Here is a 57,671-nt window from a genome sequence, read left to right as displayed (position 1 = left end):
GCCCTCAGGTTCCAGCCCGATAACTCGCTGAAGATGACAAAAAGCCTGACTGCATACGCAGATCTAGGCTTTTTTTATCGCATCAAAAACTTGGCCGAGTGAAAAAAGGGCATCTCGGCTCTCACAAGCTTTCGCATATTCAGCTTTAATGATCATGTGGGCGCTATCTATCCATTGCATCGGTGCAGCTGTCAGAAGTTCAGCCATATCGTTTGCGCCTCCTACTAGGTGGTTGAAAACGCTCCTTACACTTACAGTATAGCATAGCGAGTGCCAAGCGTTCCACCATTATGTATCTATTTTCATTTAAGCAGGCACTCCTTATTGCCCAGATATAATTTAGTGTACGTTGATTTGTTAAAGTTATGTCCGTAATTCACTTGTAATTCACAGCGTTAAACGGTTATTGATTATTGTAAATCGGATTCGAGTTAATATCATCTAACAGCTTCTCGGCACTCTCACGATCGAAACAATGCTTATGATATTCGGCTTCCTGTTCATAGCCAATCCATATTTTCATCGGATCATCTATAGGAAGAACTTCTAACTTACTAACCCCGTGATCTTCTACTAAAATAAGTGCGAAAAAATCCAACGTTTCTTTCGCCGCTTCATCCTCAGGACGAGCCTGGGACACGATATGCATTTGCAGCCAATTGAAAAAAGCATCCCCTAGCTTCATCTCAGCGTCCATCCTCTCTTAGTAGAACAATATCATAGCCAGCATCTAACCAATCCAACCATTGTTTTATCCACACGTCATGCATCCCATAGCTAGCTTCCTTTTGTTCGTCCATCGCCATTACCAAGGCCTTCGCCTCACGCCTATTCAACAAACGGTCCAGAAAGGCTTCTGCACAGTGCGAAAGATGAAAAGGCTTACCATCAAACACAATGTCACCTTCATGCGTTAAATCCAATTCTACGAGGTCTGATCCACACATTTCTTCCTCATCGCTCAGCAGCAGACTTGATTTAAACATGGCAAGCAAACGAGGATGATGACGACCTGCAAGCTCGCGGAATGCTTCAAACTCTGAATCCGATAGGCAATTTATGCGCTCCGCGCCTAACACAAGCGGCGAATAACCGAGGATAGGTGTTATCCAGTAATGGTTCATAAGGCATGGGCCTCCCTACTATGAAGTCGGTCTCTTGCCGGTTCTTTTTTCAATAAAATAGCGAATTCTCACCATAAACATTAGAGAAATAGCTACCGCTAAGCAAAGTACAATAGGCAATCCTACAATTTGAAAAACAAGCAGCATGACAGACCCGATCGCTAGCAACACATAGATAAGAGCAGCTTTGAGAACAGGCAATTTGCGCGTACGAAACACTTTATTGTATACATAGGACATGAATACAAAGATTAATAGATACGTGATGAAGAGGTGATTGGCAAACCATTCATTCAAGGCAGTCAACGAACATACACTCCATTTCATTAATTAAGTTAAATCATCCAAAGTAAGTCATTCCTCATTATCCCTTAAAACGACAATAAAATAAAGGGAAATGCAGCTAGAAAGCCGACATTTCCCTTTATTCGAATACTTTGTGAATTATGCGTTAGCTTCCGCCATTTTGCGGTTCTTCTCAGCACGCTCGCGCTCGCTCTTGTTCAAAATCTTTTTACGGATACGAACGGATTTCGGAGTGATTTCACAGTACTCATCATCGTTCAAATACTCAAGCGCTTGCTCCAAAGAGTACATACGTGGAGTTTTCATTTTAACTGTTTCTTCTTTGTTCGCGGAACGAATGTTGTTTACCGCTTTTTCTTTACAAATGTTAACGATGATATCGTTGTCGCGTGTATGCTCACCAACAACCATGCCCTCGTAAACTTCTGTTTGTGGATGTACGAACAAGATACCGCGATCTTCAACGGAAAGAATTCCGTACAATGTGGATACGCCTGACTCGCTGGAAACAAGTACGCCTTCGTGACGTCCACCAACGTTTGCTCCTTGATAAGGACCATAGCTGTCGAACGCATGGTTCATAATTCCGTAACCGCGCGTTAGTGTCAAGAAGTTCGTTCTGTAACCGATCAATCCACGTGCTGGGATCAAGAACTCTAGACGAACGTTTCCGCTGCCGTTGTTGATCATGTTAACCATCTCAGCTTTACGTGAACCTAGGCTTTCCATAACGGAACCCATGCTATCTTCTGGAACGTCGATGATCAAACGCTCAATCGGCTCCATTTTTTGTCCGTCGATTTGACGAATGATAACTTCTGGTTTGGAAACTTGTAATTCAAAGCCTTCACGACGCATGTTTTCGATCAAAATACCTAAGTGAAGCTCACCGCGGCCTGAAACGATAAATGCATCTGGGCTATCTGTATCTTCAACGCGCAAGCTTACGTCTGTTTCAAGTTCTTTGTATAGACGCTCACGAATTTTACGGGAAGTAACCCATTTACCTTCACGACCTGCGAATGGCGAGTTGTTTACGATAAATGTCATTTGAAGCGTTGGCTCATCGATTTTCAATACTGGCAGTGCTTCTGGGTTCGCTGGATCAGCCACCGTTTCACCAATGTTGATATCTTTGATACCTGCAATGGCAATGATGTCCCCTGCAGCTGCTTCTTCAATCTCAATACGCTTCAAGCCTGTGAAACCGAAAAGCTTCTCGATTCTAGCTTGTTTTTGTCCGCCTTCACGTGTCATAACCGTAACTGTTTGACCTTGACGGATTTTACCACGGTTCACACGGCCTACACCGATACGACCCAAGTACTCATTGTAATCCATCAATGTAACAAGGAATTGAAGTGGTTGCTCAACATCTTCCGTAGGAGCTGGAATGTGTTGAACGACTGTTTCGTAGATTGCTTCCATGTTATCATCTTGTTTCTCTGGATCAAGACTTGAAGTTCCTTGCAATGCAGATGCATATACCACGTGGAAATCAAGTTGCTCATCCGTAGCACCAAGCTCAATAAACAAGTCAAGCACTTCATCAACAACTTCTTGTGGACGAGCGTTTGGACGGTCAATCTTGTTTACTACTACGACTGGGGAAAGGTTGCTTTCAAGTGCTTTACGTAGAACGAACTTTGTTTGTGGCATTGTGCCTTCGAAAGCATCAACAACCAACAATACACCGTCTACCATTTTCATGATACGTTCAACTTCTCCGCCGAAGTCAGCATGTCCAGGTGTATCTACAATGTTAATCAAATAGTCTTTATAGTTAATCGCCGTATTTTTGGCAAGGATGGTAATACCGCGTTCTCTCTCTAGATCATTGGAATCCATTGCTCTTTCTTGAATAGCCTCGTTGTCGCGGAATGTACCGGACTGTTGAAGCAATTTATCTACGAGTGTTGTTTTACCGTGGTCAACGTGTGCGATGATGGCAATATTGCGAATTTTGTCTCTTGCATGCATGAATGTCAAACCCTCTCTACCCTATAATTTTCGTCTCTGTTCATAAAACAAGCGTCGGACATAAGCGCCGACGCTTGACATTTACCCTTAGTATACGCAGTTTCTCGACATTATGCAAGATAAAAGGCACAGGAATCAAAACTTTTAACTGGAAAGTGGCGAGATCACCACAATCGCCGCTTTCGGAAAATCATGGAAAGACCAGCAATGACAAGGATCAAAGCGATTACATAAATCCCTAATTTAACAAGGATGGTCAAACCAAAAAGGGCTGCTGATATGATCCCTAACACCATAGCTGCGATCCAAATGCCGCGATCACTGCCCCGTTCAAATAAATGAAGCTCATATAAACCAATGGCTGGTCCCAGAACGAACCCTGGCCAAATATAGCTCATTGAACCCCAGCCAAATAAATTGCAAAAGAAAAACATGAGGGCATATGTTGTTAAGATGCCTCCAGGGACGAGCACGCCAGCTGGTAATCTACGGTTGAAATACAAGAAGTGAAAAAGCAGTCCAGGCACGAGTAGTACAAGTGGCCAAAAAAAGGATAAAAGCAATTGAAAAAAACCTAATTTGCCTAAAAGCAATAAGACAGCCAAGCCAATAAATAAAATACCAATGGAGTAGCTATTTCTAGCGATACGAATCCCTCCTTATAATGTAAAAAGGTAAAAAAGGCGCCACTTCTACTTGTTATCTCACTCGACACCTTTCAACAATTATTTTATCTCACCTATCAGGAAAATGCTAGGTGTTTATCGCGCTCCCATTTTGCGTTCAAATCCATTTGTCGGGGTATACTAAGGCACGCACAGAGCCCTTTTGTATTTGTTCATAGGGCTTCAACTGTTCAAATGGGGAGGTATCATGGAGCAAACTCTTACTAGTAACAAACTACAACGAAAACCACTCTGGACAAAAGCGTTTCTGATCACAGCGTTAGCCAATTTACTGCTGTTTTTCAGTTTTCAAATGCTTATTCCTACGATTCCTACTCATCTCTCCCAATTAGGTGGAGACAATGTGCAGGTTGGACTTGTAATCGGGATTTTTACCATTTCCTCCCTTCTTACACGCCCCTTCGCTGGAAGAGCATTAGATCTATTAGGTAGAAAACATGTCCTTCTCGTCGGTTTAACGATTTGCGCCCTAACTATTGCCGGTTACTCGTATATCGCTGCTGTTACACTAATTCTGGCAGCACGCTTTGTTCATGGTATCGGCTGGGGGTTATCGACAACGTCCCTAGGGACTGTGATCGCCGATATTATCCCTCCAGAGCGGCGCGGTGAAGGAATGGGCTATTACGGGCTATCTAACACCTTGGCTATGGCAGTCGGCCCTCTCACGGGATTATGGGTTATGCAATCGTTAGGGTTTTCCTATGTCCTTTTATTTTCAACTATACTTGCCATATTATCTTTGTTCAGCTCACTTTTCATTACATATCCGAAGCCCCTTCCGACATCAAAATCTCGTCAACGTATTCGATTTGTGGATCGCCTATGGGAACAGACCGCGCTTCTCCCTTCTGTCCTGCTCCTATGCACAGCAATTTGTTACGGAGGGATTGTCACCTTCATTACCTTATTCGGCATAGAAGCCGGTATCGCAAATGTTGGTTTATTCTTTCTCTGCAACGCCAGTATGGTTCTTCTAGTTCGTCCAATCACTGGGGTTCTCTTTGATCGTAAAGGACCAGAGTGGGTTCTACTTCCTGGCGCGGCATTCACGATTACAGGTTTGTTGTTGCTTTCTTATGCGCATTCCAATACTAGCCTAGCTATTGCAGCCCTATGCTATGGCGTTGGGTTTGGTTCGATCCAACCTGCCCTTCAGGCATGGACGATTCAGCGTTCTCCGTCTGAGCGACGCGGCGCTGCCAATGGAACCTTCTTCTCAGCCAACGATCTTGGCATTGGGCTAGGCGCCATGGCGCTTGGAGCCTTAGCTAACTGGAGTGGCAGTTATGCCATGATGTACCGATACTCCATAGCATTAATCATCCTTTTCTTATTGATCTATGGGTGGGCATTCTGGGCTTTATCTTGGCAAAAAAAAACAGCACACTGACCTAAGGTCAGCGTGCTAAGCACTCATTCATTCCGTGTCTTGAATTGAAACAATCGTACCCCTTTGGCGATACCACCTGACGCAATTACAACAATGGTCGCCATGATAGGGATCCAAACATGCAAAAATTCATAATCATGCAGCAACCAATCAATCATCTTCTCATCTTTTACAAACATTTCCCCTGCTGTGTAACCTAATATCCCCGCTCCGATATAGACCAAGATCGGGTATTTCTGCAATAAATTCATAACGAGTGTACTACCCCAAATAATAATCGGAATACTCAGCCCTATACCTAAAATAATGACAGTATTATTACCATTTCCTTTGGCTGCAATGGCTAGTACATTGTCCAAACTCATGACGAAATCCGCGACAATAATGGTCCAAATTGCTTTACCAAGCGTTGATGCCTCTTTGACATTCGAATGCCCATCCTCATCCGTAAGAAGCTTAATCGCAATCCATAAGAGCAAGATAGAACCGCCTGCCTGGATAAACGGAATCGTAAGCAGACTTACTGCAACGAGCGTCAGTATCAAACGCAGTGCAATAGCTCCAAACGCCCCCCACCAAATCGCAAGCTTGCGCTGTTCGAGCGGGAGATTCTTGCTGGCTAAGGCAATGACAACGGCATTATCGCCACTAAGCACAATATTAATTAACATTATTTGTAGAAATAAAAAGAGCGCATCAATCATGCTTCACGTCCTCCTGTCGAACATGGAGAGCAAGTGATTGGAATAACGGAGATCACAGCTGCAGAGAAGAGTTAGAATAAGTGGGCATTAGATTCCTTTTTCAATTGTCCATGCACGATTTCAATGGTTTCTGTTTCTAAAACTGCTTTGTCTATGAGCTCATTTAGAAAATCCATGCTAGCTTCCAACTTCTCCACCAGACTTAGATTAGGATTCGTGCTTGGTGACGGTGGAAGAAATAAGGAACAGCAATCCTCATAAGGTAAAATCGAAATAGGGAAGGTTCCAATCGATTCAGCAAGGCCAATAATCTCTTGCTTGTCCATCATCATCAACGGTTGTAGAAGCGGCAGCGTAACCACACGTCCAATGGCATGGAGACTGGGCAGGGTTTGACTAGCAACTTGGCCCAAGCTCTCACCTGTAACTAGAGCTCCAAGTCCTTCTCGTTCCGCAATTCGTTCTGCAATTCGGTACATGGCCCTCCTTATAAGGGTGACCAGCAGATTATCTTGATACGCACGATGAATGGAGGTTTGAACCTCCGTGAAGGACACCATATGAAGCTTTATGGCGTCAGTGTAGCCTGCCAACTGATGCGCAAGCTCAATGACCTTATCCTTTGCGCGCTCACTAGTGTAAGGGTAACTATGGAAATGAATAGCCTCCATCGTCAATCCTTTCCGCATCGCTAACCAACCTGCAACAGGACTATCAATACCTCCGGACAGCATTAGCAGCGCTTTGCCACTTGTTCCTGACGGGAATCCCCCAGCCCCTGCAATAACTTCTACGTATAAAAGCACCTTATCCTCTCGGATTTCTACTCGCAACTCTACCTCAGGCTTTCGAACATCCACCTGTAACCCCGGAATTGCTTGAAGCACATAGCCGCCAACCAAATAATTCATTTGCTGTGAGTCATGCGGAAAAGTTTTATTGACTCTGCGCACGGTAACCTTAAAGGTCGCTGGTTGTTTAGGAAGTGATTGCATCATCCGCAGCGCCGTTTCTTGAATCGCCTGAAGTTCTAGTGGCGCATGATACGCTGGACTGAAGGATGCAAGTCCGAAAACTCGCTGTAAGGCAGCAGAAGCCTGTTCATAAGCGGCACCCCCTAGCTCCACATATACGCGTCCAAACTCAGGAATATACCTAACGTCAGGAAAAGAACTCAAAACTTTACGAATTTGAATCATGACGCTCCGTTCAAAACGGTTGCGATTTTTACCTTTAAGCATCATTTCGCCAAAACGCAGTATTAAACAATCCGGTTTCATCTTCGCTTCCCCCTTTGGATAACGGATGGGTTTCTCATGGGAGCAAGCTCCTGTACCACCTCTTGTAATGAGCGTAGAAATTGCTCGATATCTTGCATGTGATGTTCATCAGATAAGCTTACTCTTAAGCCGCTAATGGCTAACTCTCGACTGATGCCCATAGCTAACATTACCTCACTCGGTTCTGACTCTCCGGATGTGCAAGCAGATCTAGTTGAGATGTAGATCCCTTTCTGCTCTAGCGCATGCACAACAACCTCAGCCTTCATGCCTGCAAAAGCAAAGTGAATGATATGAGGCGACATCTCTTGATCCACAGTGGAACCCGTTATTTCAAGTTCTGGTATTGCTGTAATACCTGCTCGCAATTGCTCTCTAAGCTTATATTTATGGGACATTTTCGATGTTTGGTTGTCCATGCTCATTCGCAGCGCTTTCGCCATACCCACAATTAAAGGGACGTTCTCCGTACCGGAGCGAACGCCATATTCTTGTCCCCCTCCAGCCAGCAGTGGTTTGAGCTGTACGCCCGCTCTCCGATACAGAAACCCTACACCCTTTGGTCCTCGGAATTTATGCGCTGAAGCACTGCAGAGATCAATTCCCCATGCCTTTGGCTGCAAAGGCAGCTTAGCAAGGCCTTGTACTGCGTCCACATGAAACATTATTTTGGGATACCCAGCGAGGAAACGTCCTATTTCTTGAATGGGTTGAATCGTACCAACCTCGTTATTCACATACATGACACTTACAAGAATCGTATCCTCACAAATCGCGGCTTGAAGATCCTCTAGCCTTACTCTGCCTGTCTTAGAGACTGGTAAGTAGGTGACTCTAAAGCCCTCCTGCTCCAATTCGGCAAATACTTCCTTCACCGAAGCATGCTCGATTTGCGTTGTAATCAAATGTTTACCACGTTGTTGATAGTTGTAGGCTACACCTTTGATCGCTAAGTTATTACTTTCAGTCCCTCCGGACGTACAAATAATTTCATTCGACGCTACATCAATCGCGGATGCAATGACGCCCTTCGCACTCTGCAGAAGCTTTTCCGCTTCCACACCTAAACGATGGATCGAGGATGGATTCCCATAATGAGACTTCATCACTTCTGCGATGGTATCAATCACTTCTTCATAAAGCGGCGACGTTGCCGCGTAATCCAAATAAAGCATGGTCTGCAGATTCCCCTTCATACCCGTTAACTAATTGTTCTTTGCCTCTTCGGATACCTTTCACTATTAAAGCTTATAACCAGTGAGAACTCAAGTAAGTTAGCTAAAATGCGAAAAGCCGATCTCCGCATAACACATGCGAAAATCAGCCCCTTGTTACACCAATTACAGAGCAAAATTGCGACGATGATCGAGTACTTTCGAGACGTATGCTTGCGTCTCCTTCGGTAAGAACTGAATCTTACTCACCAGATCCTGATCTGTCTTGATACCTAAGCGATCGACACGACCTGGCCCCGAATTATATGCAGCAAGCGCAACGCCCTCATTGCCATTATATTTCTTAAGCAAACTGCCTAGGAATTGAGTGCCAGCTTCTACGTTCTGTTTCGGATCAAATGGGTTCGTTACCCCATAACCACTGCTCGTCCCGTCCATGAGTTGCATCAACCCTTTGGCACCAGCTGAGGAGACAGCCTGATGATTAAAAGATGATTCTTGTTGGATAACTGCCTTTACCAAGGAAGAATCTACACCGTATTTCTGACTAGCTTGCCCAATCAGTCCTTCAAACTGTGCTGCGGAAGTTACGTGAGGGATAGACTGCAAAGGTGTATATGATTTATTCAAAGCGCCTAATGCGCTTGGTAGATTACCTAACGATTGTTGAAGTACTGATGTGTCCAGAGTGTCCGTGTCAGTCCCCGTACCTACACCTTGTCCCATCAATGTATTTAATAGTTCACTAAAGTCACTCGAATCATCTGAAGTTGAAGCTGAAGCGTCATTCGAGAACAGACTTAATTTACTCAACGTCTGAAGCTGAAGCAGCTCTTTCAACACTCTAGGGTCAATACTTTGCGTATTTGTATTCGTGATGCTGTTCATCGTCCAGACCTCGCTTTTTCATGTTCAATGTACTTATTGTACACGGTTTGAGCCCTGACGACTAGCCTTTTATTCCAAAAGAAAAAGACAGTCATTAGACTGTCCCTCTTGCCTTTCAAGAAATATTCTGCTGAAGCATTTCATTGTCATTCAGTGATCTTCTCACTGTGACACGAGATATGCGCAAATGATCGGTTTCTTCCACGATAAACATAAATTCATCATTGTAGCTTACTTGTTGATTACGGCTAGGCGGAATTTCGGTTTGGGAATAAATCCAACCTCCGATTGTATCGTAGTCATCCGACTCAATCTCAAGCCCGAAGTAGTCGTTTACTTCGTCAATCAACAACAGTCCATCTATTGAGAATGTATTATCATCCTTCATTTCAATTGTTGGGCGCTCCTCGTCAAATTCATCTTGGATTTCACCAACAATCTCTTCCATAATGTCTTCTAGCGTTACTAAGCCTGAAGTACCGCCGTATTCATCAATCAGCAAAGCCATTTGGCTCTTGCGTTTCTGCATCATTTTCAACAGATCACTGATATGAATGGAATCAGGTACGGTCGTTATCGGCCGAATGATTTTCTTAATGCCCTTCAGGTTGGCATCTGGCTTCAGCAAATCCTTAATGTGAACGAAACCGATAATATTATCCTTATCTGGATCACACACAGGGTATCGCGTCCGCATTTCTTTGATGGCGATAGCTAAATTCTCTGCATAAGAAAGTCCTGCATATAAGCATTCCATTTCCGTACGAGGAATCATAATTTCTCGTGCTGTCGTCTCTGCGAATCCGAATATATTATCAACAAGCGTGAGCTCTGTGTTATCAATTAGTCCGTTTTTGTGACTTTCCTGCATCAGGACTCGAATTTCGTCCTCCGTATGTGCAGATTCATGCTCCGTTGTAGGCTCAATTCCTGCTCGGCGAAGCATCCAATTGGATATGCCATTCAGCGTCCAAATGAACGGGTACATCATTTTATAGAACAATACCATGGGTCCTGCAGAAAGCAAGGTAACTTGCTCTGCTTTACGAATCGCATACGTCTTAGGAAACTGTTCACCTAACGTAATATGAAGTGTCGTCATCAATGAAAAAGCAATAATAAAAGTAATGGTGTGAAAAACGGAGTCAGGCAATCCCAATGGGGCAAATAAGGGCTCTAGAATTTTGGCAAACGTCGGTTCACCCACGTAACCAAGTCCTAACGATGTGAGTGTGATTCCTAATTGACAAGCACCTAAGTAAGCATCTAGATTATTCATAATTCCCTGAGCAAACTTCGCATTTCGCCGGCCTTCACCGACAAGCGATTCAATCCGACTTCCACGCACTTTCACCATAGCAAATTCAGCAGCGACAAAAAAACCATTTAACAACACTAGTCCAAACATTAACAGAAAACTGATTAACGTTTCGGGCAAAGGATCTTCCAATACCTTACCTATCCCCTAACAAGTGCAAATACTGCACCCAGGAGAGTAGGTACACCTCCCTTAATTTTCGATTTTAATTTTATTAAATATCACTACTCATTATATAATAATACTGTAATCATTCAAAGGTGCGAATATGACACTTGAAGCCAAATAGTACGAGCAAATGGGCGTAAACACATTAAAATGAGCCTTTCTTGCGCTTTTACATATGAATAATGGCATTCTTAAGCCCATTTTCACCTTTTTTTCAGAAAAAAAATAAAAGCAAGCCGATTTCTCAGCTTGCTTCGAAAGCTATGAATAATAGGGAATCAATAAAAAATAGGCGGCAACGGCAATAAAACCAAGTGCAACGGACCAAGAACCCAAGCTCTTATTTCCCATTACAAAAGCAATCACACCGAGAATAATACCCGAAATCCCAAGTAATACCGGCCACACAAATAACGAGGCCAGAGCAACAAACAGCGCAACGTACCCCACTGCTTTATTGCGTGTTACAGCTTCTACAAGTTCAGCGACTTCCTCATCAGAAACTGTCGAGGCAGGTTCATAACCTCGGTTTATTCTGTTATGAGGTACAGCAATCTCCGCTGCATATTCTTCTTGGGCATGGAGTCCGCTTTCAATATGAAGCTGACTCTTCTGGAATCGCTCCTTGGTGGCATTGTCTAAAGAACTGTCCTCTTTATTCATGCTACCTCCGCGTTACACATACCTAGTGTTTAGTCGCAGGCTTAAACGTGTGGCAACACGTATTAGCCGCTTTAGTTGCAGTATCATGATGCGTAGTATCAAACGATTCCTCTGAAGCAAATTCTTCATTGTAACTGGCATTAGCGTGCTGATCAATTTCAATCATGATCGTGTCTGCATGACAGTTGTTTCCTTGTGTCCAATATTCACAATTGGCTACTGCACACTTGACTGCTGGCATCATCATCACCCCCTTAACAATTTGCCCGCCTCAGGAGTGATCTATGCTTAGCCTAGTCTGTCAGATAAGACCAAGAACATCGCATGTGACCAAAGCAATGGAAGTGCTGGCATGCCATGTTTGGCGATCCATTCCGCATAAACGGCAGGCTCGCGAAGATGTTCATCTACTTGCTCTGGTAAACGCCCCAGTTCATCAGCATGGCTTGCTATCCATGCTAAACAACGCTGGGCTTCTGCTTTATTCCCAAGCTCAAGCTGAATCCAACCATACCACGCGGTCAACAGAATCCACTCACCGCCTCCGTAGTACCTGTCTTCGATATAGCGTTGAATCCCGCCATGCTTAAGATCCGCTTCAATCGCTTGCACCGTTCGAAGCATGACGGGGTCGCCCGGCTTACATGCCCCAAATGGTAAAGCAAGCCACAATAAGCTTGCATCAACGCCATAATGAGCAGGTTGCCATACTTCATTCACGCAATGTATGGACTTCACGAAACACCCCTCATGAACAGCATGCGTATGTATAAAATGTTGGATGAGTTCAGCTCTCTCAATCAAGTCTGGACGCGCTTCCAGCTCACCTAGTGCCTTCAGTCCCCCATACAGGCAAGCTAACGTCGCTGGATGGACATAATCAGGAAATTCCTCCCAACAATCAAAATTCGGATAATGCCAGAAGGTCATGATATAGTCTACCGTCATCTCTAAGCTCTCTCTGAACTCTTCCAGAAGCGATGTATGCCCCGTTATGCGAATATGTTCGACAAGTCCCCATATCCATGCGCCGTAGCCATCCAGTTGAAAGTGTCCCCATTCAGAATGATCATCTCTACCATCCAAATGATACCTCGTGCCTAGAAACTCCGAACGGTCAATCCATTCTCGATTCTCGTGTTTTCGCAGCAGCTCCGTTACCCGCGGACGCTTATCCTTCAGAACACCATGAACCCAGCGGTAGAATTGCTCCGCACTTTTCGTTTCGCCTACGCGATCCATGGCATTGGCAATAAAAGTGCCATCACGCAACCAACTATATGAATAGGGTGGAAAAAGAGGAGAAGCCACATAGCCTCCGCTAGGATGTTGATTCAGCTTAATGATTTCCTTGCTAACGCTTACTAATCGTTCTAGCTCCATAAATGTTTCTCCCCTTTATATGAAAAGGGATGCGTTTGGTCGCATCCCTTTGTAAGTTTCTATTTGTTATTAAACTTTTTCGCCTTGCATACGCCGTTGTGTGATGTAATCTGTTTCATAGTAAGCCAGGTCTTCTCTAAGCTCTTCAAATACCTTGGACAATTCAATCGTTAAGTCACGAACTTCACGTGAAGGTTTTTTGCGGAAACGAATCGCATCTTGTCCTGTATACGCGTAGCGACCGTCCTCGGAGTAGCACTCATTCTTAGGATAGAAGAAGGTATTAACACATGTATGATATACCTCATAGAGCACTTTTTCCGAAAAATCAACATTAAACGTAGGACGTCTCAAGCTAACGCCCAATTTCTCATAAGCCACTTCACAAAAAACTAGAAGATGACGAGTGTCCTGTAAATACCCGCGGTAAAATTCGTCCATTGCCGGATCATTTTCCACATTTAACAGTGAGAGCGAATGTTGATTAAGAAACAGTTCCATTTTGGCCGTCGTTTCTTTGAGCTTAGTACGCGTGGAATCACAAACATTTTTCACATTAAAAACAGCCATGTAAGAAGACCTCCTATAATTGCGCTACTTCTATCCTACCATAAATTAAAGCGAAGTGGTATATGTAAAACACCTCTTACCATGCATAAAAGATTCCCGCTCGCCTAACCCTACTCTTAGTTGATTTGTTTTTCATTTACGAGTTGGCCTTTTTCTACAAACAAAAGGAGGGCATGATTATGTGGCGTTATCTCTCCACCATTGCGGTTGTTCTTGGATTGGGGGTTTTCCTTTATCCTGATCAGCCTCAACACCGCACCAAACCTGGACCTGAGGTCTATAGCGCGAAATATGAAACAACGTCCAAGCTTGCACTGCTAGAACAGGATGTGAAACTCACAGATGAACTATGCAGAAGTCAATGCGCGGTCGATTATACGACCATGCTGGGTCAGATCGAAAGCGGTGAGCCTGTTACCAATGTGCTGAAAAACATGCGGAATCACCATGAAAAAATGGAAGTGCTTGTCTGGTCCAAGCGCGGTCAAACTTGGGAGCAAGGCATCCAATCGGGCGAACTGCCTCCCTCTTACAAAGACCAAGCCGCAACCTATTTGAAGGAAGCTAAATCTGCTGTTGATGGAGGCAAGCACTTTCAGTCGCCTAAATTTGGAGCTGGGCATCACGTTTATTTCGTCCAAGGAACGCCTTCATCCAATGGCCAAGATTCACTAATTGGGGTTATTCATCAAGATGTGCTCGCACAAGTAACAGATCATCAAATGAAAAATTTGAGACTTGAGCCATATCCTAATGAGAATCGTTGGAAAGTAAAAGCTGTAGAGACAAATACACTTAATGAAAAGGTTGTCGATCATCCCGAAGATAATCAAGGGACTAGCCACTATCAACAAAATGAAGTGGTCGTACGCTTCAAATCGGATCCAACCGAAGCTCAGCTGAATCAAATAAAAAATGAGATCAAAGCAATCTCAGCGCAAAAGCTTGGATATACGTATGTTTTCCGGACAAATGGTATGGACGCCAAGTCATTGATTGCTTATTTCGGCAAATGGAATGTCGTTTATGTTGAACCGCATTTTCTCTATATGACCAATGATTACTATGATGATCATGATCGGGCGGATTCAAACCCAGCCGATACTGATTCTGACACTAATCAAACGCCAGTCTCATCGAATTTCATGCCAAATGACAATTTATATCAAAAGTATCAATGGAACCTACCACTGATTGAAACAATACAAGGCTGGCAATTGAACCGCGGCGCAAATGATGTAATAGTAGCCGTTGTGGATACTGGCGTTGATATGAAGCATCCTGATCTGCAAGGGCAATTACTTCCAGGATACAATGTCATTAGTGGGAATGATAATCCTCAGGATGATGTTGGACATGGCACACATGTCACAGGCGTCATATCAGCCTTGGTTAACAATAATCTAGGCGTTGCAGGTATGACATGGTTTAACAAAGTATTACCTGTCAAAGTACTTGATCAGACAGGTGCAGGCAGCACGTACTCGGTAGCTCAAGGTATTATCTGGGCGACGGACCACGGTGCCAAGGTCATGAACCTCAGTCTTGGCAATTACGCAGATTCAGGCTTTCTCCATGATGCTATTCAGTACGCGTACGATAAGGACGTTGCACTTATTGCGGCAAGCGGGAATGATAATACCGAGCAACCTGGATATCCAGCCGCTTACCCTGAGGTATTTGCTGTAGCTGCCAGCGACTCGCAGAATGAGAAAGCCCCCTTCTCGAATTACGGCGACTATATCGATGTAACTGCGCCAGGTGTTACAATTGCCAGCACGTATCCCAACAACCAATATGCCGCATTGTCTGGCACCTCCATGGCTAGTCCGCATGTGACAGCACTTGCCGCGTTAATTAGATCAGCCAATCCCAATTTGAAAAATACCGACGTTTATGAAATTATGAGGCAGTCTGCTCAGGATCTTGGCGATAAAGGTCATGACAAATACTTTGGTTATGGTTTAATTGATGTTGTCAGAGCGATTGAAATGGCGAAGCAAGATACAGCGCCGATGTCTTACTGGCCGCAGGATTTAGCACGTCAATTGCATTTGGTTCCGAAGAAGTACGCGGGTAGTTTAGGCCTTGAGAAGTAATTAAAGTAGCGAATCTTAGACAAAAACCTTCAATCCCGTTACCGTTTAGGTGGGATTGAAGGTTTTATTGATTTTAAGTTGTATTTGAAATTTTAGGTGAAAATGAAAACCCGCAAGGCCGAAGCCTCACGGGTAACCGACTGTTTGGAAAGTTTGCCGTAAGCCGGGTTCTGTACTTCCAGTGGTCATAACGGGCGTCTGCTCCCCTGCCACTATTGAAGCGACAATCATCTATCTAGGCTGTGCATTGCTACACAGCTCAAGCGACCAACCCGAACGCGTCTCAGGCTAAGACTGCTGCCTCGAAAGCAGCTTGCGTTCCACTAGGTCTTGCTCCAAGTGGGGTTTACCAGGATCTATGTCACCATAGAACCTCGTGGTCTCTTACACCACGGTTCCACCCTTGCCTGTGCTATATTTCAAGCCATCGGCGGTCCATTTCTGTGGCCCTATCCTTCAACTCGCGTTGACTGGACGTTATCCAGCACCCTGCCTTATGGAGCCCGGACTTTCCTCTCGCTATGGCTTACCCATAGCCAGCGATTGTCTGTCAAACTTTCCATTGCATAGGCTAGTATACTAGGAATGCCTTCGAATTACAACACATGATCATTTCCTTCATTTCCATGTGCAACCGTAAACCTACCTAGACAAATTGAAATGGCTCGGTATTGATTGCGGATGCGACTACCTGTGTATCCGTCTTGGCCAGCTGCGCAGCGAGGTAGTCTGCGACACCTCGCTTCATGATTTTCTCGACATTGTGTCCAACGTCGAGGAGAGCAAGACCCGCCGCAAGCGCATCGTGTGCGGTGTGGTAGTCAATATCGCCGGTGACCAGCACATCGGCGCCGGCAAACATGGCGTGCCGCATGTAGCGGCCGCCAGAACCACCCAGCACGGCCACCTTGCGGATGGGCCGTGCTAGATCGCCGACGACGCGCACCGTCGGCACGTCGAACACAGCCTTCGCGTGCTCCGTGAGCTCGCGAAGCGTCATCGCCGCGGGCAGCTTGCCCACGCGGCCCAAACCGAACACTCTACCCTTGAGATCCATCGGGTAGAGGTCATAGGCCACCTCCTCATAGGGGTGGGCCTTCAACATCGCTTGAACCGCCCTGCGCTGCATGCTAGCGGTAACGATCGTCTCTACGCGTACCTCTTGTACGCGCTCGAGCTTACCCACTTCCCCGATAAACGGAGTCGCCCCTTCCTGCGGCAGGAACGTCCCCGTCCCAGGGATATTGAAGCTACAAGAGCTGTATTGGCCAATGCCGCCTGCTCCAGCCTTAAATAGGGCATCCAGCACGACTTGATGATGCGTCTCAGGTACAAAGACGACAAGCTTCTGAAGCTTCTCTGTATGGACATCCTCCAAGTGAGTCATTTCCGTTAGGCCAAGCTGTTCCGAAAGCAAATCATTAACGCCGCCTTCTGCCACATCCAGGTTCGTATGGGCAATATACACAGCTATATCATTTTTGATTAATTTCTCATATAAACGACCTGCTGGCGTTTCTGTCTGAAGATGGGCCAAGGGTCTGAAAATAATCGCATGATGCGCGATAATAAGGTTCGCCCTGACTTCAATCGCCTCATCAACCACAGCATCCGTCACATCGAGTGCAACGAGCACTTTGGTAATGTCTTTCTGTAGTGAGCCTAGCTGCAAGCCTATTTTGTCATCTGCCATCGCATAATGCTTAGGAGCCAGCTGTTCGAAAAGCTGAATTACCGTTTGACCTTTTGCAAGCAAGCGAGTACCTCCTTTATTTCACGCATTTCTTGGCTAACCTGCTCTGCTTTTGCAATGGATGCTTCAGCCGTTGACAGCTTTAGTTGGTCTACGATCATTGCAAGCTTTTTCAGTTCACTTTCCCACTTGATAAACCAAACTTCCGGCGCTTCATTAATCAAATATGGCCCCATCTGTTGCAAGCGTTCACTTGAAACGGCAACACCACCTGGAAGATGACGTTCCTGATAGAGCAGTTCTAAAGCTCCACGCTCCTCGTTATCAGCAGTTACCGCAGTCAAAATCTCATAGATCTTCCCATCTTCTTCGAGAATCGTCTCTGATTCCAACTTCCAACCATTGTGTAATAGCCAACGACGCACATGATCTTCACCTACGTTCGGCTGTAAAATCAAATGCTGAACACCTGGAAGTTTCGATTTTCCTGCCTCCAAAATACTCGCCATTAAGCTGCCGCCCATACCAGCGATCGTAATGACGTTTACTTCGCCTGCCTCGATAACCGCAAGACCATCACCAGATCTTACTTGAATGACCTTGGATAAACCACTTTCGAGTACTTGTCTCTGAGCGGCCTCAAAGGGGCCTGGATTCACTTCCCCAGCCACCGCGGCTACAATAATTCCCTGTTGTGCCAAATACGTTGGCAATAAAGCATGATCGGAACCAATATCTGCAACTTTGGAACCCACTGGCACGCGATCAGCAATCATTTGAAGTCTTTTCGATAATTTAACCATATGCTACATTACCCACTCTACCCATTTTTTTCGCAGCAGAAATAACGCTGCGCCTACTGAAACTAATTTTGCTGTAAATGAAATTTGAATAAGACGCGAGCTCATTTCGATATCTACAAGTAAAGTCATGGCTTCAGGAATAAACCAAACCAAGCCTCCTACTAGCATGAGCACGCTAGCCGCCTGTTTATTCGTATGATGTGCAAGCCAAGCCATCCATATGAGTACAACACTCACCGGAACCCAACTTAATTCAAGCGAAAACCAGGAAGGATGGTCTAACTTCTGTACTAACAACCAACTATACGTCCCTACAAAACCTATCCATCCACAAATTTGAAAAATAGCCATCCGTCCAACTAAGCCATTTAATAGCCAAATGCAACTGCAAAACGCCAAATAACCAATATACGTAGTCGTAGCGTGAACGCCTGACAAATCCATCATGTGTAATCCTAATAGTAATAAGGCTATAGAAGCTAAACCGCATAAAACATATGAAATGATAGGCGTACGACTAAAATGTCTATATGCAACTCCATAACAAATCATGACAAAAAGTGTGGAAATACCAATTTGCATTGGCAATCCAAAAGAGTTAAAATTAAGAGCAGATAAGGCAATAGCGGCAATTACCGCTAAACCAAACAACCATATTTTCCAATTACTGTTTGTTACTGCTGTAGCCGAAACACCTAGAAGGGAAGTCGGTTTAGGCGTCAAATCATCTTCATACAAATTCATTAGAAAATCGCAATAATGCTCAGGAAGCAATTTGCTCCGGCGCCAATGTTCGATTTCTCTAACAATTACTTTTCTTCTCTCAGCATCCATCTATCGCTCACCATCCTAGCTTCTTTATCGGTGATTTAATGCTTAGATTTTAGTAATTTTTATGAAAAACCACAAAAAAAGACCCCGCCGAATTTGGCAGGGCCCACTCCTAGCGATTTATTCCAAAAAGTCCTTCAAACGTTTACTACGGCTTGGATGTCTTAATTTCCGCAAAGCTTTTGCTTCAATCTGACGAATCCGTTCCCTTGTAACACCGAATACTTTTCCTACTTCTTCTAATGTTCTAGTACGTCCATCATCAAGTCCGAAACGCAACCGAAGTACATTTTCTTCTCTTTCAGTTAACGTATCCAGCACATCTTCAAGCTGTTCCTTCAGAAGCTCATATGCAGCTGCATCAGCTGGCGCGAGTGCCTCTTGATCCTCGATAAAATCCCCTAAATGTGAATCATCTTCCTCACCAATTGGTGTTTCTAAGGAAACAGGCTCTTGTGCGATTTTCATGATTTCACGAACTTTATCCGTGCTTAAATCCATCTCTTTAGCAATTTCTTCTGGCGTAGGTTCGCGCCCCAATTCTTGCAGCAATTGACGTGAAACACGAATTAATTTGTTGATCGTTTCAACCATATGTACCGGAATACGAATCGTTCTCGCTTGATCCGCAATTGCGCGAGTAATCGCTTGACGAATCCACCAGGTCGCATAGGTACTGAATTTGTAGCCCTTGGTATGGTCAAACTTCTCCACAGCCTTAATAAGACCCATATTACCTTCTTGAATCAAATCAAGGAAAAGCATGCCGCGACCTACATAGCGTTTGGCAATACTTACAACAAGTCGAAGGTTAGCTTCAGCAAGACGACGCTTCGCTTCCTCATCACCGTTTTCAATCCGTTTGGCCAACCCCACTTCGTCTTCCGCGGAAAGAAGCGGTACGCGACCAATTTCTTTCAAATACATCCGAACTGGATCATTAATTTTAATCCCCGGCGGCAATGCCAGATCATCATCGAAGTTAAATTCATCGCGCTCGTTTTCTTCAGGATTCATCGAATCTTCATCCGATTCATTCCCCACGTCAATACCTTGCTCGGAAAGTTGTTCAAAGAACTCATCGATTTGCTCAGGATCCTGATCGAAGGGAGCTAATTTCTCCATGATATCCTTGTAAGTTAGTGAGGACCGTTTTTTCCCCTGCTCTATAAGTTGGTCTTTCACCTGGTCCAGGGTCAATTCTGTCTCTAATTCTGTACGCTGATCATTCGCCATGGTACGGACTCCCTCCTCCCTAGTCATGTCAGTTTAGCTAAGATGACTTCAACCGTTTTTCTAGGGCAATAATTTCAATTGCAATTTGCGCAGCTCTAAGATGGTCTCCCTCGCGTACTGCGCGAGCTTGTTCTTCTTTCTTACGTTCAATTTCTTCTTGCATTGGAACTTTGCGAATTTGGCGAATATAGTCGTCAATCACTTGTTCGTTTATTCCATGACCGGCTCCCATCATAACGATGGAGCTAGCCAAGCTCTCCAGCTGTTCGTCTTGCAGCATGGCAATGTATCGGCTTGCATCGGGCTCTAAATACTGAGCGTAGTAAGCATATAAATAAGCAGCTAAGACTGCGTGAGCTTCAACATTAAACTGGTCGCCTAATTGCGCTTCAACATGTGCGCATACATCACGATCGTGCATCATTACGGCTAAAATCAAACGCTCCGCATTATGATAGGCAGGCAGTAATGAAGGCGATTTTTTCTTCGTTCGTTCCGCTGGTCTCCCATTATTCATAACATTATTCCACAGAATTGGTTTATTATCCCCATCTGGTCGGTTTTTTTCCGATTGCAATAAGATTTCGTGGAGATCTAACTTCATGGCTTCGTAGGATGAATCTGGAAACTCTGAAGCTAACTGTTTGAGATAATGTTCGCGTTCCATTGGAGATTGCAACTGACTAATTAATTTTACAGCAGATTGCAGATAACGTAATCGGTCACCGTCCTCATGCAATTTAAAATTTTTGCGAATATATAAGAGCTTATATTTCATCGATGGCACGGAAGCTCCAATAATCTCCCGAGCGAATCGGTCAAAACCATATTGACGAACATAATCATCAGGATCTTTGCCATCTGGCAGCATTGCAACCGTGACTCTACTTCCTGTCTCTTCCAACAAAGGAATGCTCTTGAAAGCAGCAGATTGTCCAGCATTGTCACCATCATAACAAATGACGATTTCATCCGCATTGCGGTTCAGTAAGGCAGCATGCTCTTTCGTTAGTGCCGTCCCCATCGTCGCAACACCATTTGTAATGCCCGCTTCCCAAGCTTTGATCAAATCCACATACCCTTCAAAGATAACGGCTTGCTGAAGCTTTCGCATATTCGGCCGGGAGAGGTGTAAATTGTACAAAGTCCTGCTTTTATTAAAAAGAACAGATTCGGGACTATTTAAATATTTAGGCTGTGCGTCGCCCATCGCTCTTCCAGCAAATGCAATGACCTTGCCTGTAGAGTCGCAAATAGGGAACATGATCCGTTCGCGGAATTTATCCACGTAGCCATGACCTTCATGTTTGGCAGAAATCAAACCGCCTTTTTCCATGAGGGCTAAATCAAACCCTCGTTTTTCTAATTGCTGAACGAGCGTGTCCCACATCACAGGTGCATAACCAATCTGGAACGTGTCAATCAACTTATCGGAGATCCCTCTTGAAGTAAGATATCCTTTGGCCGCTTTGCCCTGATCGGTATTTCCTACAATATAATGATAGAACTTCGCTGCAAATTCATAAGCCTTTAATAAGGTCGCTTTTTCTTGCTGCTGCTCATTCTGCTCATCAGATACCTCTTCCCAAGTGATTGGGATATCCGCGTCTTCTGCAAGCTTCGTGATCGCTTCGGCAAAGCTCAGGCCCTCAATTTCCATAACGAACCGAATTAAGTTCCCGCCTGCCTGACACCCAAAGCAACGATAAATCTGTTTCTCCGGTGTGACAGTAAACGAAGGACTTTTCTCCGAATGGAAGGGACAAAGCCCCTTCATATAATGCCCTTGTTTGCTCAAATGTACGTGCCTGCCGATGACATCTACGATATCATGGCGCTTCAGTACAGCCTCAATAACCTCTTCAGGTATGCGTCCGTACCTCATTTCAATCCACCTACAATTCAGGTCGCTTTTCCGACTAATTACTATTCGCTACTTGTTTTCGATTTCCTGCAAATTTTTCAAAAGATTTGTCAAACCATGTAGAAAATTTTTACGATCCGTCTCTGTAAAGGGTTTAGGCCCTTTCGTATGCTTACCATTTCTTCGCATTTTGGCGGAGGCGTGGCGGCGTTCCAACAGATAATCGATCGAACTATCGGTGTATTCCTGCCCCCGATTCGTCAAACAGATCGAACCCTTCGCGAGCCCTAATGCGGCGAGTCCAAAGTCTTGTGTTACCAAAATATCACCTGACCGAATCTGATTGGCAATATATAAATCGACAGATTGATCGGACCGATCTACTTGAACTACCTTCACACCAGGATTTTCCTTCATCTTATGATCGAAAGAAGCAACTAGTACAACTTGTACACCAAACTGTCTACCTGCCTGTTCAATTTCCGACTTTACTGGACAAGCATCGGCATCAACGATAATACTTCTTGCGCGCAAGTGTTCAGCCCCTGCCTTTATAAGAAATCTCACCGTACTATTATATACGATGGACTTGCAAAAAATCCTGCAAGCCAGAACATAAAAGCTTACTAGATATGTTCAATGTGGTCCATGATTAAACTTGCTGTTTCTTCAACAGCACGATTGGACACATCGAAAATGACACAACCGATTTTGCTCATAATTTTATCAGCAAAATCCAGTTCTATTTTAATACGTTCTACATTCGCGTAGGTTGCATTTTCTGCAAGACCAAGTGTCCGAAGTCGTTCTTGACGAATCACGTTTAATTTATTTGGATCAATTCGCAAGCCAATTATCTTGTCTTTCGGCACGGTATAAATGGCTGCAGGAGGCTGCATTTCCGGTACCAATGGTACGTTCGCCACTTTCAATCTTTTGTGCGCCAAATACATAGACAACGGTGTTTTAGATGTACGAGATACGCCTAATAGAATAATGTCCGCTTTCTGAATACCGCTAAAATCTCGACCATCGTCGTATTTAACCGCAAACTCGACAGCCTCAACTTTCTTGAAATAATCTTCATCCAGCGGATGGATCATGCCCGGTTGTCTGCGCGGCTCTTGGCGCAATGCATTTCCAAGCGTAGTCACAACAGGTCCTAGCAAATCAATATAAGGAATATCATATTGTTTCGCTTTGGCAATCAAATCATCTCGCAGTTCTGGAATAACCAAGGTAAATACAACGATTCCCCCGTGGGATCTAATCCCATTGATTACTTTATCTATACCCTCGAAATCATGAATAAACGGAGCTCGCAATATTTCAACTGGCACAGGATGAAATTGCATGGCAGCTGCCCGCACGACCGATTCTCCTGTTTCACCGACAGAATCCGAAACAACGTAGACACGAGTAGGTTGTGGATGTTCCATATTCCTAACCCCTTTCAGCAGGGACAAGACCCTACACTAGCATTTGTATGTAAAGAACTTCAGAACAGAACGACAGCATGAGAAAAACCTCACCGATATGCGGACAGCACAAGGGCGAGGTGTTTTCCACCACATCATATCAAAGGGAGAATTACATGTCAATTGAATCCAATAGGATTTAAATATTGTATTTCTCCATCTGCTCAATAAAACCTCTTGATTTCCACTGTACGCCAATATGTATGTCCATATAAGCACGCATACACTGCTTGAGCTGCTCTTTTGTCTCTTCTTTAACTTGAACGGAACCAAGTCTGCGCATGTCCATTCTTGGAAAAAGTTTAAGCAATTTATGAGCTCCATCACCAATAGCAATCGCAGATGCATCTTTGAAGCGACAACGCCCACATAATGTTCCACCCATATTCGGACCGAATGTCGTGATTCCAGCTGTTTCACCGCAAGCGACACAAGCATCAGTAACGGGTAAATAACCGGCTAAATCGAACATTTTCATCTCATAGAGATGGGTGACGATTTGCATGTCTTTATTCTCTTCGATCGCCATTAAGCCAGCCTTAAGCTGCTCAAATATGTAATTGTTGCCTTCTTCATCACCCAGCATGCGATCCGTCATCTCCGCTAAATAGGAGGCATAAGCCGACTTGTGCAAGTCTTCACGCAAGGCATGATGAGCTTCGATAATTTCAGCACCGTTCAGAGACCCCATCTGACCTCTTTGTTTAAAAAAAACAAAATCGCCGTACGTAAACAGCTGCGTAACGGCGCCATGTTTGCTCTTCAGTTTCTTCGCACCGCGAGCCATGATACCAACTTTCCCCAGCTCGGGGGTGAATAAACGAATGATTTTGTTGCCTTCTCCATAGTCCATGCTACGAATGACAATACCTTGAACGCTATGCAGCAAATAGCTTCCCCCATGAATGCCGCTCTGAGCAAACAAATCCTTGCTGTCACATATTCAGACCATCGAGCGGCTCTTCGTTACTTTGATCCTCTTCTTGCACTTCCGAATCCATGCCAGGTTCTCCCGTTACTTGTTTGTACAGCAGATAGGCGTCCACATCACCGGTCTTTGAAAAATACGTCCACGAAAAATCTTTCATGTTCAGCATCCTCCCCATCGAACGTGATGTTCATAGAATGTGCATTGGGCGCCTGTCTATGCGATGTAAAAACTGGTACTCTCAGGAAATTCTAATTACTCGTGACGGAAACCAAGATCACGAAGGACTCTGTCTTGATTTCTCCAGTCTTTCTTGACTTTCACCCATAATTCTAGGAAGGTTTTGGAACCTAAAAGTGTTTCAATATCTCGACGGGCTTGTCTCCCAATTTCCTTCAGCAACGCGCCTTGCTTACCGATAACAATTCCTTTTTGCGACTCGCGCTCTACAAAAATGACAGCGGAGATATGAACGACGCCATTCGGCTCGACACGCATATCTTCAATTTGCACCGCAATAGAGTGAGGAATTTCTTCCCTTGTCATATGCAGAATTTTCTCGCGAACGAGCTCCGCGCACACGAATTGCTCCGGATGATCGGTAATTTGATCTGCAGGGTAGTATTGAGGACCTTCAGGCAAATAGCGAATGATTTGCTCCAGAAGTGTCGTGACATTGTTCCCTTTGAGCGCAGATACAGGTACGATTTCAGCGAAATTGTACAAGTCTTTATAATTCGTAATGATCGCAAGCAGCGCTTCTGGCTGAACGAGATCTATTTTGTTCAACACAAGAATAACCGGTGTTTCAATATGCTTCAGCTGCTCGATAATATAACGGTCTCCGCCGCCAATACCGTCTGCCACATCGACCAAGAATAAAACCGCGTCTACTTCGCCAAGTGTCCCATGAGCAACTTTACTCATGTAATCACCAAGCTTAGACGTAGGCTTATGGATACCTGGTGTGTCTAGAAATACAATTTGTCCATTTTCCGACGTATACACACCATGGATCTTATTTCTAGTCGTTTGAGGCTTATCCGACATGATCGCAATCTTTTGTCCGATAATTTGGTTCATTAATGTTGATTTTCCGACATTCGGCCGTCCGATAATCGCGACAAACCCTGACTTAAATTCTTTTTTGGCCACTTCTACTTATCCTCCATTTGTGTGCAAATCTTTTGTTGTAAAAGCGCCTGGCAATAAAGCAGCCACCGTTGTTTGAACGAAAGCTCCTTTGAGGTTACTCAAATAAACAGGCATTTCCGGTTCGCACAGTTCAATTAATACTTGTCGACATACGCCACATGGCGAAATCGGGCCTTCCGTATCTCCAGTTACCGCGATTGCTTGGAAAGATCCTCGCGGATGCCCATCTGCAATTGCACGGAATAACGCAGTTCTCTCGGCACAGTTTGTCGGTCCATAGGCAGCATTTTCGACATTACACCCTAAATGCACGTGTCCATTCGCATCCAATAACGCGGCACCGACCTGAAAGTTGGAATAAGGCGTATAGGCTCGCTTCATCGCTTCCTTAGCGAATTCAATGAGTTCTTGCGGATTCATAGCCATCCACCCTTTTATAAGTGATAGTAAGTAATAGTTAAGTTATAGCATGTTTAAGCAGGAAAAAGCGAGGAGCGTCACGACAATACCAATCATTGCTCCCAAAAAGAGTGCTGGGAAAGGCCTTGTTTTCTTATCATACAAGACAATTAGGATGATAATAGACAGCGTGTACGCAAGCAAAGCCGCGATCGTTTCAGTAACAATAACTAAAATAACAGTAGCAATAGCAAATGCAATCGCTGTTAATAAACTCGGTCTTACTAATTTCCCTTTGTCTGAGAACCGTGTCTCAATCACGATCACAGTCAGCATAACAAGTGCAATTAAGATCCATATCGTACCCGCTGACATCGGTGTTTCTTGGAGTCTGGCGTGCCGCAGCAATTGATCTATGGGTTCATAGAAAACAACTAACCCAACAACGACTGCAAACATGGCAGACACCAATACGGACGCCGCGGCGACGTCCTTCGCAATTTTGGCTAGTGGATGACGGTCTGGCATAGCTAGATCCACCGTTTTCTCCACAGCCGTATTAATTAACTCCGTAACAATCATGAGTGTTACCGCTAATAAGATAAATAAAATATCTGTTTTGGACAAATGGATGAATAGTGCTGCTAGTAAAACAAGAAACGCAACGGAAAAATGAAACTTCATGTTACGTTGCGTATCTAGTGCATACTTGATTCCTTCATAGGCATACCGAAAGCTTCTGCGCCATTTACGGAAGCCGCCCGACATTAACGCGTCAAGCCTGCTTTCTGCAAAATGTCCTCCTGTTTAGCGAACATCACTTTCTCTTCCTCTTCACTCTGGTGATCATATCCAATTAGATGCAGGAAGCCATGTACAAATAAGAAGCCCAGCTCTCGTTCTACAGAGTGACCATAATCTTCGGCTTGCGCGATTGCACGCGGAACTGAAATGATAATATCGCCAAGCGGTTCAATGAACGCTTCCGATACGGTTTCCCCTTCTTCAAGCTCTCCCTCGGAATCGTCGCCATCATCTTCGTAATTGATCTGAATCTCGTCATCACCAAATTCACTCATGGCAAAGGATAGGACATCTGTTGGCTTGTCTAAATTGCGGTACTGTTTATTCAAATCTTGGATCGTCTCATCATCAACGAACGTCAGCGCAACTTCACCTTCTGTAATGCCTTCAAGCTCACCTGCTAGCTTAAGAATCTCCTCAAGCTTATCGATGAAAGCAGGTGAGATTTCTTTCTCTTCTTGTTCGCTGCTCCATGCTAACGTCAAATCTACACTTGCCATTAGGAAATACCCTCCTTCTTATGCTCCTGGCTTCTTAGCCGTTATTTCACTTGGATACTCAATGCGAGAATGAAAGATACCTAACAAGGTTTCATTCAATGTTTTAGCTATCTTATCCAGTTCTTTCAACGTGAGGTCGCATTCATTGAACTGACCATCATCCAACCGTGATTTGATAATTTTGGTTACCATGGAATCGATTTGTTCGAGCGTAGGGTTACGCAAAGAGCGTACTGCCGCTTCTACACTGTCTGCAATCCCCACAATAGCCGCTTCCTTCGATTGCGCTTTAGGACCTGGATAACGAAAATCTTCTTCACGTATCCCTTTCTCACTATTCTCTTCTTCAGCTTGCTTCTTCGCTTTATGATAGAAAAAGTGCAGTAGCGTCGTTCCATGATGCTGCTCAGCGATATCGCGAATCGGTTTCGGCATTTTATAATCCTTCAACATATCAACACCGTCGCGCGGATGCGCAATAATAATGGATTTGCTTAAATTCGGATCAATGCGATCATGCGGATTCTCAATATTCGTTTGATTTTCAATAAAGTAGCTTGGTCGCTTGGTTTTACCAATATCATGGTAGTACGAACCTACCCGGCACAACAGCCCATCTGCACCAATGGATTCTGCCGCCGCTTCGGATAGATTGCCTACCATCACACTGTGATGATACGTACCTGGCGTTTCCGTAAGCAGCTTGCGCAGCAAGGGATGATTCGGGTTTGACAGTTCGACCAGCTTAAGAGGTGACAGGATTCCGAAAGACGCTTCAAAAAACGGAAGCAGTCCAATAACGAAAACGACCGTTACAAGTCCGCCTGCTGCAGCGAATGACAAAGACATCAGTGCTTCTCTTTGTTGAAAGTGATCTTCCATCAATAGCATCGCCGTTATGGTCAACATGGAGAAAAAGGCGATCATAAGGCCTGCTTTCAAAATAGTAGCACGTTGACTTGCGCGTTGAATTGTAAATACACCGCTAAAACAAATCACTAAACTGACTAAGCCAAACCGAAAATCGAATAACGAATCGTGCTCTGTATTAAATATAATGCTGGCAATAATAGAGAATAACACCGATGAAATAAAGGCTAGTGGTGCATCCAGCAAGATGGCGATCAATATACTCCCAAGCGCTGTCGGGGCCAGATAACCAATAAATGGATAATCAAAATTCTGAAGCAGTGAAATGATTTTCATGCCAGCAATATTCATCAAAAATATCAAAACGAGCATGACCAGTTGCGAATTATTGTATTTGACCTGTAAGTTACTCTGTCTGACAAACACAAAGATGACAAACGATAAGAGCGCACATAGTATGCCGAGACCAAACTGTGGCAAATGATTGGCTTTATCCTTTAGTAGTTTAAGCTTTTCCAACCGTGTGTATATCTCTTCTGTAATGACATCTCCAGCTTTAACCAGAACATCATTCTTATTAATATAAACGGTCTTCATATTGCCTCTAGCTTGCCCTTTTGCATCATCTGTACCTTTTTGGTCAAAAAATTTATTCGGAGTTATTAAGGCTCTTGCAATTTCAGTCACCATCTCACGAGATGTGTTTTTCGCTAAAGTAGACGTGTTGACTACCTCGGCCACCTTAGCTCGCGCGGTTTGTGCATCGAGAATCTGATCATTCATGAGTTTAGTCACGATCTCTTTGGTTACAGGACGCATGTCCGCAAGGTCTTCCTTAGTCAGCCTAGGCAGCTTAAAATAAACTTCCTCAGGAAGCGGATATTTCTGATCCGAAAGACCAAGTTGAATTTGTTCCAGTAATAAATCGTTATATTGCCCACTATTCCGCAGTGTTTTGATGGCATCATTCGTCAAGTCACTAATAAGCTGTGGAATGACACGACGGTAAATACTAACCTTATCATCGAACTTCACTTCTTCATCTGCATTGATCTGAGATAATTTATCAAAAATTGCATCACTGATGACTTCATTTTTGAGGTTAACGATCCGATAAACAGGCTGAACGCGCTTCGCAGCATCTTCCTTGGCTTGCTCCGTCGCGACAGCGTTCTCAATCTGCTCTGGTGCATAGATCGTCTTCTCGCTCTTCATACCCAGTGTAATATCAAAAACTTGTGGAACAAGCTTAGCATACAGGGTGGAGTAGAATATCAATCCCAATATGAGAAACAAAAGTATTCTTAATCCTGTATTGTATTTCCATCCGCTCAGCCGGTAATGAAATTTGCCTTTCATTTGTACTTCATTTTTCATTACGGAGGTCATTCCTCTCTATCTAGCCAACCTAGCATCGTTACTTATTCATTTCAGCGTTATAGGCCACAATGATCTTCTGAACGAGTGAATGACGAACTACGTCACCCTCATCAAAATGAATAAAGCCCAGTTCTTCAATTCCACTTAGAATGCGAGACGCTTCAACCAAACCTGAGGACTTGCCTCGCGGTAAATCAATCTGTGTCACATCGCCTGTAATGACCATTTTGGAACCGAAACCAAGCCTCGTTAGAAACATTTTCATTTGCTCTGGTGTCGTGTTCTGCGCCTCATCCAAAATGATAAATGAATCGTCCAACGTACGCCCTCTCATATAGGCTAATGGGGCGATTTCGATGAGTCCGCGCTCTAGTGACTTCGCTACTTGCTCAGGTCCTAGGACATCATTAAGAGCATCATACAATGGGCGTAAATAAGGGTCAACTTTTTCCTGCAAGTCCCCTGGAAGAAACCCAAGACTTTCCCCTGCTTCTACGGCTGGACGTGTAAGAACAATGCGTTTTACAGCCCCTTCTTTCAATCGCGTCACGGCAAGAACAACAGCCAAATAAGTCTTACCTGTCCCTGCTGGTCCAATCCCAAACACAATATCCTTTTTCTTGATCGTGTCCACATATTTCTTCTGCCCAATGGTTTTGACACGAATCGGCTTCCCTTTATGTGTGGATGTAATTTCACCTTTGAACAAATCCAATAATTGCTCTGCCTTCATTTGTTTCGCTAACTCAACGGCATATAACACATCTCGTTCTGTTACTGTGTAATTATTGCGGATAAGCTGCAAAAGAACTTCAAAGAGCTGCTGAAGTGAGTTCACTTCCGCAGCCCTGCCTTGTATCGTTATTTCGGCTTCGCGCGTAAAGATTTGAGCATCAATTTCCCGTTCAATGACGTGCAAGAATTTATCCTGCGGCCCAAATAAAGCTAGTCCCTCAGCCGGATTTTTCAATGTAATTTTTACAGATTGCGCATTTTCTATCAACAGGCCTCATTCTCCTTGTGTCACAATTGGTTGTTCTTCAGCTATATTCTCTTCGACCTCAAAATGAACGTCTATATAAATTTTACCATTCTCTGTTTTTTCATGCAAAATTTTTTCTCCGACGATCCTCGCATCCTCGCCTGCTACAGCTAATAATTTGGCTCTAGCCTGCTCAATGCCAACCTTTTTGGCACTTGCCGCTTCCATCGGCTCTTCTACCAGATGTACCTCCATCACTTTCTCATGAAGCCATCCAAGCGGGAGTGAAAATGACCGCCAAGCAAGTGTTTTACGATCAGGAATGGTTTCGAAATGTTCGAAGTTCGTCTTGCCATAACCTGTAAGCTGAAGAGCCCTTGTCCCAAATACGAGATAGCTTCGATGTACCGTTTCACCTGTGTAGACTTTATACTGTTTCGTAAGTGGCGCTTCGATTCGGGAGGTATACCAGACCACTCCTCTTATTTTACCATCCGCGACAACGTTTTGACTATTTTGCTCATCGCCAATCGTACCCGAGATTAGAACAGTACCTTTACGTACATAAGTATTCGGTTTAACCAGCGGTCTTCCTTTTTTGGACTGAATCTCAGTAACCAGCGCACTTTTGGCAGCAATAATATTTCGTGGACTGTTTAAAGGCTTCGGATCTGGTATGGTCGCTTCAACGACCTTTATCGTGATGTGCGTACCTCTGATTTCTACGCCAACCCACGCTGCACTCGGCAATTGTTGCTGTATAGCGCGAGAAAGGTCCTCTGTCTTGTCCAACTTAAATTTCCACTGGAATTTATGAATCCCTTGTTTGGATGCCGCTTGCAAAATTTCCGAAGCCGCAATGCGGTCATTCCCATCCACCGTCACTTGCCACACCAGAGAGGTCAGCACATAGAGACTGATGATGAAAGCAGCGATTCCACCAAATAATACTTTTCTTCTACTAATTTTATCCATAAAGAACGGCAGCCCAAATCGCTCTAGTACGTGCATTCTGCAGCCTGTCCGTTTCAAGAGCGGCCGAAGTCGAAAGAAATCCTTGATGAGGATATACAGCTCCAGCTTCCCATCTTTGCCAGCTTGAATATCCCAAATGGAGAAGCCACCCTCCACCATGGGATGTATCAACCTTTCGCAGTCCTTGCCTCTAATTTGTATGCGAACATAGCCACGCAAACGGGCAATGAATAGGGATTGTTTCATGACTCAGCCTCCAGTTCTCATTCACACTACCAACTACATTTAAGGCATATATTTCACGTGATCGATGATGCCTTCGATGAACACTTCTTCAGAAAGAATCGCTCTAATAACCAACTGCTGGCCGCATACCTCCAGCGTTCCTTTCGTTAACTCCAGCTTCAAAATTTCACTAGAAAAATGCAGTACGCCCCGGTGATTCTCTACATATAGCTGTACGTTGCCGATCATCGTGATTCGCGGCAAATCCTGTACAACGTCTTGGGGAAGATCAAGGATCTTGGCCGTGAACTGGTTCCATTTGCGGGTCAAGCGACGCATAGCTGGGCAGTACCCCCTCTAACTAGAAGATCAAGAACGCAGAAAACGTGCATAGACTTTCTACCAAATTATGCGGCAGAATCCGCTTTTATGCAGAATAAACGACTTCACCGTCCTTCTTGGACGGATGGGTTTATCCAGGAAAATAGCCGACTTATCGAGAGAAACATTTCCATGCTGATATTTATAAAACTGAACACAAAAAACCCTTTCGCTTTTGCAAAAGGGCGTTGTTTAGAATGATCATCTGCGATATGGCTTTTTGGCACGCGGCGGACCTAGTATCTCAGCCCACACAACTCCTTGTAGCACTTGCTCTCGACTGGGTTGATCCGGAAACGGACTCGTAGTAGAAATTTCATCAGAATAAATAGGTGAGCTTGCCGTTATTCCACTTTTCGCAGTTTGTGGAGTGAATGGTGATGTTTTCTGCTTAGGAGTCATCACTGTCGATTTACCAAGTCCAGACTGATTAAATTCGTCTCTCGTGCGTTCCGGACGACTCATTGGAGCAACATGTCCAGCCTGCACTTTCTTCGCTTCTAGTGGCCTTCTAGCGTCGCCTGGACCATTGCCAAAGGTCGGCATGCCTTGTTTCGGTGTCCCACGCTCAGCTCGTTTGCGCCTGCTTTGTAATTGATAGAAGAAGGTTAAAGCAATTATGACCAAATACCAATGCTTAAATAAGAATACGATTAGCGCTTCCATCCGATCACCACCTCGTAACCTTATTCCTTCTCAGTTTTACCGTCATTTATTTTACCTAAGGAGGAGCGCATTTGCGTATCGGATTCAATATTTTTGAGATTCATATAATCCATGACACCTAATTGACCATTTCGAAGTGCCTCAGCCATGGCAAGCGGCACCTGCGACTCGGATTCAACAACTTTAGCCCGCATCTCGACGACTCGCGCCTTCATCTCCTGTTCAGCTGCGACAGCCATCGCGCGGCGTTCTTCCGCTTTCGCTTGGGCAATTCGTTTATCCGCTTCGGCTTGTTCCGTTTGTAAATGAGCGCCAATATTTTTACCTACATCGACATCCGCAATATCAATAGACAGAATTTCAAATGCTGTCCCCGCATCCAAGCCTTTACCTAGAACTGTCCGTGAAATCATATCCGGATTTTCTAAAACATCCTTATGAGATTCGCTCGAACCTACGGTTGTTACGATCCCTTCTCCAACGCGGGCAATAATCGTTTCTTCACCCGCTCCACCTACGAGTCGATCTATGTTCGCACGAACCGTTACCCTCGCGATAACCTTTACCTCAATACCGTTCTTAGCTACAGCTGAAACATTAGGCGTTTCGATCACACGTGGATTTACACTCATTTGAACGGCTAGCAACACATCACGCCCCGCCAAATCAATAGCCGCCGCGCGTTCGAACTCCAAATGAATTTTTGCACGATGTGCAGCAATTAATGCGTTCACAACCCGGTCAACATTACCGCCTGCTAGATAGTGACTTTCCAATTGATTGACACTAAGATCAATACCAGCTTTCGTTGCCTTAATCATCGGATTCACAATGCGACTAGGTGTAACCCGACGGAGTCTCATTGCAATCAGAGTAATAATGCTAATTCTTACTCCGGAAGCCAGTGCAGATATCCATAGCATAACTGGAACAACACTTAGTAAAATCGATAACACGATAATAATGATGGCTGCAAGCAGCACCAAGTATAAGCCTGGTTCAATCGTCATTGTATGTTTCCTCCTAAATGTTATGTTGGTTATCCACTTCTTTTACTACAACACGAACCCCTTCTACTTCTACAACGACAATAGTTTGGCTTACAGAAATAAAATTCCCGTTCGTTACGACATCCACGCGTTCACCCTGAATCATTGCCGTACCAGCTGGCCGCAGCGGCGTTAAAGCTTCACCCGTCAGACCAATTAAATAGGATCGATCCGGATTTGATGTAAAACCCTTACTAGTCGTTAATTGCTCCTTCAGAATAAAACGATTCCAAACACCGCGATGCTTAAATGTCCTGATTGCAGCAATAACAGCCACAATCGCCACGAGTAAAGCGATGATTAGCATATAAGCAGCTTCCTTCGGATCAGAGGAGGCCATCATCACGCCCCCAAATAGGCAGATCGCTCCTAGCACACTGAGAATGCCGAAGCTTGGAACAACTAATTCTAGAATCAAAAGCACCAAGCCAAGTCCCAAGACGGTTAAATCACCAAAACTTGCAAAGCCTGCTAAATAGAAGCCTAGAAAATATAAACCAAAGCCAGCAACACCAGCTAAGGCCAATAAGCCACTACTGAAAAAAAGCAGTTCAAGCGCGATTCCAATAATGCCAACCATTAATAAAACGGTTGCTGTTACAGGGTGGGTCAGAAACGCGGATAAGTTATCAAGAAACATCGTCGTTCACTCCTTCCCCTAAACTTCCTACTCATTAGATATGTACGTTTTAATTTATGAACTGTTTCGGAATTTCATTAGAATAATTGAGAAACATCCTGAAATGGAAAAAAGACCAAGCGGAATGATCCACTCAGTCTTCACAAAACATATTTGGTATTAACCTAATAATTGTTGAACTAACTGATTGATAAGTTTACCATCAGCGCGTCCTTTAACCTGAGGCATTAATGCCGTCATCACTTTGCCCATATCCGCTTTGGAAGAAGCACCAATTTGCTGGATGGTCTGCTGTACAATGGCTTTCACTTCTTCCTCAGAAAGCTGTTGCGGCATGTACTCAGCTAGAATAACAAGTTCTGCCTTCAGGTTGTCGGCTAGATCATCACGACCTGCCTTAGTAAATTCTTGGAGGGAATCCTTACGCTGTTTGATCTCACGAGTTAGAACATCAAGCACTTCATTGTCGTCTAAGGGTCTTTTCAGATCAATCTCAGAATTCTTAATCGTAGAACGTACCATTCGAATTACAGAGAGCTTAAACTTGTCCTGACTCTTCATCGCTTGTTTCATATCTTCGTTCAATCTATCGCTTAAGCTCATGTTGCCTCCTAGAACTTTCTTTTACGAGCAGCCTCTGATTTAAGCTTACGCTTAACGCTAGGCTTGTCATAATGCTTACGTTTCTTAACTTCTGCAAGAACGCCATCCTTAGCGATGGAACGCTTAAAGCGACGAAGTGCAGCATCTATAGTTTCGTTCTTACGAACTCGAGTTTCTGACAACAGTTTTCCCTCCCTCCGAACAGACCATCTAAGACAAAACGGTTCATCAAATCTCATTATAGGTGATAGTAATTAGGGTGTCAATCGCTAAACTAATCTTTCCTGCTAGGAAAGATTAGTTATGAACACCAAGGGGTGCCAATCTAGCACCAGCCATCAGATGATAATGCAAATGGTGAACGATTTGCCCTGCATTTGCTCCAATGTTCGTTATTACACGATAACCGGATTCTTCTACCTCTAGCTCTCTAGCAATTTGCGCAGCAACACGCTGCATTTGCCCTACAACAGCCCAGTCTTCCGACTGTCCAACAGCAAGTGAGGCAAAGTGCTTTTTCGGAATAATAAGGACATGAATTGGCGCAGCAGGTTGAATATCATGAAAAGCTAGAATCTGATCATCTTCATAGACTTTCTTCGAGGGAAGCTCCCCTGCAATGATTTTACAAAAAACACAATCACTCATTGATCCATTCGTCCTCCCGACATTGTTATCCTACTTAGTTATAAGTTTATCGGAAAGCCTTCAAAAAATCCAATCCAAATAATATCGCTTTTAGCGATGAGGTTGGCTTTTGAGCGATTGATGGATCTTCTTCCATTTTGCTTTCTCAGCAGCTTGAAGACCTTTATCCTCTTTACGAGCCAAGTACGCTAATTCTTTCTGTAATTTCACATAATTCTGGAATCGCTCCGCGGATAAGGCTCCGGAATCCAAAGCGGCTTTCACCGCACATTTCGGTTCATTCTCGTGCTTACAATCTTGGAAGAAGCATTGCTCGGAGAATTCCTCGATATCCTGAAATGACGTACTTAGCCCCTCAGAGGCGCTCCAGAGCTGAAGCTCTCTCATCCCTGGCGTATCAATTAAAATGCCGCCATCGGGCAGCAGAATAAGCTCACGATGGGTCGTAGTATGCTTTCCTTTGTCATCCCCAGATCGAATATCACCTGTGTTCAGAATATCTCTGCCATAAATACGGTTGACCAACGTTGATTTCCCTACACCTGAAGAACCTAAGAGCGCAACAGTTTGACCGCGAGTCATATAGCCAGCAAGTTCATCTAAACCACGATTCTCGGCTGAGCTAATGATATGAATGGGTACACCTATAGCAACAGCCGCAACTTCAGCCGCGAGTTCATCCGGATTGTCGCAAAGATCGGACTTGCTTAATACGATGACAGGATTAGCTCCGCTCTCCCATGCCAAAACCAAGTAGCGCTCAATCCGGCGGACATTAAAATCCTGGTTCAAAGCGTTTACCAAAAATACTGTATCCACATTCGTTGCAACGATTTGTTCTTCGGTGACTTGCCCGGCCACTTTACGGGAAAACTTACTTCGACGAGGAAGCACCGCATGAATCACTGCACGCTGCTCTCCTTCTCGCAGCGAAATTACAACCCAATCCCCTACGGCAGGGTAATCCTCGCGACGTAGCGCTTGGTGACGCATTTTGCCTGACACTTCAGCCAGCACTTCGCCAACTTCCGTCTGAACGCGGTACATATGCTTATGTTCTAAGGAGACGCGACCTGCGACAAATCCTTCTTCGTTAAGATACGGTTCAAATGCTTTTTCAAAAAATACATGCCATCCTAAATCTGTTTTATTCAAGTCAAAAGTTCATCCTCTCAAGGTGTTCTAACATGAAGTATATACCTAACTTATGTGCCCCACACGGGAAAGAATCATTTAGATTGTTTAATCCGACAGCCCGAATTTGGCACCGGTCAATTCAATTGTAGACTGCAAGTCTATTTTTGCATATAATAGGTGTAAACTGATCGTTTGAATGGAGTGAGCGGATGAGTCAATTCATGAGAGCCTCGACCCGCAAAAAGCGTGATGTAATGATGGAAGTCGCCTTAACCATGTTCATGGAGAAAGGCTACGAGAATGTCTCTGTTGATGATATTATCGCAGCTACCAGCACATCCAAAGGAACTTTTTATCATTATTTCAAAAGTAAGGATGCCATTATTTCAGCGCTATATAGCAAACAAATTCAACTGATTCAGGACTGGGTGAAACAACCTCCTTCGAAGGTACAATCACTTGAGGGACATATTAATCGCCTCTTTTTAGACTTAGCGTCGAATATCCAACTCTCACCGAGACTTATTCGCAGTTTACAGGCCCTTTCCTTACAAAATGATACGGTAAAATCGGAAGAGCACCAGCAATTGAATGTTTTGAAAGAAAGCTTGATGCATTGGCTCCCGGAGCCCAAAAAGATTGAACTGCTCGTATGTATGTATGCCGGAACGATCCGTACCTGGTGTACACAAGAGGATGCCGACTTACTCTCCATGATGAAAAATAACTTAGCCTGGCTTTGGGTAGGCCTTCGATCCGAAGAACCTTACGCATCGTTGCAGGTAGAACCAGTCCCCAAGGAGGAAAAGCTAATGAAAGTAGCCATTATCGGCGGAGGTCTTGCTGGACTAACAGCGGCCGCATATTTATCTGAAAATCCACACGTAGAGGGCATTCTGTTTGAGCGTAGTCCTCAGCTCGGAGGTCGAGCTTTTACGTATGAGAAAGCTGGTTTCACACTCAATTACGGTGCACATGCGATCTATGGGATCGATCGCCATACGTTGACTACGATGGAACGTGAGCTTGGCCTTTCGTTCTCTTCCAAGCAAGTAGATAAGCGTAAAGTCGTATATGCGAAGCATAATCAACTTACAACCGCGCCGCTGGATGCCATCAACCTCCTCAAAACAGATCTGCTAAGCACGATTCAAAAAGTAAAATTTGTTGGGGAAATTGCCGCTATTATTGCTAATATTCACAATATAAAGAACTACGCTACCTTAGCTGATTACCTTGCAGAGTCTAACGCTGATGAAGATGTGAAGGAACTTTGGGAACATCTCGTTTGCTCCAACTTCTTCATTACACCTGAGGACGCTCGAAATGTATCCGGCGCTGTCATTAGTGAGTACTATCATAACTTGTTCCTCTCTAGTAAGCCTGTTAACTATGTCTTGGGCAGCTGGGCTGTTATTACGAATCAACTGAAACAAAAACTGACTACATCAGGTAAGTGGGAAATCGCCCTTCAAGAAGGTGTTGATGGACTTCGTTATGAGGATCGTAAATTCGTTTTAAAAACGAAAACACGTGAAATGGCATTTGATAAAGTGATCTTCGCAATGCCGGTTCAACAAGTTGTGAAACTGCTCAAAGGTACGGCATGGGAGCCTTTCCTTGCTCCGTATGAGTCCAACACAGCAACTGAGGTTATGGTTTACGACATTGGGTTAAGCCGCGTAGTCGCTAGACCATTCAGTTACATCAGTGATATGGATAACAAGCTATTCATTAGTGATGTATCTGCGACAGACCACACGCTAGTACCAGAAGGCGGGCAACTACTCCAAGGCATCGCATACTTAAGCGATAACTTCGAAAGCGATGAAGAGCGAAAAGCCTATTTGGAGAATAAAACCTCGCAGATGGAAGCTCTATTCGATCGACATTATCCAGGCTGGCGCGATGTCACGGCAGTAAAACGTGTATCGAAGAAGGCTATGGTTTCCAGTGTGAAAAATATCGCTTCGAACCGACTTTTACCAACTCGCGTCGAGAACATTCCGTTTTATTTCTGCGGAGACGGCTGCACAGGCAAAGGCGAACTTGCTGAACGTGCCTTCTCGAGTGCGCGCAGCGCGGCACTATCTATCGTGCAAGAGGTAGAACAAGCTTTACAGAACGCCTAACTTTGAAATTGGTTGCCTGACGTAAACAAATAAAAGCTGCTTAATCTCTGACTTGTCGTCAGAAATTGAAGCAGCTTTTTCATTTACCATTACTTGGTTGTTATGGATACGGTTCTAGTTACCCCGTCCCAATTGACAGTACCACCAAACGTCTCTCCCACGAATCTAGCAGGCGCAAGTGTATAGCCATTCACTAGTCTGGCTGGCTCTTCCAACTCAATCGGCTTACCATTCACGTAGACTGTTCTTTGGTCAAGTGTCAGCTTAACGGTTGTGCTCCCTTTGGTTGCCGTGACGGATCTTGTAGCCGCATCATAATCAACTTTGGCTCCCATCGCTTCGAAAATAGCACGGAGCGGTGTAAATGTCGATCCATTTACAATCGCAGGGGCTTGCTCAAATACTTGTACAGTCCCGTTGATATTTACTGAAACCTGTGATGAAATCCCAAACGTTCGCAACGCAACCTGTTGTCCTGATTTATTCAGGATACGAAGCTGTAATACCGAGCCTTCTGGCACCTCACCAGCTTTTAGATCTAACCCATAAGGCAAACTCGTTTGGGAAGCAATCACCCGCCCATTCAATAGGTACTCCACCTTACCGATGTAAACTTCAGGTATTTTAATAAAAGGAATAATCCTTGTTTGCTTCGTAAAAGCTTGGTGTTTAGCATCAATCGGCACATAACCAACATGATCTGCAGGTTTAGCAGCATCCTTTACTTCCGAGAGAAGATACGGATTTGCAATCAATTGGCTGTAATAGCTCTGAATATCTGATGAAGTCGAAAGTGAATAATCGTTCTTAGCGTTACTCATTTGCTGATCCACATTAAAATAAGTGATAGCTTTCAATCTTGGATATTTGTAAGGCATAATTTCATACAACCGCTGTAGATTAAGCTTAGCCCACTCCGTGTAATCTTCGCTTGCAGAATGTGAGTAGTGAGGAACTCCTGTCTCACTAAGCATCAACGGCTTACGATCAGCATAGGTGTTGTACAATCTCGTCAGTCTTTCTACGTTACTTGTTGCAAGCATAGAAGGAAGTGAGGGATCCCCATTTTCATAAGGCTCAATATACAAACTTACACCAACCCAATCTACATAGGCATCTCCTGGATAGTAAGGATCGATATCATTCGCAGGCACATCCCCAGGACTCCATACCATAGCCACGTTCGGTGCTTCAGCAGCAAATACATCATGGAGCATTCTAAACTTCGCAATATACTGCGCAGGATTTCCGTGCCACTTTACCCAAGCACCATTCATCTCACCGGCAAAACGTAAAAAGATTGGAATCCCAGCAGCTTTCGCTTCCTTAGCCCAATTTCGCAAATAAGTGCCATCCGCTACAGGATCTAGTCCATTGTCCGGTTCCCAAGCAATTTGCAAGGCACCACCAGCATCTTTGGCTCGCTTCGCGTAGGATGAAGGAAAGCCCTGTCCCCAATGTGCATATGCCAAATAAATCGCATGCTTTTTACCATATACGGATTGCATTTTCGTGAAAATATTACCGACTTTCGGATCTTGCTCTGAATAAATCCCTAAATATGTTCCATAAGCAGGTTCAAACTTAGCTAGTTGTGAGCCGTTAGGTTTCGATAGCTGCTGTACAATACCCTCGCTATTTTCTTTCCGATACAATTCAACAGTGGTCCGGATTTGATCAGCACGCTGCAATTTCACAGCTCCCCAATCCTTTCCCGCATTCACCCAGAACTGATTTTCCTGCTCATAATAATGAATCGCTTGGTCATAATCACCGATAGCGTCAAAATACGCATCTAATTTCCCACTAAATAACGCAGCATTCTCCCAATCCCCTGTACCAGCATAGTAATCCGTCAGATATTTCCAATGAGGAACAGCTGCATCTGAATTTCCTGATGCGGCAAGTGACTCCGCTTGTTTCCAATGATCCCAGACAACATCCGCACGTACGGGTGCAGGTGATTGCGCAATACCCGCAGTAAGTATACCTACAGCGAGCGATAGTATCCCAATTCGTTTATTCATCTTCAAGAAAAACAGACTCCCTTTCATGCCGTTTTAAATAATCGCATGTACCTAGATACGTAATGAGTCTCAAAAAGTAGCACAATATTCAAAAAAACTACAAAATATCCTGTATTATAGACAGTTTCAAGCGAAATTTCATGAATTTCACCACGACAGTTCGATGCTTTCTGCAAGCCATAATTGTTAAAATATAGAAAATGGTTTGCGAAAGGGATTGTTTCTCATGAAAATTTATGGAGCGAGTCTTCTTCTTGCGGCTTGTCTAAGTTTGCTAATTGTCGGTTGTGAGACTGCTCTCCACCCCTTATCCATGGAGAAAGTGAATCTCGCTTTAGATTCGAGTTCATCTCAATCCACGCAACCATCCTCCACTCCGCAAGAGTCAGGAAACCTGCCAACAGCAACAGCAATCGTCTCAACACCATCAATGACAGATTTAGATCAAAAGATTAAGCCAGAATCCAACCTTACGGTAGAAAATAAAGACGATGTCGTTTCTCCAAGTGTCGTATATGTACAACCTTCACCTTCCAAACAAGAATTGCAAGAACCATTACATATTCTCTATGCTGGCGACGCCATGTTCGATTGGTCTGTCAAGGATGCGATCAGCCGAAACGGACCTGATTATCCATTCCTTCATATTCAATCTGATATCCAACAGGCTGATTTCTCTTTCGTCAATCTTGAAACAGCCGTTACGCTTGAGGAGGAGAAGGATACCAATCAGATTTACAATTTCAAATCGAATCCAGAGTCACTAAAAGGTCTTAAAGATGCTGGTTTCGACATGGTATCCGTTGCAAACAATCATTCTATGGATTTCTTGCAGAAAGGGTTTCTTGATACACTGTCCCATTTAGATAAGGCTGGTTTACTCTATGTAGGAGGAGGCCTAAATGTACAAGAGGCTTACCAAGCGAAGCGTGTTACCCTGAAAGGAAAAAAAGTGAAGTTCCTCGCATTCTCTCGCTTTATCCCAACCGGAGATTGGTTCGCAGGGCCGAACAAGCCTGGCATTGCGCAGGCCTATGATCGCAAGCCCGTGCTTGATGCGATTGCACGTGAGCGTGTGGATGCGGACTATGTCCTCGTCTACCTTCACTGGGGAGTAGAGATGAATAATCGCCCTGAACCTTGGCAGCGAGAGTTTGCGAAACAAATGATCGATGCTGGCGCAGATGCCATCATCGGCAGCCATGTGCATGTCTTGCAAGGTTTTGAATATTACAAAGGCAAACCCATTGCCTATTCGATCGGTAATTTTCTGTTCCCTGACTACGTAACAGGTCCCAAGGCAGATACTGGTTTACTTCATTTGAAACTAGCGGAGGATCAAATTCAAATGTCTTTCCAACCTTTTTACATCGAAAAAAATCAAATCGTCTCCAAAGGCACACCATATATAGATAAGCAATTGGCTTATTTGCAATCTATTTCGTACGGGGTGGAGCTCGAAGGCCAGAATATTCGGCCAAATGTGGGGATCGCCAGTCGGTGATTGAGAGTTGAATTGCATCTATATACGAAGAAGCTAAGGTAGCAAAGGATAACAAACTCAGATGATGGATTTATATGTACAGGAATTACGATGCGTTTCACTCTACATCAGGAATTGTAACAATTCCTTCTTAGAGCGCCACCATGTAATTCCTAAAATTATCGGGCTATTACTAGATTAGAGCTGGTTCTCAAATTACCTTTTTGTTACTTATGCAACTTCACCAATATGGCTCTCGTACGTTTCCGTTGCTGCTCTGTCAAAGGCTGAACGTAAGAAGCATCGCCAAGTGGTGCTATTCCTTTCACTTTACCGGCCGTAAAGGTACCACCTGCAGCAGGAATTGCCGTACGTACACCATAGGAGGCCATAACGATACCAATCGGGTTACAAATGGAACGAGAGCCATCCGCTGGACCAGCGAAGTTAAGAGCCACCGCATAGCGATCACTGGAACGGAGCCAGACGGAACCCGAATCACCAGGAAGAGAAACTGGCCCAGAATCCCCAACGATGACAGTCTGATTACGGAACAGCAATGTACCCAGGCTTCCCCCATAAGATACACGCACATCTACATTATTAGACTCCACTGTTCCCCTAACAAAGCCCGTAGTTCGTCCTGATTTAAACACTTTAAGTCCGACAGGATAGCTTAATAGATGCCCGGGCACTGTGACTAATAGTCCCGATGCACTGCGTAAATACCGTGGATTTAATAGGCTGTTTGAAGTCGGAAGCGCTATGGACGAATCCTGAAAATTCACTTCCCCCACGCGTAGTGGAACGAATTGAAAAGCTCTTCCGACACGATCCGTCCCTGATACCCCTCCATCTGCAGGTCCCGGTTGTACTGTTTCTGAAAATGCGGATGAATTATCTCTGATCAATACATGGTTGTTACTCAGGAGGTAAAGCTGATTATTTTTGATCACAACTAATCCAGCTGTCCCTGTGGAGAAGGGATTGGTTTTTCCAATACTCACCCCGCCAGGAACCGGACGATTTCGATTTTGAAAGGACTTTGCTTTGTACATTTTGGGTTTGGAGGTCTTGAGCTCATGAGATTTGAACGAATTCGAGGAGAGAAAGCGAACCGGCACGGATGAACCTAATTTTGAGGCAACGCTTTTGAGATTATTCAATCCAGATGGCACTATTTTTTGATGGGTATATACAATGACGCTAGCACCAGCGGTTGGTCTTTTGGGATCTGCGTATCCGACCCCAACACCCATAACCTCTGCCCTTTTCAGTAATACTGGCGAGAGACGATTCTTATGTTTCAGCGCTTCATGAAATGTTGCCATGCCCATTCCCCTTTTCGTCATGTTGGTGCAGTGTATGCCAACTTGTACGATTCGGCTTGATACCTTTACCTAATGCTCACGCTGGAAATAAAAAAAGGCTAATGACACCCATGCGTCATTTAGCCTTTTTGTTAATTACGATACAAATTTCATCTATAGACCATTGCTCCATCAATGACTGACAGAGATGGCGTTATCATAGTTCTTCTAGCGAAATACGACTCCCACGACCTGACGGCTCAGCCGGATGGACGATTAATTTGCGAACGAGTCTCGCACGCAGCTCGGGAACGTGAGAGATAACACCTACAGCAAGTCGGTCTGTATGCAGCTTTTCTAGCGCACCAATCACCATATCCAACAACTCTTGGTCAAGTGTGCCGAAGCCTTCATCGAGGAAGAAAAACTCCAATGGATATTCGCCTTTCAGTTGGATCTGTGCGGACAATGCCAACGCTAATGCTAACGAGGTAAGGAAGGTTTCCCCGCCGGATAGTGTACCCACCGGGCGCTTCACCCCGCCATTCGCATCGTCACGAATGACGAAGCCACCGCCGGAGTCGACTTCAATGCCATAACGTCGACGAGTCAACTCTCCCAGCCGCTCAGATGCTGCACGACTCACCTGCATTAACTGCTCTTCGGCGAGATACTCGACGAAGGCATTAGCCTTGAGCACGGCTTGCAGCTTGCCAAGCCGCTCCAGCTGCGTCGCCTGCTCCGTGCGCTGCGCTTCGAGCTCGCACCAGCGCAAGTGCCGCGCAGCGAGCTCGCTTGCGCCCTGCGCCGCCTTGGCCCGCGCCTCCAGCGCGGCCTCAGCGCCAGCCTTCGCTTCGCTCAGCTGCGCTTGCGACTGCGCCCACTCGGCCGCGCTCAACACGCGGCCCTGCAGCTTCGCTGCCAGCTGCGCCAGCTGAGCGCGCAGCGACTGCTCCCGCTCGCGGTGCTCAGCCGCGAGCTGCACCCATGCGCTGCGCTGCTCAGGCGCCAGCGCAGCGGCTTCTGCGGCTTCGCGCGACGCGAAGCCGCCTCTCTCGAGCGCGTCAGCGAGCGCGCGCTCGGTTTGCACTAGCTGCCGCGCAGCGGCGGCAGCGGCTTCGGCGGCGGCGCTGTAGCGCTGCGCCGCCAGGGACTGCTCGCGCTGCGCAGCAGCGTGCGCGAGCTTGGTCTGCTGCGCGAGCTGACGCAGCTGCGCCAGCGCGGAGGTCGCCTCCGCGATGAGCTGCGGCACCGCCGCGCCAGGCGCACGCAGAGCGAGCTGCCGCGACTTGTCGGCGGCGAGCTGCGCGAGCCCTTGCAGCCGCTCATGGAGCTGCAAGGCTGTTCGATCGCGCTCCTGCGCAGCAAGCTGAAGCCGCTCGATATTAACGAGCAGCTCCTCCAGAAACGGAATGCTCTTCTCAATGCGTCCGCGCAGCTCGTCGGCTTGTCGCTCATTCTCAAGGAGCTGATGAAGCTGATCATCGACTGTATCCCATGACAGACCTGCATAATGTTCCTGCCATAGATTTCTTTGATTGTGAATGCTTTCCGTTAGACCAGTTAACCTGCTTTCAGCTTCGGTTAAAAAGCTACCAGCCGCTTGCGATTGCGTGCTTAGAACAAGTTCCTGTTGGACAAGCTCGGTATGCTCTTTGTGTAAATCACGATAACCCTGGTCACATTCCTCTACTTGTGAAGCCGCAATCTGGAGCATTGACTCCACAATCTGCCATTCCTTTTGCCAATCATTCCAACTTATATCCGCATGTGAGCTACTCCTTTGCCGAAGTGAAACCACTTCTTTGCCTACAGCCGCTTCATCCAGTGTGTATCCACCATACGCATGTTCTTCCTGCCGCATCCCTAACACTTCAGCTGGGAATGCCAACCCACTTGCCTGCTGATGCAAACTTTGCATTTTCCGACCAACTTGAGTACCTTCAAATTGTCTTTCTTTCGCTAGTCGCAGCAGTTGCTCCACTTGATCCAACAATCCCTCAGGACTGCTTGTCTCACTTGCAGCCCCGGAGATTTCATTGCTCATTCGAAGTGCAGGATGATCCGTCGCACCACAAACAGGACAGGGGTCACCCATTTCCAGTTCAGCAGCCAGCAACGCAGCTAAAGCGTGACGTTCTTGATCCTTCAGCAGTTTACGTTGTGCTTCCAACCAATCTTGCAAGCCTTTAAAGTACGTTGTAAATAAACCGTCTTGCCTCTGTATATGCTCTTCCCATGCGGCATAAGTAGTGAACCATCTAGTTAGCTTCGCATATAGGACAACCTGCTTATCCACAACCAAACCTCTGTCATGCTCCACAGATAGATATGCTTTCTTTTTGTCAGCATAATTTTTATTCGCTTCCAGCTCTTGTGACTGCAGTAGAAGTATTCCTTTTTTCTCTTGTACAGCGTTTTGTAACTGTTGTCTCTTTGTGGCATCTGTTTCTACAAGCTTTAATTGTGCTTTCAGCTCTGCTTGTTTTGCCATTGCTTTTTGTTTCGTCTCGTTTGATTTAGCAATCTCCACTTGCAAACTTGATAACGCCGACTTTACCTCAATTTCTTGTGTTTGCGTAGTTTGAATTTGGTATTGAACCTGTTCAAGCTCTTGTTGAATAACTAAAGCTTGCTCCAGCTGATCCAAACGAAGTAGTAACGGCGCTTCCTGAACGTCTAAATCTTGTTGAGCTTTGTCATAAGCTAGTGTTGCTTGTTTATAAACTGTTTCCGCGATCGCCTGAGAAGAAGTTGCTGTTTCAAGCAGCGATTGGCTTGACAACACATCTTTAGCCGCTAACTTATGCTGCTCCAAATAGGGAATAACCCGCTCCGCTTGTTCTGCGAGCTTCAGCAGCTGTTCTTTTTCAGCGATGAGCCTATCCTGTTCTCGATGCTTCCCTTGTTCAAGTTCTAGAATTTCCGATTCCTTTATCCAATGGTAGACTTGCTTATTCTCCTCATAAGCCTTCTCTTGTTGCGCCAAATGATGTCGACTGCGAACCGCTTCTTCTTCCGTCTCAAGTAGTCTTCTATTCGCTTCCTCCAACGCTGAGGAGGTCGCATCACCTAACCCTTGCTGTTCAGCAGCAAGCTGCTTAACTGCGCTGTCCGTTTCCTTTACTTTAGAGCTAACCTTAGCACTTAAATGGTCACCATAGGTTTCAAGATGGAACAGTCGCTGCAGCATTTGTCTACGATCCTTACCTGTCAAGGTCAGAAACTCAGCAAACTTCCCTTGCGGGAGAACTACAGCTCGCGTAAAGTCCTGCATCGACAGACCTAGAATGCTCTGGACCTGTTGATTGACTTCACCTGCCTTATCCGCGAGTACAACCGTTTCGCTGTCACGAATATGTAAGAGGCGTGAAATGGTTCCGTTGATTGACATCTCAGCCCCCCGCTTGAATTGCCGCTCAACTCGGTAACGTTCTGTACTCGTTGCATTCGTTAGTTCAAATGTAAAAGAAACGAACAGCGTTTGCTCCGCATGATTCATAATCGCTTGCGTGCCTCCGCTTGCTCTTTCTACTTTGCCATACAAAGAAAGAGTTATCGCATCTAAAATCGATGATTTCCCACTTCCCGTTGGCCCAAATATACCAAAAACACCCGCATCAACGAGTTGGCTAAAATCAATCGTTTGCAGCTCCCGATAGCTCTGCAAACCGGACATTTGTAGCTGGATTGGACGCATCGTGCTTTCCTCCTTTCATTACACCTTAAAGTTATCCACAAGTACTAGTTGGGGAAAAATTGAAGATTCCCGCTCACTTACTCGCCCGAAGCATCGCCTAGATCTTTTTCCTGCAACAGCTCCAAAAATAATTGAACTAACGCAGGCTCCGGCTGTGCTCCTCCCGTTTGACGGGCATAGAAGCGTGTAAAATGCTCTTCCATCGAAAAAGCTGCTTTTGGCATTGCCGCACGTACAACTTCCATTTCTGGATAGATCGGACGAATATGGACGAAGCCTTCATAGGCTTTGCGTAACGCTTGTATTTGTTCAATAGACATGGCCGAAGTCATCGTGATCTCCAGATCAATCCATGCTGTGCTATCTCTTTGCTCATCTAGCCATTGATGCACCTGACCTATGCCTTCCTTCGCCTTCCAGCTCACCAGCGGACGACCAGAGGTCAAGAAGATCTCCTGCGGCTCAGCCTCCTGCCCAGGCGCAAGATCAAGAATCGTGACAGATTTGGCTTGACCTGCTTCTGAGAAACTATAAGCGATCGGTGATCCACTATATCGAATTGGTGATGCAGCCTTCACATTTTGGGGGCGATGCAAATGACCAAGCGCGACATATTGCGCACCTGCTGTCAAAGCCGTTGTATCAACCGTATAAGCACCGCCAACTTGAATAGGACGTTCCGATTCCGTTTCATGACCGCCTAGCACATAGAGATGACTCATAATCAAATTCACGGTACCGGGCTCAAAAGATGCTGCCTGTTTACGAATCAGAGCACCGACACGCTCTGAATATTTACTGCGCAGCACTTCCTCCTCCGCAATTTCGGACAGTAATTCCTTTAATCGAGATTCCGAAGGATAAGGCAAAGCGATTAATCTAGCAAGCTCTCCAGTTCGCGCTATCCCAATGGATTGAATATCCTGAATGGGTAGACCAATCAGTGTGATACCTTGTGTTGCTGCCAAAGGACCCGAAGCCGCAAGCCGATCCGGGTGATCGTGATTGCCTGAAATGATCGCCACCTGTCTTTTACCACCATCTGCGAGCCTAGCAATACCTTCATAAAACAGCTGTTCTGCTGCCGCAGGAGGGTTCACACTGTCATAAATATCCCCAGCGATCAACACCAGATCGATCGCTTGATCCTCCACAATAGAGACAAGTTCATCCATGAACGCGATCTGCTCCTCCATCCGGCTGCGCCCTTCCAAGGCTCGTCCAAAATGCCAATCCGCTGTGTGTAAAATTCGCATGTCTCATCTCCTTTCTGAAAACCCCACGGTATCTATTAATTCTAAATAGTCATCCTACATTTCTACTAGTTTGGCACCGTCAAAAAAATAAAGGAATTTACCATGTACTGGACGCTTCCAAATATGTTCCACAGCACGTGCATATAAACTTATTTGCTTCTCATAGCGAAGCTGAAGCTCTGACTCCGTGCTGCCTCTTACAGCATCCGTCTTATAATCTACGAGAACGAGTCCCAGCTCATCTTCAAATAGACAGTCAATAACCCCTTGGATGAGCACAGTCTCGCCAAGTGTAGATGGATCCGTCTCAGAATAAACCTCATCCGCAGGCAGTCCATAACTAAATGGGACCTCTCTCTGCACATTGCGCGACTGAATCATACGTTTACCAACCGATGTCTCGAAAAATTTCAAAATAACAGGAATATCTACCACATCTCGCTGATCCTGCGTCATGGTTTGTTTATCCAGCATCTCTTGGAGAGTGGATTGGATACTTGTCTCTGTTGGCAATTCCGCTAAAGACATATTTTGCATAACGGCATGCACAACGGTCCCTTTCTCTGCTGCCGTTAGCTTTTTCTCTTCCATAAATCTCGGTCTACGCCAAATCAATGCTGCTGGCTGACTGGCCATAGGCACAGCTCCATGGCTGGAGGAGGATCCCCCGTGAACAGGCGACTCGAATTCATCTACAATGCGATTGATCTCAGATAACCGTTTCATTTCCGAAACCGTCGTTTTGGCAAAGTGTTTTGGCGCATCCGAGAAGGCATATTGCCAAGATAGACGCTCTTCTAATGCCTCTTTCCACTTCCCTGAGGTAGCGACAGCCTCTCGTTGTTTAATTGCCATGAAACGATCTCGATCTGGCTCAACTACTTCCTCTTCAAGTACATCCAGCATCTGCAGGCTATCTGGTGTTATCACAGACATCTTCCATTGCGAAGAATCACGCAGCAAGCGTACATCAGACGACCCTTCACTTATCCCAAGACGCTCACGCCACAAAGCCGCATCCGGGTGACGCAGCAAAGCAGGTCCCACCCAATCCAGATAGCTCTTTGCTTTAGCCAGCTCAAAATCAGGCAAATACCAAGCCTCTCTTGACAAGTGACGTCCCCAACCTTTTAGCAGCTTATCGAGAGATTTCACAGTGCCAAGCAAGTACAATTTCTCCCGTGCTCTCGTGAGTGCTACATAAAGGACTCGCATTTCTTCAGCCAGAAGCTCTAGTTTTAACCTCTTTTTAATCGCAAGTGAAGGTAAAGTCGGATAACTGACGCGCAGCGTCGTATCTACAAATCGCGGTCCAAAGCCCAATTCTTTATGCAATAAGAACGCTTCATTCAAATCTCGTTGATTAAACATCTTTGCCATGCCTGCCACAAAAACAACGGGAAACTCCAAGCCCTTACTCTTATGAATGGACATAATCCGTACGACATCTTCCTGTTCACCTAGCGCACGCGCGGTTCCTAGATCGCCACCGCTTTCTTTCATCCGTTCAATAAATCGTAAGAAACGGAATAAACCACGTAGCGATGTGCTTTCATATTGTCTTGCTCTATCATATAACGCTCTTAAATTCGCTTGTCTTTGCATGCCGCCAGGTAAACCGCCAGCGAAATCATAATAACCCGTTTGTCTAAAAATGCTCCAAATCAAGTCAGCAAGAGAGCCTTGTCTCGCGTCATTACGCCATTGCTCCAATTGTGCAAGAAACTGCTTCAATTTGATGAAAAGCTCATCATTCTCCGAACTTGAACTATGCTGGACTGCACGTAGTACAGACTCATAGAAAGCTACGGTTTTATCCGCAACCCGAATCTGTGCTAAATTCTCAGCTGTCAGTCCGACCATCGGAGATCTTAAAACAGCAGCCAAAGGTACGTCCTGATAGGGATTGTCAATAACCTTCAACAAGGAAAGCATCGTCTCAACTTCAGTTGCCGAGAAATAACCTGTACTAAGCTCAGCATATGCAGGAATGCCTTGTTTCTTAAGCTCATCAATCAGAATTGGTGACCAGGCTTGGGTTGCTCGCAATAAGATCACGATATCCCTGTAGGTTGCTGAGCGATCACCGCCTGTTCGTTTATCAAAAACTTGAAATGGCTCTTGACCAACTGCGCCTAACAACCCTCTAATTTGACGAGCAATTGTACGTGCTTCCAGCTGTGCAGTTTCCAGTTCTTCCGCTTCTAAGGCAGGATCTAACCCACTTTCAGTGCCCTCAGCATTTAAGTCATCCCCTAAATCGTCCGATTCCTCTGAGAATGCATCACTTTTGTCAGCTCCATCTTTTCCACGGTCAATGATCAGCATCTCAACTGAGCAATCTGAGGCAGAAGGCGGGTAACCCGCTCCATAAACCAGTTCCGCACGCTCATCATAGGCGATTTCACCGACAGTTTCATTCATCATTTGTTTGAAAATAAAGTTAACCGCATCGACGACTTGAAGTCGACTTCGGAAGTTTCTTGCTAAGTCAATTCTTCCACCACTCAGCTCAAGATCTGACGTTGCCTCTTTATTGGAACGATACGCTTTGTATTTTTCTAAGAATAAACCTGGTTCTGCCAGTCGAAACCGATAAATACTTTGTTTCACATCGCCAACCATAAAACGATTTCCTGGCTTTGAGGTTGAAATCAACTCTACAATCGCTTCTTGGACACGATTCGTATCCTGATATTCATCCAATAATACTTCAGCAAATTGTTTCCGATAGGCTTGTGCTGCTTCTGAAGGATACAATTCACCAGGCATGGAACCAGGGGCACTTAGAATTTGTAAGCAGTAATGCTCCAAATCAGCAAAGTCAATCAGACCTTTCGCTGCTTTAGCCGACTGATATCGATGTCCGAAATCAACGATAAGATCAACGAGAACATGAAGCAACGGAGCCATTTCTGCAATTTCCTGATGAAATTGTTCCGGTGTTCGTCCGAAAAGTTCTTCTTTTAATTTATTAATCTGGTCCTTAGCCTTGTTGCGCAGCTCCTTGACTTCTTCTTGCAGTCCTTTATCGAAATCATCACCTTTGCAGGCTTTGAGTTTACCGAACTCAACCGTTTGAAAACCACGATACAAGACGGACCAGGGATACGTTGTAGTTTCTATTAAATTCTGAACGAGCAGTAAATCATCTCGTAGATTTTCTATATATGGGGCAGGTCCTCCCGGGCATTCCGCGATGATGAGTGCTTGTCCTAGCAAATCCGATGCTCCTTCTAATTCCAGAGAAAGATCACGAACTAGGCTTTGCTCCCATAGCGAATAATCCACTGGCGCTGAAGCCGCGGCAACATATGGCAGTGCTTCTTCAGCTACCATTCTTACCTCATCAGCCAACTCTCTGTCCATATCGCGTTCAGGAGGCCCGAACATAGACGCCGTCCCTCTTAGCCAATGCTCTGGCCAAGGATGACTACGAGATACATCGTAAAGCTTCTGGATAAGCATCATAATCGCGTTATCGTTGCGCTCGCCGCTAAAAGAGTCAACTAAACGCCAGAAGGCGCTGTTCTCCTCACTTGCAGCATAATATTCTTCTAGCATCTCGCCGAGCAGATCCTGACGGAGCAAATCTGCTTCAGTTTCATTCGCTATACGGAAGCCAGGGTCTAATTGGATAAGACTAAAATACCGTTGAACAACCTCTAAACAAAAAGAATGCAAAGTTGTAATCGATGCCTTCCCCATCAGCGCTAATTGCTTGCGCAAGTGCTGTGAATGCGGCTGTTTCATCAATTCTTTTTCAAGTGCCTCACGAATCCGATGCTTCATTTCGGAAGCTGCCGCCTTCGTAAAGGTTGCAACGAGTAATCGGTCTACATCGATCGGCTCCCATTCATTGGAAATCCGTCGAATGATACGTTCCACGAGTACTGCCGTTTTGCCAGAGCCCGCAGCAGCGGCAACCAGCATGTTTTGCCCTTTGAGGGTGATGGCATCCCATTGATCATCCGTCCATGTACTACCGATGGGTTTAGGTTCTTGCTGTTGTGTCACCTTGTACGCTCCTTTCTACCTTCACGGCCCGCTTATCTGCGCAGCCAGCTCCGTCCAAACTTGATCCTTCGCACGCGGGCGAAAAACTTGAATTTCATTCCCTTCAAATAAGGGATCTATTTGGCAAATCGCGGTATACGAACAATGCTGGCAGGCTGACTTTTTCCCTAAACGATAAGGAGCAATATCAACATGACCATCTGTAATATTCGTCCCAATTTGTTTTACTTGTTTACGTACATATGTTCTTAATGTATCCCACTGTTCGTCTGTTGCTACCGACGAAGTCGAGTAGAAGCTTCCATCCTTCTTTAAAGCAACAGGAATGAGCTGTGAATGGCCTGAGCTGTGAATAAGCTCATCATCCATTAATCCAGCTACCTCAGCGTCTGCCGTAATCAAGCCCTTCATTTTGAAACGTTTCCGCAGCTCTTTCTCAACGGAAGCAGGATCGAGGGCATTTTTCTGTTGAAGCATCGGGTTATGCACATGGAAATACAGAACGCCCGCAGGCTTCGCTTCCACACCTAGCCACGTTTCTGCGTGTGTAAGAATAACATCCAGATACGTAAGCATCTGCAGCGAGAGACCGTAATACACCTCTGAAAGTTGCAAGGCTGTTTGACTAGATTTGTAGTCAATCACACGTAAAAGAACACCTTGCTCGCCATCTGCTCGATCTACACGGTCGATCCGGCCGATAATCTCCATCGTACATCCGTTTTCCAGCTCAAATGTCAGGGAAGGCAAATCCTTTCCTGGACCAAAATCAATTTCCAGCCCTAGAGGTTGAAATTGACCATGCTTGGCATGTTCGCCGAGTATGACGGCCGCCCTGCCAACCACTTGCTTTAGTTTTCTAGCAATATACGCATAACGACTTGAACTTAATAGAATCTCACCTTGAAGTCTCGGTGCTAGCTCATCCACCACTTGTGCAGATCTCTCCATACATTGCTCGGCAGATAGTGACCCCCAATCCAGCTGGTCATGCTGCAGCTTCTGTACGAATTGATTCAAGGCTGCGTGGAACAATTGCCCGATATCCGGTGCATCCAAACGATATACGCGACGTTCCTGTAGGCGTAATCCATGCGAAATGAAGTGAGAGAAAGGACATGCCACATACTTTTCCATACGCGAAACACTGGCACGCAAATGCTGACCATATAACTGTTTACTCGTTGTGGAGGTAAGCCCCTTCTCCTTGTTCGTATATTCCAATGCCTGCACAAGAGATTGCAGCTTCATCTGCCAGGCTGGTTGATCCACATACCAATTGTACGCATCCCACCATAGCTCTGACATACGTCCACCCAGCATCCAATGTTTCATGCGAACAGCCAAATAGGAGATCGCCTGTGTCGGATGAGCTAAATACGCTGCTTGCTCATTTTCTGACGATTCCACAGACGGTTCTGCAAGAAGCAGCGACTCTTCCGTTCCTGGAAAGAGCTGTCGCATCTGTCTAATTAGCTCCGAAGGCAATAGCGATTTCCCTTCTTCATCCGCTAACGGATAACTCATCCAAAGCCGCTTGCCTGGTACAGTCAACGATGTATAGACGATAAATTGCTCGTCCAACAGCTTCCGGCGGCTTCCATCAGCCATAGGTAAACCCGAGTCCATCAGAACACTTCGCTCCGCTTCTGTCAGCACACCCTTTTCAGCCATCTGCGCAGGAATAACCCCATCATTTACTCCTAAAATATAGGCATATCGAATCCCGCTTGAGCGAGTTCGATCCATACTGCCGATCAGCAATTGATCCATCGAAGGCGGAACTAGCCCCAGCTTCATGCTTTCCATCCCTGTTTCGATAAGACCGTTAAACATCTCCAAGGATAGTTCATCATCGCCCATGGTTTCCACCAATTGATCCAGCATATCCATCACACTGTTCCACATTTGTCCATGTTCGCGAGCTTTTTCAGGTTTTCCATCACGTGTTGCTTGCTGTGTCCATGCTTCTAGCTTCTCTGGTGCTTGAACGGATACTAATAGCTCGTAAACAGCTTCAACCTGCGCCTTAACCGTGCGGGCTTGTCCAAGACGATTGGATAATGCAAGTAATGGACGCACAACCCACGATTTACTCGTATTTAGTGCTAGAAGCTCGGCTGTTTGTTCTTGTACCTGATCCTCCGCTTGCTCCAAGTTGGCACGAAATTGATATGTCCAAGGCTTTCCGTCCGTCCATCGATAGCCTTGAATCCCGAAGGCAAGCACATAATTCTCTAATTTATCCAGCTCAGTCCTCTGCGATGTTGCACCCGGAGGCAGCAGTAAATCTGTTTTGATGCAACGGAATACAGCATCGTAATGCCAATTATGCTGAACAACTTCGAGGGCAGATCGAATGAATTCTACAAGCGGATGATGTAGAACCGAACGCTTCTGATCGAAAAAGTGAGGAATCTCATAATCCGTAAGTACCATATTTAACAGATCCTGATAGCCTTCCATATTCCGCACCATGATGGCCATTTCACGCCACCGCACGCCATGCTCGCGGACTAACTTCAGCATGTCACGCACAGCACCTTCAACCTCTGCACGGCGATGAACAGCTTCCATAATGACAAGCTGATCGGCTATATTCTCCCCTGGAGAAGTCTTATACTTAGGAGCTCCACCACCAATGCGACGATCAAAATTCTGCTCTAAATAGGCAAGTGCAGGACTATCTTCGTATCGCGGCGAACGCTCGTGAGCAAGCTGAACAACTTCAGCCGCACCAAGTCCTAGCTGCCAAATCATCTCCTGTAAACGTACCATCGTCGTCGCTGTGGGATGAAATAAATCCAACTCATCCGGTGTATCCCCTGCCTGCAATTCGCGATCCAGACATAACGTGATCGTCACTTGCTTACAAGCGGCGAATAGCGCACCAAGCACCTTGAATTCTTGTGGTGTAAACCCGTGAAACCCATCAATCCACACCGAAGCAGAGCGTAAATAACTAGAGTTGGGCACTTGCTCCGCAAGCAGCGTCAAATAATCCTCACCGTCCAAATACTGCTTGGCAAGCTCCGACTCAAACTGCCTGTAGACGAGTTGAATATCGTGCATTTTATCTCGCAGCAAGCCGTGTTCACCAAGTGTGGTCACACGCTTATTTTCATGTGTCTCTAGTTGTTCAGCTGTCACACAATAGCGCTTCATTTCTGTGAAAAGCTGGTTCAAACGGTCAACGAAGCCCATTTGCTCAGCAGAATGACCGAATAGGCGTAGCTTATCTTTGTATTTATGTAAAATGCTCGTTAACAGCAGTTTCTTACCTGTATCATCAATTGGCAGCCTCGCGGTGCCGCCTTCTTCTTGCATCACGCGCCATGCTAAACGGTGAAAGCTTAACACTTGCGCGCGGATCATTCCGCGTATACTCGGATCTGAAACTAGCGCGTGCTCCGCTTGAAATGTAGCTTGTTCAGGGACAAGCAAAATCAACGGATCACCTTCAGGTGCCGATGCCAACTGCTGTTTCATTTCTGTCAAACAGCGTTCACTCTTGCCGCTTCCGGCTCTACCAAGCACGAATCGAATGGACATTAGGGCCTCCTAACACTTTCCGTCGGAAAGCTTGCTTCGTAAGCAATTCTCGTTTTCTATCTTTCTATTCTAGCATATTTCTATGGATGAGTCGGCGTGGTAGATCATGGAGGGGGATCTGGGGGATTCAAATTAAATATATAATGCGAACGTACATTCTGTTATTGTAACATGGAAAACGAAAAACGGAAAGAAAGGCTTTGTTTAATTGTCCAAAATAAAAATCCACTGATGGAAGTAGCAGACAGACGAAAGTGTGGCTACGGTGGAAACGGTGATGAAGACTACAGTGACGTTGGGCTACACTCTGCGTGAGTTAGTCGATTTAATCGACTAACTGCTCTCGAAAACCTGCTGACGCACACAAATTAGTCGATTTTATCGACTGACTGCTCTCCAATACCTGCTATCCCACACGAGTTAGTCGATTTTATCGACTAGTTCTCCCGAAACCCGCTAACACGGCACAAAAAAGCAAAGCTAGAATAATTCCAGCTTTGCTTACTTATCAAAGATACAATTAAAAACCTACTCTTACTTGCTTCGTACTTCAAAAATCGCAAACTTTAAATAATGTCCTTCATCTACGCCTAGAATGCGAGGGTGGTCCATTCCTGCCCCACGAAACTCAATTAAGCGTAGCAGTTTCCCCGCATCCGTTGCCGCTGCATGGATCGTTTCTAGGAACAACTCAGGATGCATGTGATAGGAACAGCTAGCTGTGACAAGATATCCGCCCTCGTTCACGAGTTTCATCCCGTGCAAGTTAATATCTTTATAGCCACGGCAAGCTCCTTCAACGGCACTTTTCGTCTTAGCGAAAGCAGGCGGATCGAGAATAACAACATCCCAAGTTCGGCCACCGGTACCAACAGGCTTAGAAGTGTCTACCTTGGCTTGTCCTGCCGCACCAGCAGAAGAGCGAAGCTTACGCTCATCCAAGCCTTTCACTTGTGTACGCAAGTATTCAAAGGCATCCGCAACAACGAATTCAACGCGATCCTCGAAGCCATTCAAAGCAACGTTCGTACGCGCGCTTTCAATCGCATGCTCGGAAATATCGAGACATGTCACTTTTTTTGCACCGAATTGACAAGCATTTAACGTAAAGCTCCCTGTATGCGAGAAGCATTCCAATACAGAAGCCCCGTCCCAGAGTGGGAACGTCACTACTTTGCCGTTTGCATTAACGGGCAGCATTTGTGTTACG

The 57,671-nt window shown here is 45.2% G+C and carries 51 protein-coding genes and 1 other RNA gene (2 of these 52 running past the window's edge); 5 read left to right on the top strand and 47 right to left on the bottom strand.

Annotated features, from left to right (window positions below; all coding sequences use genetic code 11):
• Positions 1–23: the 3' portion of a YhcN/YlaJ family sporulation lipoprotein gene (locus AC58QG_RS24025; RefSeq protein ID WP_497364633.1), read on the top strand. The gene continues 526 nt to the left of window position 1, outside the view; the window shows 23 of its 549 coding nt (coding positions 527–549); its start codon lies beyond the left edge, outside the window; the stop codon is at positions 21–23.
• A gap of 40 nt (positions 24–63) precedes the next feature.
• Here AC58QG_RS24025 and AC58QG_RS24020 read toward each other — a convergent pair whose 3' ends face one another.
• From AC58QG_RS24020 to AC58QG_RS23995, 6 genes are all read right to left on the bottom strand, one after another.
• Positions 64–207 (bottom strand): hypothetical protein, encoded by a 144-nt coding sequence (locus AC58QG_RS24020; protein ID WP_497364632.1) that lies wholly within the window; start codon positions 205–207, stop codon positions 64–66.
• Positions 208–403: 196 nt separating this feature from the next.
• Complete coding sequence (locus AC58QG_RS24015) at positions 404–685, bottom strand: hypothetical protein (protein WP_497364631.1); 282 nt, start codon at positions 683–685, stop codon at positions 404–406.
• A gap of 1 nt (position 686) precedes the next feature.
• Positions 687–1,124 carry a hypothetical protein gene (locus AC58QG_RS24010; protein ID WP_497364630.1) on the bottom strand — a complete coding sequence of 146 codons (438 nt, stop codon included), beginning with the start codon at positions 1,122–1,124 and terminating at the stop codon, positions 687–689.
• Positions 1,125–1,142: 18 nt separating this feature from the next.
• Complete coding sequence (locus AC58QG_RS24005) at positions 1,143–1,421, bottom strand: YlaH-like family protein (protein ID WP_497287961.1); 279 nt, start codon at positions 1,419–1,421, stop codon at positions 1,143–1,145.
• Between the two features lie 147 nt (positions 1,422–1,568).
• Positions 1,569–3,410, bottom strand: a complete 1,842-nt coding sequence (typA, locus tag AC58QG_RS24000) for a translational GTPase TypA (protein ID WP_497364629.1) — start codon at positions 3,408–3,410, stop codon at positions 1,569–1,571.
• A 164-nt stretch (positions 3,411–3,574) separates the two neighbouring features.
• Positions 3,575–3,937: a hypothetical protein gene (locus AC58QG_RS23995; protein WP_497364628.1), complete on the bottom strand. Its 363-nt coding sequence runs from the start codon at positions 3,935–3,937 to the stop codon at positions 3,575–3,577.
• 346 nt (positions 3,938–4,283) lie between these two features.
• Between AC58QG_RS23995 and AC58QG_RS23990 the strand changes: the two genes are divergently transcribed.
• Positions 4,284–5,489, top strand: coding sequence for an MFS transporter (locus AC58QG_RS23990; RefSeq protein ID WP_497364627.1), 1,206 nt, complete (start codon positions 4,284–4,286; stop codon positions 5,487–5,489).
• 23 nt (positions 5,490–5,512) lie between these two features.
• Here AC58QG_RS23990 and AC58QG_RS23985 read toward each other — a convergent pair whose 3' ends face one another.
• The 9 genes from AC58QG_RS23985 to AC58QG_RS23945 form a co-directional block, all read right to left on the bottom strand.
• Positions 5,513–6,193: a TerC family protein gene (locus AC58QG_RS23985; RefSeq protein WP_497364626.1), complete on the bottom strand. Its 681-nt coding sequence runs from the start codon at positions 6,191–6,193 to the stop codon at positions 5,513–5,515.
• A 71-nt stretch (positions 6,194–6,264) separates the two neighbouring features.
• Entirely contained in the window at positions 6,265–7,473 is a 1,209-nt protein-coding gene (gene thiI, locus AC58QG_RS23980; protein WP_497364625.1) for a tRNA uracil 4-sulfurtransferase ThiI, read from the bottom strand.
• Complete coding sequence (locus AC58QG_RS23975; RefSeq protein ID WP_497364624.1) at positions 7,470–8,648, bottom strand: cysteine desulfurase family protein; 1,179 nt, start codon at positions 8,646–8,648, stop codon at positions 7,470–7,472. The genes thiI and AC58QG_RS23975 overlap by 4 nt, the downstream gene beginning before the upstream one ends.
• Before the next feature lie 165 nt (positions 8,649–8,813).
• A complete protein-coding gene (locus AC58QG_RS23970; protein WP_497364623.1) occupies positions 8,814–9,536 on the bottom strand; it encodes a lytic transglycosylase domain-containing protein in 723 nt (240 codons plus the stop codon).
• A 115-nt stretch (positions 9,537–9,651) separates the two neighbouring features.
• Positions 9,652–10,944, bottom strand: a complete 1,293-nt coding sequence (locus tag AC58QG_RS23965) for a hemolysin family protein (RefSeq protein WP_497364622.1) — start codon at positions 10,942–10,944, stop codon at positions 9,652–9,654.
• A 339-nt stretch (positions 10,945–11,283) separates the two neighbouring features.
• On the bottom strand, positions 11,284–11,685 hold the full coding sequence (locus AC58QG_RS23960) for a hypothetical protein (protein WP_497364621.1): 402 nt from the start codon (positions 11,683–11,685) through the stop codon (positions 11,284–11,286).
• A 22-nt stretch (positions 11,686–11,707) separates the two neighbouring features.
• Positions 11,708–11,926 carry a DUF1540 domain-containing protein gene (locus AC58QG_RS23955; RefSeq protein WP_436235866.1) on the bottom strand — a complete coding sequence of 73 codons (219 nt, stop codon included), beginning with the start codon at positions 11,924–11,926 and terminating at the stop codon, positions 11,708–11,710.
• A gap of 47 nt (positions 11,927–11,973) precedes the next feature.
• Positions 11,974–13,068 (bottom strand): glycoside hydrolase family 15 protein, encoded by a 1,095-nt coding sequence (locus tag AC58QG_RS23950; protein WP_497364620.1) that lies wholly within the window; start codon positions 13,066–13,068, stop codon positions 11,974–11,976.
• 69 nt (positions 13,069–13,137) lie between these two features.
• Positions 13,138–13,638 carry a YpuI family protein gene (locus AC58QG_RS23945; RefSeq protein WP_028558040.1) on the bottom strand — a complete coding sequence of 167 codons (501 nt, stop codon included), beginning with the start codon at positions 13,636–13,638 and terminating at the stop codon, positions 13,138–13,140.
• 179 nt (positions 13,639–13,817) lie between these two features.
• Between AC58QG_RS23945 and AC58QG_RS23940 the strand changes: the two genes are divergently transcribed.
• The gene (locus AC58QG_RS23940) at positions 13,818–15,737 is read left to right on the top strand and encodes a S8 family peptidase (protein WP_497364619.1); all 1,920 of its coding nucleotides are present in this window, start codon (positions 13,818–13,820) and stop codon (positions 15,735–15,737) included.
• Between the two features lie 144 nt (positions 15,738–15,881).
• Here the strand turns inward: AC58QG_RS23940 and rnpB are convergent.
• The 25 genes from rnpB to rsgA form a co-directional block, all read right to left on the bottom strand.
• Positions 15,882–16,296, bottom strand: an RNA gene (gene rnpB, locus AC58QG_RS23935) — RNase P RNA component class A.
• 87 nt (positions 16,297–16,383) lie between these two features.
• Positions 16,384–17,493: a Nif3-like dinuclear metal center hexameric protein gene (locus AC58QG_RS23930; protein ID WP_497364618.1), complete on the bottom strand. Its 1,110-nt coding sequence runs from the start codon at positions 17,491–17,493 to the stop codon at positions 16,384–16,386.
• Complete coding sequence (locus AC58QG_RS23925) at positions 17,469–18,233, bottom strand: tRNA (adenine(22)-N(1))-methyltransferase (RefSeq protein ID WP_497364617.1); 765 nt, start codon at positions 18,231–18,233, stop codon at positions 17,469–17,471. Before AC58QG_RS23925 ends, AC58QG_RS23930 begins: the two co-directional genes overlap by 25 nt.
• 3 nt (positions 18,234–18,236) lie before the next feature.
• A complete protein-coding gene (locus AC58QG_RS23920) occupies positions 18,237–19,067 on the bottom strand; it encodes a hypothetical protein (RefSeq protein ID WP_497364616.1) in 831 nt (276 codons plus the stop codon).
• Between the two features lie 117 nt (positions 19,068–19,184).
• On the bottom strand, positions 19,185–20,300 hold the full coding sequence (gene rpoD / locus AC58QG_RS23915; RefSeq protein WP_028558036.1) for an RNA polymerase sigma factor RpoD: 1,116 nt from the start codon (positions 20,298–20,300) through the stop codon (positions 19,185–19,187).
• 37 nt (positions 20,301–20,337) lie between these two features.
• Positions 20,338–22,185, bottom strand: a complete 1,848-nt coding sequence (gene dnaG / locus AC58QG_RS23910) for a DNA primase (RefSeq protein ID WP_497364615.1) — start codon at positions 22,183–22,185, stop codon at positions 20,338–20,340.
• Between the two features lie 48 nt (positions 22,186–22,233).
• The gene (locus tag AC58QG_RS23905; RefSeq protein ID WP_497364614.1) at positions 22,234–22,698 is read right to left on the bottom strand and encodes a YaiI/YqxD family protein; all 465 of its coding nucleotides are present in this window, start codon (positions 22,696–22,698) and stop codon (positions 22,234–22,236) included.
• A gap of 92 nt (positions 22,699–22,790) precedes the next feature.
• The gene (locus tag AC58QG_RS23900) at positions 22,791–23,603 is read right to left on the bottom strand and encodes a pyruvate, water dikinase regulatory protein (protein ID WP_497364613.1); all 813 of its coding nucleotides are present in this window, start codon (positions 23,601–23,603) and stop codon (positions 22,791–22,793) included.
• Positions 23,604–23,781: 178 nt separating this feature from the next.
• Complete coding sequence (gene recO / locus AC58QG_RS23895) at positions 23,782–24,531, bottom strand: DNA repair protein RecO (RefSeq protein WP_497364612.1); 750 nt, start codon at positions 24,529–24,531, stop codon at positions 23,782–23,784.
• Between the two features lie 46 nt (positions 24,532–24,577).
• Complete coding sequence (locus AC58QG_RS23890; protein WP_082593664.1) at positions 24,578–24,730, bottom strand: YqzL family protein; 153 nt, start codon at positions 24,728–24,730, stop codon at positions 24,578–24,580.
• A 95-nt stretch (positions 24,731–24,825) separates the two neighbouring features.
• The gene (era, locus tag AC58QG_RS23885) at positions 24,826–25,725 is read right to left on the bottom strand and encodes a GTPase Era (RefSeq protein WP_497364611.1); all 900 of its coding nucleotides are present in this window, start codon (positions 25,723–25,725) and stop codon (positions 24,826–24,828) included.
• Between the two features lie 6 nt (positions 25,726–25,731).
• Positions 25,732–26,145 (bottom strand): cytidine deaminase, encoded by a 414-nt coding sequence (gene cdd / locus AC58QG_RS23880; protein WP_056609726.1) that lies wholly within the window; start codon positions 26,143–26,145, stop codon positions 25,732–25,734.
• 42 nt (positions 26,146–26,187) lie between these two features.
• Positions 26,188–26,892: a diacylglycerol kinase gene (locus AC58QG_RS23875; protein WP_497364610.1), complete on the bottom strand. Its 705-nt coding sequence runs from the start codon at positions 26,890–26,892 to the stop codon at positions 26,188–26,190.
• Positions 26,892–27,428, bottom strand: coding sequence for an rRNA maturation RNase YbeY (gene ybeY, locus AC58QG_RS23870; protein WP_497364609.1), 537 nt, complete (start codon positions 27,426–27,428; stop codon positions 26,892–26,894). Before ybeY ends, AC58QG_RS23875 begins: the two co-directional genes overlap by 1 nt.
• A gap of 18 nt (positions 27,429–27,446) precedes the next feature.
• Positions 27,447–29,675 (bottom strand): HD family phosphohydrolase, encoded by a 2,229-nt coding sequence (locus AC58QG_RS23865; protein WP_497364608.1) that lies wholly within the window; start codon positions 29,673–29,675, stop codon positions 27,447–27,449.
• Positions 29,676–29,715: 40 nt separating this feature from the next.
• The gene (locus tag AC58QG_RS23860) at positions 29,716–30,681 is read right to left on the bottom strand and encodes a PhoH family protein (protein WP_497364607.1); all 966 of its coding nucleotides are present in this window, start codon (positions 30,679–30,681) and stop codon (positions 29,716–29,718) included.
• A 6-nt stretch (positions 30,682–30,687) separates the two neighbouring features.
• Complete coding sequence (yqfD, locus tag AC58QG_RS23855) at positions 30,688–31,881, bottom strand: sporulation protein YqfD (RefSeq protein ID WP_497364606.1); 1,194 nt, start codon at positions 31,879–31,881, stop codon at positions 30,688–30,690.
• A gap of 39 nt (positions 31,882–31,920) precedes the next feature.
• Positions 31,921–32,199 (bottom strand): sporulation protein YqfC, encoded by a 279-nt coding sequence (yqfC, locus tag AC58QG_RS23850; protein WP_497364605.1) that lies wholly within the window; start codon positions 32,197–32,199, stop codon positions 31,921–31,923.
• 243 nt (positions 32,200–32,442) lie between these two features.
• On the bottom strand, positions 32,443–32,907 hold the full coding sequence (locus AC58QG_RS23845) for a YqfB family membrane protein (RefSeq protein WP_497364604.1): 465 nt from the start codon (positions 32,905–32,907) through the stop codon (positions 32,443–32,445).
• A gap of 20 nt (positions 32,908–32,927) precedes the next feature.
• Complete coding sequence (gene floA / locus AC58QG_RS23840; protein ID WP_321166537.1) at positions 32,928–33,917, bottom strand: flotillin-like protein FloA; 990 nt, start codon at positions 33,915–33,917, stop codon at positions 32,928–32,930.
• Between the two features lie 13 nt (positions 33,918–33,930).
• Entirely contained in the window at positions 33,931–34,596 is a 666-nt protein-coding gene (locus tag AC58QG_RS23835) for an NfeD family protein (protein ID WP_497364603.1), read from the bottom strand.
• A 159-nt stretch (positions 34,597–34,755) separates the two neighbouring features.
• Entirely contained in the window at positions 34,756–35,199 is a 444-nt protein-coding gene (locus AC58QG_RS23830; protein WP_497341136.1) for a GatB/YqeY domain-containing protein, read from the bottom strand.
• An 8-nt stretch (positions 35,200–35,207) separates the two neighbouring features.
• A complete protein-coding gene (gene rpsU / locus AC58QG_RS23825) occupies positions 35,208–35,381 on the bottom strand; it encodes a 30S ribosomal protein S21 (protein WP_028558020.1) in 174 nt (57 codons plus the stop codon).
• 115 nt (positions 35,382–35,496) lie between these two features.
• The gene (locus AC58QG_RS23820) at positions 35,497–35,847 is read right to left on the bottom strand and encodes a histidine triad nucleotide-binding protein (RefSeq protein WP_497364602.1); all 351 of its coding nucleotides are present in this window, start codon (positions 35,845–35,847) and stop codon (positions 35,497–35,499) included.
• Positions 35,848–35,937: 90 nt separating this feature from the next.
• A complete protein-coding gene (gene rsgA / locus AC58QG_RS23815) occupies positions 35,938–37,002 on the bottom strand; it encodes a ribosome small subunit-dependent GTPase A (RefSeq protein WP_497364601.1) in 1,065 nt (354 codons plus the stop codon).
• 191 nt (positions 37,003–37,193) lie between these two features.
• Here rsgA and AC58QG_RS23810 point away from each other — a divergent pair, with 191 nt between their 5' ends.
• Complete coding sequence (locus AC58QG_RS23810; RefSeq protein WP_497364600.1) at positions 37,194–39,116, top strand: FAD-dependent oxidoreductase; 1,923 nt, start codon at positions 37,194–37,196, stop codon at positions 39,114–39,116.
• An 89-nt stretch (positions 39,117–39,205) separates the two neighbouring features.
• Here AC58QG_RS23810 and AC58QG_RS23805 read toward each other — a convergent pair whose 3' ends face one another.
• Positions 39,206–41,143, bottom strand: a complete 1,938-nt coding sequence (locus AC58QG_RS23805) for a stalk domain-containing protein (RefSeq protein ID WP_497364683.1) — start codon at positions 41,141–41,143, stop codon at positions 39,206–39,208.
• A 226-nt stretch (positions 41,144–41,369) separates the two neighbouring features.
• On the opposite strand from AC58QG_RS23805, the gene AC58QG_RS23800 reads away from it, so the two are divergent.
• Positions 41,370–42,647 (top strand): CapA family protein, encoded by a 1,278-nt coding sequence (locus AC58QG_RS23800; protein WP_497364599.1) that lies wholly within the window; start codon positions 41,370–41,372, stop codon positions 42,645–42,647.
• Positions 42,648–42,853: 206 nt separating this feature from the next.
• Here the strand turns inward: AC58QG_RS23800 and AC58QG_RS23795 are convergent, their stop codons facing one another.
• The 6 genes from AC58QG_RS23795 to AC58QG_RS23770 all read right to left on the bottom strand — a co-directional run.
• Positions 42,854–43,957, bottom strand: coding sequence for a chymotrypsin family serine protease (locus AC58QG_RS23795; protein ID WP_497364598.1), 1,104 nt, complete (start codon positions 43,955–43,957; stop codon positions 42,854–42,856).
• Positions 43,958–44,153: 196 nt separating this feature from the next.
• The gene (locus AC58QG_RS23790; protein WP_497364597.1) at positions 44,154–47,636 is read right to left on the bottom strand and encodes an AAA family ATPase; all 3,483 of its coding nucleotides are present in this window, start codon (positions 47,634–47,636) and stop codon (positions 44,154–44,156) included.
• A 77-nt stretch (positions 47,637–47,713) separates the two neighbouring features.
• Complete coding sequence (locus AC58QG_RS23785; protein WP_497364596.1) at positions 47,714–48,892, bottom strand: exonuclease SbcCD subunit D; 1,179 nt, start codon at positions 48,890–48,892, stop codon at positions 47,714–47,716.
• A 54-nt stretch (positions 48,893–48,946) separates the two neighbouring features.
• Complete coding sequence (gene addA / locus AC58QG_RS23780) at positions 48,947–52,909, bottom strand: helicase-exonuclease AddAB subunit AddA (protein WP_497364595.1); 3,963 nt, start codon at positions 52,907–52,909, stop codon at positions 48,947–48,949.
• Between the two features lie 21 nt (positions 52,910–52,930).
• Complete coding sequence (gene addB / locus AC58QG_RS23775) at positions 52,931–56,461, bottom strand: helicase-exonuclease AddAB subunit AddB (RefSeq protein WP_497364594.1); 3,531 nt, start codon at positions 56,459–56,461, stop codon at positions 52,931–52,933.
• Between the two features lie 534 nt (positions 56,462–56,995).
• Positions 56,996–57,671 carry the 3' end of a class I SAM-dependent rRNA methyltransferase gene (locus tag AC58QG_RS23770; protein ID WP_497364593.1) on the bottom strand. 698 nt of this gene lie beyond the right edge of the window, so 676 of the gene's 1,374 nt are visible here — the last part of the coding sequence; the start codon falls outside the window, past its right edge; it ends in the stop codon at positions 56,996–56,998.

It is taken from the genome of Paenibacillus sp. J22P169, assembly GCF_059691995.1.
Note: the sequence above shows the minus strand (reverse complement) of the source record. Positions and strands in the feature narration are given on the sequence as shown.

Excerpts from the sequence above, each read along its gene's own strand:
- AC58QG_RS24020 (WP_497364632.1), bottom strand. The coding sequence starts at position 207 with ATGGCTGAACTTCTGACAGCTGCACCGATGCAATGGATAGATAGCGCC.
- AC58QG_RS24015 (WP_497364631.1), bottom strand. The coding sequence starts at position 685 with ATGAAGCTAGGGGATGCTTTTTTCAATTGGCTGCAAATGCATATCGTG.
- AC58QG_RS24010 (WP_497364630.1), bottom strand. The coding sequence starts at position 1,124 with ATGAACCATTACTGGATAACACCTATCCTCGGTTATTCGCCGCTTGTG.
- typA (WP_497364629.1), bottom strand. The coding sequence starts at position 3,410 with ATGCATGCAAGAGACAAAATTCGCAATATTGCCATCATCGCACACGTT.
- AC58QG_RS23990 (WP_497364627.1), top strand. The coding sequence starts at position 4,284 with ATGGAGCAAACTCTTACTAGTAACAAACTACAACGAAAACCACTCTGG.
- AC58QG_RS23985 (WP_497364626.1), bottom strand. The coding sequence starts at position 6,193 with ATGATTGATGCGCTCTTTTTATTTCTACAAATAATGTTAATTAATATT.
- thiI (WP_497364625.1), bottom strand. The coding sequence starts at position 7,473 with ATGAAACCGGATTGTTTAATACTGCGTTTTGGCGAAATGATGCTTAAA.
- AC58QG_RS23975 (WP_497364624.1), bottom strand. The coding sequence starts at position 8,648 with ATGCTTTATTTGGATTACGCGGCAACGTCGCCGCTTTATGAAGAAGTG.
- AC58QG_RS23970 (WP_497364623.1), bottom strand. The coding sequence starts at position 9,536 with ATGAACAGCATCACGAATACAAATACGCAAAGTATTGACCCTAGAGTG.
- AC58QG_RS23965 (WP_497364622.1), bottom strand. The coding sequence starts at position 10,944 with ATGTTTGGACTAGTGTTGTTAAATGGTTTTTTTGTCGCTGCTGAATTT.
- AC58QG_RS23960 (WP_497364621.1), bottom strand. The coding sequence starts at position 11,685 with ATGAATAAAGAGGACAGTTCTTTAGACAATGCCACCAAGGAGCGATTC.
- AC58QG_RS23955 (WP_436235866.1), bottom strand. The coding sequence starts at position 11,926 with ATGCCAGCAGTCAAGTGTGCAGTAGCCAATTGTGAATATTGGACACAA.
- AC58QG_RS23950 (WP_497364620.1), bottom strand. The coding sequence starts at position 13,068 with ATGGAGCTAGAACGATTAGTAAGCGTTAGCAAGGAAATCATTAAGCTG.
- AC58QG_RS23945 (WP_028558040.1), bottom strand. The coding sequence starts at position 13,638 with ATGGCTGTTTTTAATGTGAAAAATGTTTGTGATTCCACGCGTACTAAG.
- AC58QG_RS23940 (WP_497364619.1), top strand. The coding sequence starts at position 13,818 with ATGTGGCGTTATCTCTCCACCATTGCGGTTGTTCTTGGATTGGGGGTT.
- AC58QG_RS23925 (WP_497364617.1), bottom strand. The coding sequence starts at position 18,233 with ATGGTTAAATTATCGAAAAGACTTCAAATGATTGCTGATCGCGTGCCA.
- AC58QG_RS23920 (WP_497364616.1), bottom strand. The coding sequence starts at position 19,067 with ATGGATGCTGAGAGAAGAAAAGTAATTGTTAGAGAAATCGAACATTGG.
- rpoD (WP_028558036.1), bottom strand. The coding sequence starts at position 20,300 with ATGGCGAATGATCAGCGTACAGAATTAGAGACAGAATTGACCCTGGAC.
- dnaG (WP_497364615.1), bottom strand. The coding sequence starts at position 22,185 with ATGAGGTACGGACGCATACCTGAAGAGGTTATTGAGGCTGTACTGAAG.
- AC58QG_RS23900 (WP_497364613.1), bottom strand. The coding sequence starts at position 23,603 with ATGGAACATCCACAACCTACTCGTGTCTACGTTGTTTCGGATTCTGTC.
- AC58QG_RS23890 (WP_082593664.1), bottom strand. The coding sequence starts at position 24,730 with ATGAAAGATTTTTCGTGGACGTATTTTTCAAAGACCGGTGATGTGGAC.
- cdd (WP_056609726.1), bottom strand. The coding sequence starts at position 26,145 with ATGAATCCGCAAGAACTCATTGAATTCGCTAAGGAAGCGATGAAGCGA.
- AC58QG_RS23875 (WP_497364610.1), bottom strand. The coding sequence starts at position 26,892 with ATGTCGGGCGGCTTCCGTAAATGGCGCAGAAGCTTTCGGTATGCCTAT.
- ybeY (WP_497364609.1), bottom strand. The coding sequence starts at position 27,428 with ATGGCAAGTGTAGATTTGACGTTAGCATGGAGCAGCGAACAAGAAGAG.
- AC58QG_RS23865 (WP_497364608.1), bottom strand. The coding sequence starts at position 29,675 with ATGAAAAATGAAGTACAAATGAAAGGCAAATTTCATTACCGGCTGAGC.
- yqfD (WP_497364606.1), bottom strand. The coding sequence starts at position 31,881 with ATGAAACAATCCCTATTCATTGCCCGTTTGCGTGGCTATGTTCGCATA.
- yqfC (WP_497364605.1), bottom strand. The coding sequence starts at position 32,199 with ATGCGTCGCTTGACCCGCAAATGGAACCAGTTCACGGCCAAGATCCTT.
- AC58QG_RS23845 (WP_497364604.1), bottom strand. The coding sequence starts at position 32,907 with ATGGAAGCGCTAATCGTATTCTTATTTAAGCATTGGTATTTGGTCATA.
- floA (WP_321166537.1), bottom strand. The coding sequence starts at position 33,917 with ATGACGATTGAACCAGGCTTATACTTGGTGCTGCTTGCAGCCATCATT.
- AC58QG_RS23835 (WP_497364603.1), bottom strand. The coding sequence starts at position 34,596 with ATGTTTCTTGATAACTTATCCGCGTTTCTGACCCACCCTGTAACAGCA.
- AC58QG_RS23830 (WP_497341136.1), bottom strand. The coding sequence starts at position 35,199 with ATGAGCTTAAGCGATAGATTGAACGAAGATATGAAACAAGCGATGAAG.
- AC58QG_RS23820 (WP_497364602.1), bottom strand. The coding sequence starts at position 35,847 with ATGAGTGATTGTGTTTTTTGTAAAATCATTGCAGGGGAGCTTCCCTCG.
- AC58QG_RS23810 (WP_497364600.1), top strand. The coding sequence starts at position 37,194 with ATGAGTCAATTCATGAGAGCCTCGACCCGCAAAAAGCGTGATGTAATG.
- AC58QG_RS23805 (WP_497364683.1), bottom strand. The coding sequence starts at position 41,143 with ATGAATAAACGAATTGGGATACTATCGCTCGCTGTAGGTATACTTACT.
- AC58QG_RS23800 (WP_497364599.1), top strand. The coding sequence starts at position 41,370 with ATGAAAATTTATGGAGCGAGTCTTCTTCTTGCGGCTTGTCTAAGTTTG.
- AC58QG_RS23795 (WP_497364598.1), bottom strand. The coding sequence starts at position 43,957 with ATGGCAACATTTCATGAAGCGCTGAAACATAAGAATCGTCTCTCGCCA.
- AC58QG_RS23790 (WP_497364597.1), bottom strand. The coding sequence starts at position 47,636 with ATGCGTCCAATCCAGCTACAAATGTCCGGTTTGCAGAGCTATCGGGAG.
- AC58QG_RS23785 (WP_497364596.1), bottom strand. The coding sequence starts at position 48,892 with ATGCGAATTTTACACACAGCGGATTGGCATTTTGGACGAGCCTTGGAA.
- addB (WP_497364594.1), bottom strand. The coding sequence starts at position 56,461 with ATGTCCATTCGATTCGTGCTTGGTAGAGCCGGAAGCGGCAAGAGTGAA.